We start from the raw sequence: 56,985 nt of genomic DNA on the forward strand, positions 1-56,985 counted from the left end.
GTCGCGATTCATCAGCGCTCCGACGTGTGCGCGGTGCCGGCCGCCGGTGTGGTGGCTGAAGCCATGGTGGCATTGGTGCTGGCCCGCGCCGCGCTGGACAAGTTCGGTGGCGACTCGCTGACCGAAACCCGGCGCAACATCGAGGCCTACCGACGTTCGGTCGCCGACCGCGTGCCCGCGGGCGACCAGGAACGGGCCTCGGGGTAGCCCATGGCGCCCAGAGCGGTTCTGGTGGGGTTGCCCGGGGCGGGCAAGTCCACGATAGGACGGCGCCTGGCCAAGGCCCTCGACGTTGAGATGCTCGACACCGATGCCGCCATCGAGGCTCGCACCGGCCGCACCATCGCCGACATCTTCGCCACCGACGGCGAACCCGAATTCCGCCGCATCGAGGAAGACGTGATTCGGGAGGCGCTGGACGAGCATGCCGGTGTGCTGTCGCTTGGCGGGGGAGCCGTCACCACCCCCGGGGTGCGCGATGCGCTGGCCGGACACACGGTGGTGTTCCTGGAGATCAGCGCCGCCGAAGGCGTGCGGCGCACCAGCGGCAGCACGGTCCGGCCCCTGCTCGCCGGTCCCGGCCGGGCCGAGAAGTTTCGCGAGCTGATGTCGCAGCGGGTGCCGCTGTACCGCAGGCTAGCGACGATCCGCGTCAACACCAACCGGCGTAACCCGGGTGCGGTGGTGCGCTATATCGTGTCTCGGCTGGAGGCCGGAGCACCCGCCGGCCGGACACAACCACAACCGGCGGCACCAGGCCCTGCCGCCCCGCCGGTTACCCCGCCCACACCCGCCACCCTGGCCGCCCGACAGACCGGAGGACGCAAGTGACCGACATTCCCGAGCCGATCACCGTGACGGTGGCCACCGACCCGCCGTACCCGGTGGTGATCGGTAAAGGCCTACTCGGTGATCTCGCCGGGTTGCTTGCCGGGCGCAACAAGGTCGCGATCCTGCACCAGCCGACCATGGAAGCGACCGCGGAGGGTATCCGAACGTACTTGGCCGACAAGGGGATCGAGGCGCACCGCATCGAGATCCCGGACGCCGAGGACGGAAAATCGCTGCAGGTGCTGGGCTTCATCTGGGACGTGCTGGGCCGCATCGGCCTGGACCGACGCGACGCCCTGGTCAGCCTCGGCGGCGGCGCCGCGACCGACGTCGCGGGATTCGCGGCGGCGACCTGGCTGCGCGGTATTTCGATCGTGCATGTGCCCACCACATTGCTGGCCATGGTGGACGCCGCGGTCGGCGGCAAGACAGGAATCAACACCGAAGCCGGCAAGAACCTGGTCGGTGCGTTCCATCAGCCCGCCGCCGTCGTCGTCGACCTGGCCACCCTGGAGACGTTGCCGCAGCGCGAGATCGTCGCGGGCATGCCGGAGATCGTCAAAGCCGGCTTCATCGCCGATCCGGTGATCCTGGACCTGATCGAGGCCGATCCGGTGGCGGCGATGGATCCGGCGGGAGAGGTGCTGGGCGAGCTGATCAGGCGTGCCATCACCGTCAAGGCCGAGGTGGTCGCCGCCGACGAGAAAGAGTCGGACCTTCGCGAGATCCTCAACTACGGCCACACTCTGGCGCACGCGATCGAAGCGCTGGAGCACTACCAATGGCGCCACGGCGACGCGGTGTCCGTGGGATTGGTGTTCGCCGCCGAGCTGGCCCGCATCACCGGACGCCTCGACGACGCGACCGCGGACCGGCATCGCTCGATCCTGCTGTCGCTCGGGCTGCCGGTCAGCTACTACGAGGACGCGCTGCCCGCGCTGCTGGAATACATGATGGGGGACAAGAAGACTCGGGCCGGGGTACTGCGGTTCGTGGTGCTCGACGGTCTGGCGAAGCCGGGCCGGCTGGAAGGACCCGACCCGATGCTGCTGGCGGCCGCCTACGACGAGGTGGGACGGCGATTCCGATTGGAGCGGCGATGAACCGGATCAACGTCATCAACGGCCCTAACCTGCAGCGGTTGGGCCGGCGTGAGCCGGATGTCTACGGCAGCACCAGCTATGCGGACCTAGAGGCGTTGATCGAGCGTGAAGCGGCCGAACTCGGGGTCGACGTCGTGGTGCGCCAAAGCGACAGCGAAGCCGAGCTGCTGGAGTGGATTCATTCCGCGGCCGACGCCGCCGAACCGGTGATCCTCAACGCCGGCGGCCTGACCCACACCTCGGTGGCGCTGCGTGACGCCTGCGCTGAACTGCCCGCCCCGCTCATCGAGCTGCACATCTCCAATGTGCATGCCCGCGAAGACTTTCGGCGGCACTCCTACCTGAGCCCGATTGCCAACGGGGTGATCGTCGGCTTCGGGGTGCGCGGTTACCTGCTGGCGCTGCGCTACTTGGTCGAGTCGTCGGAGGGCGAGTCGTCCGACTGAGCTTCGGTGACGCCAGTGTCCTCGATCACCGGGATCTCGGTGGTGGCGTCGGCGTCGGCCGGGATCTCCTCGGTGGTGAAGCCCCCAGATAGACCGGCGGGGCTGCCCAGCGTCGCGTCGACGGCAGGCGCGGCGGCCTCGGTCTGCGCGGCGCCGGCCTCTTCGGCGGCCAGCGCGGGAGCGCCGACGGTGGCGAACACGTCGGTCGCCGGCTGGCTCTCGGCCTCGGCGGCCGGGACCGGGCGGCGCTCGGGATGCTTCTCGTACTCCTTGTCGATGGCGCGGCGACCCAGCGCCACGGCGGCCACTGCCACCACGAAGACCAGTAGCGCGGTGAAGGCCGCGAAGCTGGTCAGCTCGTTGAAGAACGTGCTGATGTAGAGCGCCTTGTCGACCTGGCCGATGAGCCATGAGACGAACCCGCTGAGCAGCCCGGCGACCAGGCCGGCACCCAGCCAGGTCATGGCGAGGTCAGCGCGTCGGTCCGGATCGGCGGTGGCCTTGGCGTCCGCGCGGCCGTCGGAACGGCCCCAGACGAATACCGCGATCGCGAACAAGATCATCAACGCCAGGCTGATCAGACCGGCCTGCGCCTCGAAGGCGTTGATCAGCACCCCCTGGATGAGGCGGACCACGACCATCAGTGCAGCGAACACCAGCCCGCGCAGAAACCACTTGCTCATGGGGCCACAGCGTAGCGAGTACCGTCACACCGCGTGACACATTCCTCCCGTCGGGCGCGTCTGAGTGCCGAGATCTGCGCCGCAGACCTGGACGCGATGCTGGTCACCGACCTGATCAACGTGCGCTATCTGTCCGGATTCACCGGGTCGGCCGGGGCCCTGCTGGTCTATGCCGACGATCGGCCGCCGGTGCTGGCGACCGACGGCCGCTATCGCACTCAGGCTGCCCGGCAGGCCCCCGACCTGCAGGTCGCGATCGAACGGGCCGGAGCCCGGTACCTGGTCACGCAGGCTGCGGCGGCTGGCGCGCGCCGGGTGGGATTTGAGGGTCACGTGGTCACCGTGGACGGATACGAGGCGTTGTCGGCGGCCCTGTGCGGGATCGAGGACGCCGTCGAGCTGGTGCGGGCCTCGAACACCGTGGAGGCGCTGCGCGAGGTCAAAGACGCCGGCGAGGTGGCCCTGTTGCGGCTGGCCTGCGAGGCTGCCGACGCGGCCCTGGGTGAACTGGTGGAGCGCGGCGGCCTGCGGCCGGGGCGCACCGAACGTGAGGTCCGACGGGAACTGGAGGCCCTGATGCTCGACCACGGCGCGGACGCCGCGTCGTTCGAGACCATCGTGGCCACCGGCCCCAACTCGGCGATTCCGCATCACCGGCCCACCGACGCGGTGCTGGCCGCCGGCGACTTCGTCAAGATCGACTTCGGCGCGCTGGTGGCCGGTTATCACTCCGACATGACCCGCACCTTCGTGCTGGGGCCGCCCGCCGACTGGCAACGCGAGATCTACCAGGTGGTCGAAGCGGCGCAGCGGGCCGGTCGCGAGGCGTTGCAACCGGGTGCGGAACTGCGCGACGTCGACGCGGCCGCGCGCACGGTGATCGCCGAGGCCGGCTACGCCGAGACCTTCGGCCACGGCCTCGGTCACGGGGTCGGGCTGCGGATTCACGAAGCGCCGGGAATCAATGCGGCGGCCGACGGTACACTGCTTGCCGGTGCTGTGGTGACCGTAGAGCCCGGCGTCTATCTGGCTGATCGTGGCGGGGTCCGTATCGAGGACACGCTCGTGGTCGCTGATACTGCCGGGCAGGCCCCGGACCTGCTGACTCGGTTCCCCAAGGAACTGACCATTCTCTAGGAGACGTGAACGACCGTGGCTTCAACTGCTGACTTCAAGAACGGGCTGGTGCTGGTGATCGACGGCCAGCTGTGGCAGATCACCGAGTTTCAGCACGTCAAGCCGGGCAAGGGTCCGGCCTTCGTGCGCACCAAGCTCAAGAATGTGGTGTCGGGCAAGGTCGTGGACAAGACCTACAACGCCGGTGTGAAGGTGGAGACCGCCACCGTCGACCGCCGCGACGCCACCTACCTGTACCGCGACGGCAACGACTTCGTGTTTATGGACAGCGAGGACTACGAGCAGCACCCGCTGCCCGAATCGCTGGTCGGCGACTCGGCGAACTACCTGCTGGAGAGCATGCTGGTGCAGATCGCCTTCCACAACGGGGTCCCGCTGTACCTGGAGCTGCCGGTCAGCGTCGAGCTGGAGGTCACCCACACCGAGCCCGGCCTGCAGGGCGACCGGTCCAGCGCGGGCACCAAGCCGGCCACCATGGAGACCGGCGCCCAGATCAACGTGCCGCTGTTCATCAACACCGGAGACAAGCTGAAGGTCGACACCCGCGACGGCAGCTACCTGGGACGGGTTAACTCCTGACCATGCCTGCTGGCAAGCCGGTTAAAGGCCGGCACCAAGCCCGTAAGCGTGCCGTTGACGTGCTCTTCGAGTCCGAAGCCCGGGGCCTGACCCCGGCGCAGGGCGCGGAGCTGCGAACGGCACTGGCCAGTGAGCAGCCCGACGTGTCACCGCTGCACCCGTACACCGTCACGGTGGCCCGAGGGGTGACCGAGCACGCCGCCCATATCGACGACCTGATCACCTCGCACCTGCAGGGCTGGAAACTGGAGCGGCTGCCGGCGGTGGACCGGGCGATTCTGCGGGTGGCGATCTGGGAGTTGCTGCACGCCGACGACGTGCCGGAGCCGGTCGCCGTGGACGAAGCGGTCAAGCTGGCCAAGGAGTTGTCCACCGACGAGTCGCCCGGATTCGTCAACGGCGTGCTCGGCCAGGTGATGCTGGTGACCCCGCAGCTGCGGGCCGCGTCGCTGGCCGTTCGCGGGGCGACTGAACCTGCGGCCGCATCCGGTGAGCCCGACTCCGAAGCCACCCCGCAGGACTGATCGCCGCGCTCTCGCGAGCCTGCCGGCTGAGGGGGCCGGGGGTCGCTAAACCGGCCGGGCCGCGTCAAGATCATGCAGACTGGCCCCATGGGCCAAGATTGGGACGCACGGAACCGGAGACTGAGAGTATCGGCGTTGGCGGCGGTGGCGAACCCGTCGTATTCACGGGTGGACACCTGGAACCTGCTGGACGACGCGTGTCGGGAGTTGGCTGCGGTCGACCGCGCCGGCATGGATACCACCCGTCAATATGCGCAGGTCAAGCGCCTGATGCAACGACTGGCGGCCTACGAGCGATATTGGTTGTTCCCCGGTGCGGGAAGGCTGACGGCGTTTCGCAATTACCTCGAAGGCATGGCGACGGTGTCGCTGACCGAGCAGGTATCGCTGGTGGTGCGGCTGCTGTCGGACTATGGGGACCGGGCGGCGTTGTTCGACATCGGTTCACCGTTGGCCGATCAGGAATTGGTGGCGCAGGCCCGGCGGCAGCAGTTCTACACCGTGCTGCTTGCCGACGACTCGCCACCTGAAGCACCGGAAAGCCTGGCGGAAAGCCTTCGCGCACTGCGTAACGTCGACGATGACGTGCAGATCGAGCTGTTGGTGGCTTCCAGCGTCGAGGACGCCATCACTGCCGTAGCGCTCAACGGTGAGATTCAGGCGGCGATCGTCCGGCATGACCTTCCGTTGCGATCGCGCGACCGGGTCCCGTTGATGAACACACTTTTGGGCGCCAACGACGACGCGGGAGTCGTCGATGGCAGCCACGATGCAATCGAGTGCGGCGAATGGATGCGGCTGCTGCGCCCCCACATCGACCTGTACATGCTGACTGACGAATCAATCGCCGCGGACACCGAGGCAGAACCCGACGTCTACGACCGCACCTTCTACCGGCTCAACGACGTCACCGATCTGCACAGCACGGTGCTGGCCGGAATCCGGAAACGCTACGCCACACCGTATTTCGATGCGTTGCGGGCTTACGCTGCCGAGCCGGTCGGTCAGTTCCACGCGCTGCCAGTGGCGCGCGGCGCCAGCATCTTCAATTCCCGCTCGCTGCAGGACATGGGGGAGTTCTACGGCCGCAACATCTTCATGGCCGAAACCTCGTCGACTTCCGGCGGGTTGGACTCGCTGCTGGACCCCCATGGCACTATCCGGGTGGCGATGAACAAGGCCGCCAAGACCTGGAACGCCGACCATACCTACTTCGTCACCAACGGGACCTCGACGGCTAACAAGATCGTGGGGCAGGCGTTGACCCGGCCCGGTGACATCGTGCTGATCGACCGGAATTGTCACAAGTCGCATCACTACAGCCTGGTGCTCGCCGGTGCTTATCCGATGTACCTGGACGCCTACCCGTTGGCGTCTACGGCGATATACGGCGCGGTGTCGCTCCACACCATCAAGCGGGCACTGCTGGACCTGGAAGCCGCCGGACAGCTGCACCGGGTCCGGATGTTGTCTTTGACCAACTGCACATTCGACGGCGTTGTCTATAACCCTCAGCGAGTGATGGAGGAAGTCCTGGCGATCAAGCCGGACATCTGCTTCCTGTGGGATGAGGCCTGGTACGCCTTCGCGACTGCGGTGCCGTGGGCCCGGCAACGCACTGCCATGGTTGCCGCCGAACGGCTGGAGAGCATGCTCGGTTCACCGCGTTACGCCCAAGAGTACGAAGCGTGGCGCGAATCGATGCAGGGAATTGATCGCGACCAGTGGAGCGAGCACCGGCTGCTGCCCGCCCCATCGTCACGGGTGCGGGTCTATGCGACCCACTCCACGCATAAGTCGTTGTCGGCCCTGCGGCAGGCGTCGATGATCCACGTCCGGGATAAGGACTTCAACGCGCTGGCGCGTGATGCGTTCGCCGAGGCGTTTTTGACCCATACCTCCACCTCACCGAACCAGCAGTTGCTCGCTTCACTGGACCTGGCCCGCCGCCAGGTGGACATCGAAGGCTTTGACATAGTCCGGCGGGTTTACGACATGGCGCTGGTGTTTCGTCACCGGGTTCGTAAAGATCGGCTGATCAACAAATGGTTCCGGATTCTCGATGAGGACGATCTGGTGCCCGACGAGTTCCGGACTTCCACGGTCAATTCCTACCGTCAGGTCCGTCAGGGCGGGCTGGCGGAGTGGAACGAGGCCTGGCGTTCCGACGAATTCGTGTTGGATCCGACCCGGGTAACGCTGTTCGTGGGTCAGACCGGGATGAACGGCTATGAATTCCGAGAGAAGGTCCTGATGGACCGCTTCGGCATCCAGATCAACAAGACCTCTATCAACTCTGTGCTGTTGATCTTCACCATTGGCGTCACCTGGTCGAGCGTGCACTATCTGCTCGACGCGTTGCGCCGGGTCGCGGGCGAACTGGACCGTGCCTGGGCGGCGGCCAGCAGCGACGATCGGGCGTTGCAGCAGCGCAAAACCGTTGAGATCACCGAAGACCTGCCGCCATTGCCGGACTTCAGCGAGTTCGCGCCGGCGTTTCGTCCCGGCGGTGCCAGCACATTCGGCGACATGCGTGCGGCGTTTTACGCTGGCTATGACGAGTCCGATCGCGAATATGTGCTGCTCGGGGACGCCGGCCGCCGGGTCGCCGACGGCAAGACCCTGGTCTCGACCACGTTCGTCGTGCCGTACCCGCCCGGCTTCCCGGTGCTGGTTCCCGGTCAGGTGATCTCCAAGGAGATCCTGTACTTCCTGGCCGAACTCGACGTGAAAGAGATTCACGGCTACAACCCCGAGCTGGGGTTGGCGGTGTTCACTCCCGAAGCCCTGGCGCGTTATGGGCGGGCATCGGATGTCGCCGGTTAGCCTCACCGCGATTGTTACCCAGGCCGCGGGCGCAGCGGCGGCGCAATGCGCCCTCATCAGGAGGTTTCCGCTGGCAGCCCACGGCGGGCGGGTGGCGCAATGAGTTTTGGCCCCCGATCAGCGGAATTCGCAGCTCTGGGGTCGCCGAGGCGGCGGCCCTTAGCGTGTCTGCATGGCCGGAGCCCACGTCGCATCGCAGCCGATTCGCCGCGCGGATCGGGCCCGGCAGGTCGCCGACGTGCTGCGCCATCAGATCCATGCCGGCGCCTACGACGACGGGCTGCCCGGCGAGCCGGAGTTGGCCACTGAATTCGTCGTCTCCCGCAACATCGTTCGTGAGGCACTGGCGGCGCTGAAGGCCGAAGGACTGATCCACCGCGGGCCGAGAACCGGCACCCACGTGGCCCAGCACAAATACGACCACGGACTGGACTCACTGCGGGGCCTGCAGGAGACCTTTGATGCGCAAGAAGTGCGTAACGAGGTGCGGGTGGCGACGACGGTGGACGCTCCGCCGTCGGTCGCCCGGCGGCTGGGGCTGGGCGCCGGCGCCCAGGTGGTCTTCATCGAACGACTGCGCTACCTCGGTGACGTGCCGCTGAGCCTGGATCAGACCTATCTTGCACCCGATATCGGCGCTGCTGTGTTGGCCCACCCCTTGGAGTCCAACGACGTGTTTCCGCTGATCGAACAGATCAGCGGCCAGCGCCTGGGCGATGCGACCCTGGCACTGGAGGCGATTCCCGCCGACCCGCACACCGCGGCGATCCTGCAGCTTCCCGGCGGCTCGGCCCTGCTGATGCTGGAAAGGCTCACCAGCCTGGAGAACGGCCGGCCCGTGGATCTCGAGTACATCCGGATGCGCGGTGACCGCGTCACCATGCGCGGCACTCTGACAAGGAGCTATCCATGACACTGGTCAACGGCCGTGCCGACGTCCCCGTGACGATCGATGAATCACTGTGCATCTCCGGCTGCACGCTGTGCGTCGACATCTGCCCGCTCGATTCCCTGGCGATCAACCCGGAGAACGGCAAGGCCTTCATGCACGTCGACGAGTGCTGGTACTGCGGGCCGTGTGCGGCGCGCTGTCCGACCGGCGCCGTCACCGTCAACATGCCTTATCTCATTCGCTGAATGCATTGACCATCAAGGTGTTTCATGAAGAGATCCCTCATTCTGCTGACCAGCGTCGTCCTCGCCCTGGCCGGATGCTCGCTGGATTCCACGACGGCGGGTGATTCCGTCGACGTGGTGGTGGGTTATCAGTCCAAGACCATCAACACCGCGACTGCGGGCACGTTGCTGCGTGCCCGCGGCTACCTGGAGCGCCGGCTCGCCGACATCACCGACCGGACGGGAACTCGCTACCGGGTCGACTGGCAGGACTACGACACCGGGGCGCCGATCACCGCGCAGATGCTCGCCGAGAAGATCGACATCGGCTCGATGGGGGATTACCCCATGCTGGTCAACGGCATCCGAACGCGGGCCAACGAGCAGGCCCGCACCGCGATCGTTTCGGTGACCGGTTACCACCCCGCCGGCGCGCTGAACATGGTGGTGGTGGCCCCCGACTCCCGTGCGGACACCCTGGCCGACCTGGCCGGGGCCAAGGTGTCGGCCAGTGTGGGCTCGGCCGGCCACGGCACGCTGCTGCGCGCACTGGCCGGCACCGGAACCGGCGTCGACGTGCTCAACCAGCAGCCGCAAGTAGGCGCCTCAGCGCTGGAATCCGGTCAGGTTCAAGGCCTGTCGCAATTCGTGGCCTGGCCCGGCCTGCTGGTGTATCAGGACAGGGCACGCCTGCTCTACGACGGCGCCGAACTCAACTACCCGACCCTGCACGGGGTGGTGGTACGCCGAAGCTATGCGCGGGCGCACCCAGAAGTGCTCGACGCATTCCTGCAAGCCCAGCTGGATGCCACCGACTTCCTGAAACGTAAACCGCTGGAGGCGGCCCGCATCGTCGCCGAGGGTAGCGGGCTGCCGCAGGAAGTCGTCTACCTCTACAACGGGCCGGGCGGCACCTCGTTCGACGCGACCCTCAAGCCGCAGCTGGTCGCCGCGTTGAAGAACGACGTGCCCTACCTCAAGTCGATCGGCGACTTCGCCGAGCTGGACGACTTCGACGTGGACGGGTTTGTCGACGACAGGCCGCTGCGCGCGGCGTTCGATGCGCGAAAGCTGGATTACGCCAAGACGGTCGCCGAGGTCGACAAACCCAGGACGGTCGGCGGCGAGCTCTGGCTGGATGGATCCGAAACCACCGTGGCGGTGCCGGATTCCGACGCGCTGCTGGACGCCGTGCGGGCCGCGACCGCGCGCGGCGATCACCTGCGGGCTGCCTACGTCCACGATGCCGAACTGGGCACGCGATGGTTCGCCGACAAATCGGCGTGGGTTCGTGACGGTACGCACTACCTGCCCTTCGACACGACCGCCGGTGCGAGGCGCTATGTCGCCGCCCATCCGGGTGGCGTTGTGGTGGACTACCGGCAGGCCCTGGCGGGTGCGGCATGACCGCGGTCCTCACCGGCGCCCCGGCCGCGGCTGCGCCGGTCGGCGCAGTACCGCGCCGGGCCCGGACACTTCGGCGATCGTGGCTGCTGCGGCTGGTCTCGGTGGCCACCGCACTGGGGCTGTGGCAGTTGCTGACCGTCGCCGACGTGCGGTGGTGGCTGCGGTTCGACACACTGCCCACCGTCGATGAGGTCTTCACCACGCTGGTGCGCCGGTTGGGCACCGAGGCGTACTGGCTGGATCTGGCCCAGTCGTTGACCCGGATCCTCACCGGATTCGGCCTGGCGGCGACCGTCGGCGTCGCCACCGGCATCCTGCTGGGCAGATCGCGGGTGGCCGCCGACGTGGTGGGCCCCCTCACCGAACTGATCCGGCCGATCCCGGCCATCGCGCTGGTTCCGGTCGCGATCCTGCTCTTCCCGGCCAGCGAACAGGGCATCGTGTTCATCACGTTCCTGGCCGCCTTCTTCCCGATCTTGGTCAGCACCCGCCACGCGGTGCGCGCGCTGCCCACACTGTGGGAGGACTCGGTCCGGACCCTGGGCGGCGGACGCTGGGATGTGTTGAGCCAGGTGGTGATTCCGGGCATTCTGCCGGGCGTGTTCGGCGGGCTCTCGGTGGGCATGGGGGTGTCGTGGATCTGCGTGATCTCCGCGGAGATGATCTCCGGGCGCCTGGGCATCGGATATCGCACCTGGCAGGCCTACACCGTGCTGGCCTACCCGGACGTGTTCGTCGGCATCATCACCATCGGCGTGCTGGGGTTCGCCACCTCGGCTGCGGTGGAGACGGTCGGGCGTCGGCTTACCCGCTGGCTGCCGCGCAGCGAGGAGAACGGGCGATGACGGTCGGCATGAGCCTGACGCTGGACCGGGTCCGGTTGTCTTACACCGATTCTCCGGTGATCGACGAGCTGAGCCTGGCCGTGCGCCCCGGTGAGATCCTGGTGCTGACCGGTCCGTCCGGTTGTGGCAAGTCGACGGTGCTGCGCGCACTGGCCGGGTTGCTGCTTCCCGATCAGGGGAGGGTGCTGGCCGACGACACCGAGGTCACCACCACCTCGCGGGACCGTGGCGTGGTGTTTCAGGACAACGCGCTGCTGCCGTGGCGTTCGGTGCGCTCCAACATCGAGCTGGCGCTGCGGCTGCGCGGGGTGCCGCGCACCGGGCGGCGGGCCCAAGCCGACCGGTGGATCGCCGAGCTGGGACTGACCGGTTTCGGCGACTATCTGCCGAAAAGCCTCTCCGGCGGGATGCGGCAACGGGTTCAGCTGGCCCGCGGCCTGGCCGGTGCGCCCCGCGCGGTGATGATGGACGAACCGTTCGGGGCGCTGGACAGCGCCACCCGCGCTGCCATGCAGGCGCTGCTGATCGCCACCTGGCGATCCCACCCGACCACGATCGTGTTCGTCACCCATGACGTCGACGAGGCACTGGCACTGGGAGACCGGGTGGCGGTGCTGGGGCGCGCCGGACAGCCGCTGCGGGCGCTTGTGGAGGTTCCCGAACCCCGCAGTGGCCGAGCAGAACCCGGACTGCGTGCCGCCATCCTCACCGCATTGGAGCACTCATGACGCAGACGCCCTTGCCGATTCCCGATGTTGCGACGCCGCAGCGGCTGGACTGCGACGTGCTGGTGATCGGCGGCGGCACCGCCGGCACTATGGCCGCGCTCACCGCCGCCGAGCACGGCGCCCAGGTGCTGCTGCTGGAGAAGGCTCACGTGCGCCACTCCGGGGCGCTGGCCATGGGTATGGACGGCGTCAACAACGCCGTGATTCCCGGCAAGGCCGAACCCGAGGACTACGTCGCCGAGATCACCCGCGCCAACGACGGAATCGTCAACCAGCGCACCATCTATCAGACCGCCACCCGCGGCTTCGCGATGGTGCAGCGGCTGGAACGCTACGGGGTGAAGTTCGAAAAAGACGAGCACGGCGAGTACGCGGTACGCCGCGTACACCGGTCAGGCTCCTACGTGCTGCCGATGCCCGAGGGCAAGGACGTCAAGAAGGCTCTCTATCGGGTGCTGCGGCAACGCTCGATGCGTGAGAAGATCCGCATCGAGAACCGGCTGATGCCGGTGCGGGTGCTCACCCGGGACGGCCGGGCGGCCGGCGCCGCCGCATTGCACACCCGCACCGGCGAATTCGTGGCCGTCGCCGCCAAGGCGGTGATCCTGGCCACCGGGCCGTGTGGGCGCCTCGGGCTGCCCGCGTCGGGCTACCTGTATGGCACGTACGAGAACCCGACCAATGCCGGCGACGGTTACTCGATGGCCTATCACGCCGGCGCCGAGCTGTCCGGTATCGAATGCTTCCAGGTCAACCCATTGATCAAGGACTACAACGGGCCCGCCTGCGCCTACGTGGCCAACCCGTTCGGCGGCTATCAGGTGAACTCGCTGGGGGAGCGATTCGTCGACTCCGACTACTGGTCGGGGCAGATGATGGCCGAGGTCAAATCCGAGATCGACTCGGCGCGCGGGCCGATCTACCTCAAGGTGTCGCACCTGCCCGACGAGACGCTCGCGGCGCTGGAGAACATCCTGCACACCACCGAGCGGCCCACCCGGGGGACTTTTCACTCCAACCGCGGTCACGACTACCGCACCCACGACATCGAGATGCACATCTCCGAGATCGGTTTGTGCTCGGGGCATTCCGCATCGGGGGTGTGGGTCGACGAGAATGCCCGCACCACGGTTCCGGGGCTGTACGCCGCAGGCGACCTGGCCTGCGTGCCACACAACTACATGATCGGCGCGTTCGTGTTCGGCGACCTGGCCGGTGCGGATGCGGCGGCCACGCTGGGCGAGGTCGCGGCGCCGCAGGACCTGCCGGCCGACCAGCTTGCCGAGGCCCATGAGCTGATCTATCGCCCGTTTCGCCACCCCGACGGGCCGCCGCAGCCGCAGGTGGAATACAAGCTGCGCCGGTTCGTCAACGACTACGTGGCGCCGCCGAAGTCGGCTGCCAAACTGTCGTTGGCGGTGCAGACCTTCGAGCGGATGCGCGGCGAGATCGCCCAGATGGGCGCCCGCAGCCCGCATGAGCTGATGCGCGCCGTCGAGGTGTCCTTCATCCGGGACTGCGCGGAGCTGGCCGCCCGCTCCTCGCTGACCCGTACCGAGTCCCGCTGGGGCCTCTACCACGAGCGGGCCGACCTGCCCGGCCGTGACGACGCCCAGTGGGGCTACCACCTCAACGTGCGCAAACGTGCCGACGGCGCGATGGAATTCCTCAAGCGGCCGGTTGCTCCCTACTTCGTGGCCGTCCCCGAACTCGATGGGCTGCCCCCGACGGATCAGTCGGTGCATGCGGTCTCCCAGCCGCCGCTGCTGGGAGGCCAGGCACCGGCGACCGCGGGGTCACGCGTTACGGCACCGGCCGGCGTGCATCCGCCGTCGCCGCGTATCGCGGCGGTCGTCGCACTCGAGGAGCCGACGCTGGCCGACCTGGCCGGCTTCCTCGGGGATCCCGATCCGGCGGTACGCCGTACCGCGGTCGCCGCGCTGAGCGAGCACACTCCCGACGGCTATGCCGCTGCGCTCTTCGGCGCGCTCGCCGATGCTGACGCCGCGGTGCGCCGGACGGCTGCCGACGGAGCGCGTGAGCTCGTCGAAGTGGTTGCCGACCCGGAGTTGGCCGGGGCGCAGCTGAACTCGCCGGATCCGGTGGTGCGGGCCTGCGTGGTGTACGTGTTGTCCAGCCGGCGGATCGGAGACCCGGCGGACTACCGGGCGGCACTGGCCGACCCCGACCACCGAGTGCGGATCGAAGCGGTGCGCGCACTGGTCTCGGTCGACGACGCGGTGACGGTGGCGATCGGCGCCGGCGACGGTAACCGCGAAGTGCGCATCGCCGCGGCCAACGCCTTGGCGACTTTGCGCGCCGGGGCCGATACCGTGCGGGTCCTGATCGGCGACCCGGACCCGCTGGTCCGTGCGGCCGCGCTGGCCGCGCTCGGTGAGATCGGCTGCGCGCCGCAGGACCTCGCCGTCGTCACGCCGGCACTGCGCGAGTCGGCATGGCAGGTGCGGGTTGGCGCGGCCCGCGCGCTGGTCGGTGCGGACGCCGAGGCGGCGGTGCCGCTGCTGACCGTGGCACTGGAGGACCCGCATCTCGACGTGCGCAAGGCCGCCGTGCTGGGGCTGACCCGCTGGGCCGAATCCGACCTCGCCGCCCACGATGCGCTGGGGATCGCGGTCAAGGACAACGACGCCGACGTTCGCGCGTATGCGCGTCGGGCCTTGCAGGAGGCGGCCGGGTCAGTACGCTGACTGGCCATGGCCACGTCGGGCGCAGTTGGCGGGTCGGGTGGCAATCCCCGGCTGTCCGTGCAGGACTGGGTGCAGGCCGGTTTCCGGATTCTGTCCGAAGACGGGCTCAAGGCTCTGACCATCGACCGGCTCTGCAAGCGGCTCGGGGTCACGAAGGGCAGCTTTTACTGGCATTTCGCCGATATGAAGGCCTACCGGCAGGCGCTGGTCGACACCTGGGCCGCCGTGCGCGACTCCGACCGTGGCGACTTCGATGCGCTGTCGGAACTGCCGCCGCGTGAGCGGTTGTCGCGCATGATGACCGCGTTGGTCGGGCCCGCCCATTGGATGCTCGAACGCGCAATGCGCGAATGGGCGCGCTCGGAGGACAGCGTCGCCGTGGCGGTACGCAGCTCGGATCGGCGGGTGCTCAAAGCGGTTCGGCAGGTGTTTCTCGACGACGGCTTCGACGCAGACGAGGCCGACATGCGTGCCAACGCAACATTCGCCGCCGGGATCGGGTTTCTGCATCTGTCCGGTGCCGCGCCGAGCTCACGGGCGGCGGGACGGCGGGAACAGTTCCTGGATGTCATGCTGCGACACTGACCTCCATACCAAAAGGTATGGTACGGTCCGGGCATGGCGACCATGACGGCACCCTTGGTGACCGAGGAATTCATCTCCCAACTGGCGCAACGCGCCGCGGCAGCCGAAGAGCTGCGCCGCCTGCCGGCGGACACCGTCGAGGACTTCCACAAGTCCGGACTGGCCGGCCTGCTCTTGCCGGCGCGCTACGGCGGGCGGCAGGCCGAGTTTCCCGAGATCCTCGACCCGATCCGGCGCATGGCGCATGGCTGCGCATCGAGCGCCTGGACGCTCGGGTTCTACATGCTGCACAACTGGATGCTGGCGCTCTTCGGTGAGCAGGCCCAGGACGAGGTGTTCGCTGCCGGGCCGGTGCTGTGCCCGGCGCCGTTGGCGCCGACCGGACGCGGCGTGCCCGACGGTGACGGAATCCGGCTGTCCGGGCGATGGTCGTGGGCGACTGGGGTCATGGACGCCGACTGGATCATGGTCGGGGCGATCTGCGGACCCGACGACGCTCCCTACCCGGCGCTGGTGCTGCTCCCGGCCGCCGACATTCGCGTCGAGGACGTCTGGCACACCGCGGGCATGCGGGCCACCGGTTCCAATGACGTCGTCATCGAGGATGTGGCCGTCCCGTCCCACCGGCTGGTCAAGGTCGTCGACATCTACTCCGGTACCGCCCCCGGCGCCGAGCTGCACGACGCGTCGGCGTACCGGTGGCCGATGGTCCCGGCGCTGGCCTTGGTCGCCGCGATGCCCGCCCTCGGGTCGGCCGAATGGGTCGCGGACCTGTTCGCCGAGCGGTTGGCCGAACGGGTCCTGGCGTATTCCGGTGCCGCGCAGAAGAACCAGCCGGCAGCCCAGATCCGCCTCGGCGATGCGCGGGTTCGGCTGCGTGCACTGCGCGGCCTGCTCGCCGACACCGTCGGCCGGATTCAAGACGCGGTGGACGCGGGAGAGCGGATCGGCCGCCCGGTTCGGGCCGACGCCCGGGCAGCGGCCGCGCATATCGTGCACGAATCCCGCTCCGTGATCGCCGATCTGCTCGAAGCCTCCGGTGCCAGTGCGCAGTTCGTGAGCAACCCGCTGCAGCGTGCTAAACGCGATGTCGACGTGATCTGCGGGCACGTAGTCTTCGACTACGACGTGGCACGCGAGTTGTCTGGCGCACTCGAGGCCGGCGTGAAGATCTCACCGATCTCGATGATCTGACCGACGTAAAGGACACCATGAAAACTCTGTGGGTGGAGGCGAGTCCGAAGCAAGAGCACTCGCTGTCCTCGGCGCTGACCCAGGCCTTCCTGGATGCCGCGCCCGCGGCCGCGGTCGGCGAGGTCGAACGGTTCTCGGTGTGGACCGACGAGATGTTGGTGTTCGGCCGCGACGCCGCGTTCGCCAAGTTCGCTCCGCTCTACGGCGAACGCCGAACCCCCGAGCAGAAGCAGATCTGGTCGGACGTGCTGGCCGAAATCGAGCGGGTCCGCTCGTTCGATCGGCTGGTGGTGTCGTCGCCGATGTGGAATTGGCATGTGCCGCATGCGCTGAAGGCCTGGATCGACGTCATCGTGCAACCGATGGCCAGCTTCACGCTCAACGAGCGCGGCGAACACGTGGGCACGCTGGGGGAGGGCAAGCCGCTGCAGCTCATCTTGACCCGCTCCAGTGCCTACGACGGCGACCGCGCCGACCTGCAGGACTTCCAGCGGCCCTACCTGGAGTATGTGTTCACCATGCTGGGCTACTGCGTCCAGACCCTGGTCTTCGAGCCGACCACGCGGTGGACCCCCGAGGAGCGGGCGCAGATGCGCGATGCCGCGCTGGAGAAGGCCCGCCGCGCGGGACAGCGGCTCGCGGGGGAGAGTCGCTAGCCCAGAGCTGCCCCGGCGTGGGTCGGCTTAGGGGAATAGGAGAGCTGCCCGCCTCTGAGCGACAAGGGCGGGAGCGTGGACGAGCCCATTGCGATTTGTCGCTCGGAGCCAGACAACTATCCCTATGGGTTCCTGTCGAGAACGTGGCTAACCGCTCGCCCGGCTCACAAACCCAGGGCTGCGTAGGTCCGCCGGACGAACTTCGGCTGCGCCACCCGCAGTTTGGCGATCGAGGTATTGCCGGCGACCGCGACGGCCATGTCCGTGGACAGCGTCGGGGAATTCTGCACCAGATAGATCAGGATCAGGTCCGCGGCCGGATCCGCCTGCCACCAGGTGCCGTAGGCGCCCGGCCAGCCGAACGCGCCCGCACCGCCCGGCCCGAACAGCGGCTGGGACTTCGCCGGGTCGGTCACCACCGACAGATTGAGCCCGAACCCGCGCCCGACCCAGAACGGGGCGCCCAGGAACGGGTGGCGCTTCTGGTCGTCGGTGAGCTGGTCGGTGCGCATCGCCCGCGCCGAGGAGGCCGAGAGCACCCGGGTGCCGTCGAACATGCCGTCGGCCAGCAACATGCGGGTGAACGCCAGGTAGTCGTCGGCGGTCGACATCAAGCCGCCCCCGGCGTTGGGAAACGCCGGCATCGCGATCGGCACCGGCCCCATCGCGTCGTCGCGCAGCGTGTCCCCGTCGACGCGGTACATGGTGGCGCTGCGCCCGCGTGCCTGCGGAGTGACGCAGAAACCGGTGTCGACCATCCCCAGCGGGCCCAGGATCCGCTCCTCGATCACCTGCGGCAGTGGCTTGCCCTCGATCCGCGACAGCAGCACGCCCAGCACGTCAGTGCCGTGGCCGTAGGTGACTCGCTCACCGGGCTGGTCCACCAGGGGAAGCGCAGCCAGTGCCGTCAGCCACGCTTCGGGTCCGCGTCCGAAGGGCAGCCGCTGGTACTCCCGCGCGATGGGGCCGGGGACGGAGAATCCGTAGCCGATGCCGCAGCGGTGCGTCATCAGATCGTCGACCGTGAGCGCTCGCCGTGCCGCGGTGGTGGCCTCCAGCGAACCGGCGGGCTCCACCAGCACCCGCGGTGCGGCGAACTCCGGCAACCAGTGCGCGATGGGGTCGGTGAGTCGCAGTCGGCCCTCGTCGACCAGAGTCATCGCGGCGGCGATGGTGACCGGCTTGGTCATGGAGGCGATCCGGAACACCGTGTCGCGGGTCATCGGCAGGCCGGCACCGACATCGCGATGGCCGATCTCGTTGACCTGCAGCACCGTGCCGCGCTGCCAGACGAGTGTCACCACGCCGGCGAGCAGGCCGGTGTCGCAGGCCTCACGCAGCGGCGCCTGATTGGGGTCGAGATTCACCCGGTCAGGTTAGCGGCGCCATCTCGCCAGCGGCGTCGCTACCTCCCTCCGCGAGGGTGCGTGTCTGTGCACCGACACGCCGCATTTGCGCGTACAGCCGCGCACGCTCGCGCAAGGCAACCAGTGGGCGGATGTTAGGCTACGCGGCAGTTCGACATCCTTTAACGATCCGTCCTGCGAGGCGGAGAAGGAGGTCCTGCGGTTTCGCATGGCTGCTGCCGGTAATTCCAGCACCGACCGGGAATTGATGTCCTCGGCGGATGTGGGTCGCACTGTTTCTCGGATCGCACATCAGATCATCGAGAAGACGGCTTTAGACGACCCCGATAGAGCTAACGCCCCGCGCGTCGTGCTGTTGGGTATTCCCACCCGCGGCGTCACCCTGGCCCAGCGGCTGGCCGGCAAGATCAGCGAATTCTGCGGTGTCGACGTCGCGCACGGCGCGCTGGACATCACCTTGTACCGCGACGACCTGATGCGTCAGCCCCCGCGGCCCCTGGAACCCACCTCGATCCCGGCCGGCGGCATCGATGACGCGTGCGTGATCCTGGTCGACGACGTGCTCTTCGCCGGTCGATCGGTGCGGGCCGCACTGGACGCGCTGCGCGACGTGGGCCGGCCCCGGATCGTGCAGCTGGCGGTGCTGGTGGATCGCGGCCATCGGGAGCTGCCGGTGCGCGCCGACTACGTCGGCAAGAACGTGCCGACCGCCCGCGGCGAAAGCGTGCACGTCTTACTGGCTGAACACGACGGTCGCGACCAGGTGGTGATTACTCGATGAGCACCAGGCATCTGTTGGCAGCCGGCGACTTGAGCCGCGATGAGGCCACCGCGATCCTCGACGACGCCGACCGCTTCGCCCAGGCGCTGGTGGGGCGCGAGGTCAAGAAGCTGCCCACCCTGCGCGGGCGCACCGTGATCACCATGTTCTACGAGAACTCCACCCGGACCAGGGTCTCCTTCGAGGTGGCCGGTAAGTGGATGAGCGCCGACGTGATCAACGTGTCCGCGTCGGGTTCCTCGGTGAACAAGGGGGAGTCGCTGCGCGACACCGCGTTCACCCTGCGGGCCGCCGGCGCCGACGCGCTGATCATCCGTCACCCGGCTTCGGGTGCGGCACACCTGCTCTCGGAATGGACCGGAGCCGCCGAAGACGGCGGTCCCGCGGTGATCAACGCCGGTGACGGCACCCATGAACACCCCACCCAGGCCTTGCTCGACGCGCTCACCGTGCGTCAGCGCCTGGGCGGTATCGAAGGCCGCCGCGTCGTCATTGTCGGCGACATCGTGCACAGCCGGGTGGCCCGCTCCAACGTGAGTCTGTTGTCGACCCTGGGCGCCGAGGTGGTGCTGGTGGCTCCGCCGACGCTGTTGCCGGTCGGGGTGGCCGACTGGCCGGTGACGGTCTCGCATGACTTAGACGCCGAGTTGCCGGCCGCCGACGCGGTGTTGATGCTGCGGGTGCAGGCTGAACGGATGACCGGCGGATTCTTCCCGTCGACGCGGGAGTACTCGGTGCGCTACGGGCTGAGCGAGAAGCGCCGGGCGATGCTCGCCGACCACGCCGTGGTGCTGCACCCCGGCCCGATGCTGCGCGGCATGGAGATCTCCTCGTCGGTGGCGGACTCGTCGCAATCCGCGGTGCTGCAACAGGTTTCCAACGGTGTCCATGTGCGCATGGCGGTGCTGTTCCATCTGCTGGTGGGCAGTGAATCCACGGGGTCGGCGGGAGAGGAAGCGGCGCTGTGAGCGTGCTGATCCGCGGAGTGCGGTGTTACGGCGAAGGTGACCAGGTCGATGTGCTGGTGACCGACGGCCAGATCGCGCAGATCGGTACCGGTCTGTCCGTACCGGATGACTGCGAGGTCATTGACGCGCCCGGACAGGTGTTGCTGCCGGGCTTCGTCGACCTGCACACCCACCTGCGTGAACCGGGACGCGAATACGCCGAGGACATCGAAACCGGCTCGGCGGCGGCGGCCCTGGGTGGCTACACCGCGGTGTTCGCGATGGCCAACACCGATCCGGTGGCCGACTCTCCGGTGGTCACCGACCATGTCTGGCAGCGCGGACAGCAGGTCGGCCTGGTCGACGTGCACCCGGTCGGCGCCGTCACGGTTGGACTGGGCGGCACCCAGCTGACCGAGATGGGCATGATGGCCGCCGGTACCGCGGGCGTTCGGATGTTCTCCGACGACGGCGTCTGTGTTGATCACCCCCTGGTGATGCGACGCGCGCTGGAGTACGCGACCGGACTGGGGGTGTTGATCGCCCAGCACGCCGAGGAACCTCGGCTGACTGTCGGCTCGGTCGCCCATGAGGGGCCCAACGCCGCCCGGCTGGGCTTGGCCGGCTGGCCGCGGGTCGCCGAAGAATCGATCGTGGCTCGGGACATCCTGCTGGCCCGCGACGCGGGCGCCCGCCTGCACATCTGCCATGCGTCCACCGCCGGAACGGTGGAGCTTCTGAAATGGGCTAAGGCGCAAGGCATCTCGGTGACCGCAGAAGTCACCCCGCATCATCTGATGCTCGATGACAGTCGACTGGCCGACTACGACGGACGCAACCGGGTCAACCCGCCGCTGCGCGAGGCCAGTGACACAGTCGCCCTGCGCCGCGCCCTGGCCGACGGCGTCATCGACTGTGTGGCTACCGATCACGCCCCGCACGCTGATCATGAGAAGTGCTGCGAGTTTTCCATCGCTCGGCCCGGGATGCTGGGCCTGCAGACCGCGCTGTCGGTAGTGGTGGCCACCATGGTGCAGACCGGCCTGTTGACCTGGCGCGACGTGGCCCGGGTGATGAGCGAGCGGCCGGCCCAAATCGTCGGTCTGCCCGACCAGGGCCGCCCGCTGGAGGTGGGCGAGCCGGCCAACCTGACCGTGGTCGATCCCGACACGACCTGGGTGGTCACCGGTGCGCAGCTGGCCAGCCGCTCGGACAACACCCCCTATGAAGAGATGACCTTGCCCGCGACCGTCACCGCGACCCTGCTGCGTGGCCGGATCACCGCCCGGGACGGAAAGAGCCCGGCATGAATACCCCCACGTTGATCGGCTCGCTGGTCTTCGCTTTTCTGCTGGTGGTGCTGATCGGCGTGGTGATCCGGCTGATGATGCGCGGTTGGCGCCGTCGCGGCCAACTGCAGGACGCGCTGATCGGGACACTGCCGACGGTGCCCGACACGGTGGGGGCGCCGACCGTGGCTGCCACCCGCGGGCAGTACCTGGGGTGCACGCTGGCCCCGAAGTGGAACGACCGGGTGGTGGTCGGAGACCTGGGCTATCGCACCAAGGCGGTGCTGACCCGCTACCCCGAGGGGATCATGGTGCAGCGCAGCGGCGCCCGGCCGATCTGGATCCCCGCAGACACGGTGATCGCGGTCCGCACCGAACGCGGTATCGCCGGGCGCACTATTCCTTCTTTCCCCACCCGACCCTACGACGGAGTGCTGGCGATCCGCTGGCGACTGCCGTCGGGCACCGAGATAGACACCGGCTTCCGCGCGGACGACCGCGCCGAGCACAGCCGCTGGTTAGAAGAAGAGGAAGACGACAGATGAACTCGCGAGCGGTGCTGGTTCTCGAGGACGGCCGGACGTTCACCGGAACGCCGTTCGGGGCCGTGGGACAGACCCTGGGTGAGGCGGTGTTCTCCACCGGGATGTCCGGCTACCAGGAGACCCTGACCGACCCCAGCTATCACCGGCAGATCGTGGTGGCCACCGCCCCGCAGATCGGCAACACCGGCTGGAACCGCGAGGACGGGGAGAGCCGCGACGAAAAGATCTGGGTGGCCGGCTATGTCGTGCGCGACCCGTCGCCGCGGGCGTCGAATTGGCGGGCCACCGGCACGCTGGACGACGAGCTGATCCGCCAGGGCATCGTCGGAATCGCCGGGGTCGACACCCGGACCATCGTGCGTCACCTGCGCAATCACGGATCGATGAAGGCCGGGGTGTTCTCCGGTGACGCGCTGGCATCGCCGGATGAGCTGGTGACCCGGGTCCGCGAGCAGCCGTCGATGCTCGGCGCCGATCTTGCCGGCCAGGTCAGCACCGACGCGGGATACGTGGTGGAACCCGAGGGCGCGCACCGGTTCACCATCGCCGCGCTGGACCTGGGCATCAAGACCAATACCCCACGCAACTTCTCGCGGCGCGGAATCCGCAGCCACGTACTGCCGTCGTCGGTGGACTTCGCGGCGATCGCCGACCTGAAGCCGGACGGGGTGTTCCTGTCCAACGGGCCCGGGGACCCGGCCACCGCGGAGGCGATGGTGGCGTTGACCCGCGAGGTGCTCGGTGCCGGAATCCCGCTGTTCGGAATCTGTTTCGGAAACCAGATCCTGGGCCGGGCGCTGGGGCTGAGCACCTACAAGATGACGTTCGGCCACCGCGGCATCAACATCCCGGTGATCGACCACGCCACCGGCCGGGTGGCGGTGACCGCGCAGAACCACGGCTTCGCACTGGAAGGCGAAGCGGGCCAGCGCTTTGACACCGACTTCGGTCCGGCGGTGGTGAGTCACACCTGCGCCAACGACGGAGTCGTTGAGGGCGTCAAGCTCGCCGACGGCCGGGCGTTCTCGGTGCAGTACCACCCGGAGGCCGCGGCCGGACCGCATGACGCGGAATACCTGTTCGACCAGTTCGTCGACCTGATGGCAGGGGAGAAGTAATGCCGCGCCGTAGTGACCTGCGCCATGTTCTGGTGATCGGCTCCGGGCCGATCGTGATTGGCCAAGCGTGTGAATTCGACTATTCGGGAACCCAGGCCTGCCGGGTGCTCAAGGCCGAAGGCCTGCAGGTGAGCCTGGTCAACTCCAATCCGGCCACCATCATGACCGACCCCGAGTACGCCGACAACACCTACGTCGAGCCCATCACCTGGGAGTTCGTCGAAAAGGTGCTCGCTCAGCAAGCCGAGCGCGGCAACAAGGTCGACGCCCTGCTGGCCACCCTGGGCGGGCAGACCGCACTGAACACCGCGGTGGCCCTGCACGAGCACGGGGTGCTGGAGCGGTACGGAGTGGAGCTGATCGGCGCCGACTTCGAGGCGATCCAGCGTGGCGAAGACCGCCAGCAGTTCAAGGACATCGTTGCCAAGGTCGGCGGCGAGTCGGCGCGTTCCCGGGTCTGCTACACCATGGCGGAGGTCGAAGAGACCGTCGCCGAACTCGGGCTGCCCGTCGTCGTTCGCCCCTCCTTCACCATGGGTGGCCTGGGATCGGGACTGGCGGCCAGCCTCGACGAGGTAGCGCGGATGGCCGGTGACGGCCTGGCCGCCTCCCCGACGGCCAACGTCCTGATCGAAGAATCCATCTACGGGTGGAAGGAATTCGAGCTCGAGTTGATGCGCGACGGCAACGACAACGTCGTCGTGGTCTGCTCGATCGAGAACGTCGACCCGATGGGCGTGCATACCGGCGACTCGGTGACCGTCGCACCGGCGATGACGCTGACCGACCGCGAATACCAGAAGATGCGTGACCTGGGGATCGCGATCCTGCGCGAGGTCGGGGTGGATACCGGCGGTTGCAACATCCAGTTCGCGGTCAACCCCCAAGACGGCCGACTCATCGTGATCGAGATGAACCCGCGGGTCTCGCGATCCAGCGCGCTGGCGTCGAAGGCGACCGGTTTCCCGATCGCCAAGATCGCCGCCAAGCTCGCGATCGGCTACACCCTCGACGAGATCATCAACGACATCACCAAAGAGACCCCGGCCTGCTTCGAGCCGGCACTGGACTACGTCGTGGTCAAGGCACCGCGCTTCGCGTTCGAGAAGTTCCCCGGCGCCGACCCGCGGCTGACCACCACCATGAAGTCGGTGGGCGAAGCGATGTCGTTGGGCCGCAACTTCATCGAGTCGCTCGGCAAGGTGATGCGCTCGCTGGAAACCGATCGTGCCGGGTTCTGGACCAAACCGGATCCCGAAGGCAGCGCCGACGACGCGCTGGCGCGGTTGCGGGTGCCCACCGAGGGCCGGCTCTATGACATCGAGCTGGCGCTGCGCCTCGGCGCCACCGTGGAAGCGGTCGCCGAGGCCTCCGGGGTGGACCCGTGGTTCGTCGAGCAGATCAACGGCCTGGTGGCGCTGCGCACCGAGGTCGTCGACACCCCGGTGCTCGACGCGGATCTGCTGCGCCGCTGCAAGTACAGCGGCCTGTCGGATCATCAGATCGCCGTGCTGCGCCCGGAACTGGCCGGCGAGGACGGGGTGCGGCTGCTGCGCGACCGGCTGGGCATCCACCCGGTTTTCAAGACCGTCGACACCTGCGCGGCGGAATTCGAGTCCAAGACGCCGTATCACTACAGCACCTTCGAGCTTGACCCCGCCGCCGAGACCGAGGTGGCAGCCCAGGACGTCAAGCCCAAGGTGCTCATCCTGGGGTCCGGACCCAACCGGATCGGCCAGGGTATCGAGTTCGACTACAGCTGCGTGCACGCCGCGATCACCTTGAGCCAGGCCGGGTTCGAGACGGTGATGATCAACTGCAACCCCGAGACGGTGTCCACCGACTACGACACCGCCGACCGGCTCTACTTCGAACCGTTGACGTTCGAAGACGTGCTCGAGGTGTACTACGCCGAACAGCAGTCGGGCCAGGGCGGACCCGGCGTGGTCGGCGTGATCGTCCAGCTCGGCGGGCAGACCCCGCTGCGGCTGGCCCAGCGGCTGGCCGACGCCGGAGTGCCGATCGTCGGGACCAGCCCGGAAGCCATCGACCTGGCCGAGGACCGCGGCGCGTTCGGCGATGTGCTGACCACCGCCGGGCTGCCGGCGCCGCGGTACGGCACCGCCACGACCTTCGAGCAGGCCAAACGGATCGCCGCCGACATCGGCTACCCGGTCCTGGTGCGTCCGTCGTACGTGCTGGGCGGGCGGGGCATGGAGATCGTCTACGACGAAGAGACTCTGCACGGCTACATCACCCGGGCCACCCAGCTGTCGCCGGAGCATCCGGTGCTGGTGGACCGGTTCCTGGAAGACGCCATCGAGATCGACGTCGACGCGCTGTGCGACGGCAGCGAGGTCTACATCGGCGGCATCATGGAGCACATCGAGGAAGCCGGCATCCACTCCGGTGACTCGGCCTGCGCATTGCCGCCGGTGACGCTGGGGCGCAGCGACATCGAGAAGGTGCGGCGTGCCACTGAGGCCATCGCCCACGGCGTCGGGGTGGTGGGGCTGCTCAACGTGCAGTTCGCCCTCAAAGACGACGTGCTCTACGTGCTGGAGGCCAACCCGCGGGCCAGCCGGACGGTGCCGTTCGTGTCCAAGGCCACCGCGGTGCCGCTGGCCAAGGCCTGCGCGCGCGTCATGCTGGGCACCACGATCGCCGAACTGCGGGCCGAGGGGCTGTTGGCCGCCTCGGGGGACGGGGCCACGGTCGGTCCGAACGCGCCCATCGCGGTCAAGGAGGCGGTGCTGCCGTTCCACCGCTTCCGCCGCGCGGACGGCTCCGGCATCGACTCACTGCTCGGCCCGGAGATGAAGTCCACCGGTGAGGTGATGGGCATCGACCGTGACTTCGGCACCGCGTTCGCCAAGAGCCAGACCGCCGCCTACGGCTCGCTACCGGCCCAGGGCACGGTCTTCGTGTCGGTGGCCAACCACGACAAGCGGTCGCTGGTGTTTCCGGTCAAACGGCTCGCTGACTTGGGATTCCGGGTCCTGGCCACCGAGGGAACCGCGGAAATGCTGCGCCGCAACGGGATTCCATGCGATGTGGTGCGCAAGAATTTCGAGGAGCCCAGTCCACAGCGCCCGGAGCTGACCGCGGTGGACGCGATCCGCGCCGGTGAGGTGGACCTGGTGATCAACACGCCGTATGGCAACTCCGGTCCGCGGGTGGACGGCTACGAGATCCGTTCGGCAGCGGTCAGCGTGAACATCCCGTGCATCACCACCGTCCAGGGCGCGGCCGCGGCGGTGCAGGGCATCGAGGCCGGCATCCGGGGCGATATCGGGGTGCGTTCCCTGCAGGAACTGCACAGCACCCTCGGCGGGCAGTAGTGATACCGGGGTTCGGTGCGCGCCTGGCCGACGCGATGGCGGCCCGCGGGCCACTGTGCCTGGGCATCGACCCGCACCCCGAACTACTGACCGCCTGGGGCCTGCCCACGACACCGGACGGGCTGGCGGTGTTCAGCGAGACGTGCGTGACGGCGTTCGCCGGGTTCGCCGTCGTCAAGCCGCAGGTGGCGTTCTTCGAGGCGTACGGGTCGGCGGGCTTCGCCGTGCTGGAGCGCACCATCGCGGCGCTGCGCGAGGCCGGTGTGCTGGTGCTGGCCGACGCCAAACGCGGTGACATCGGCTCGACCATGGCCGCTTACGCGGCTGCCTGGGCCGGACAGTCGCCGTTGGCCGCCGACGCGGTGACGGCCTCGCCCTACCTGGGCTTCGGGTCATTGCAGCCGCTGCTGGAGACCGCCGCGCAGCATCGGCGGGGCGTGTTCGTGTTGGCGGCCACCTCGAACCCGGAGGGGGCGAGCGTGCAGCGGGCCGAGGATGCGGACGGCCGCACCGTGGCGCAGGCGATCGTCGATGCGGCCGCGGAAGAGAACAAAGCCGAGGGTGCGGCGGTACTGGGCTCGATCGGCGTCGTGGTGGGCGCCACGCTGCGCGAGGTGCCCGATCTGAGTGCCCTGGGCGGGCCAGTGCTGGTGCCGGGCGTTGGGGCCCAGGGCGGGCGCCCAGAGGCCCTTGCCGGGCTCGGAGGGGCCGCTGCGGGCACTTTGCTGCCGGCGGTTTCGCGTGAGGTGCTGCGGGCCGGCCCGGATGCCGGTGCACTGCGTGCCGCCGCTGAGCGAATGCGGGACGCCGTGGCCTACTTGGCCGCCGCGGGATAACTCGCGACAGGGCCTGCGTAGGCGCCCGACGGGGCGCCTACGCAGGCCCTGGAATGCCAGTTACCGGCCGCCGAAGTTGACGCCCCCACCGGTGCTGGCGCTGTAACCGCCGCCGAAGGGCCCCATGTTGACGTTGGCGCTGTTGTTCTGGCCGCCGCCGGCGCCGATTCCGTTAGGGCCGAAGTTGAAGCCGCCGTTTCGGCCGACATTCATACCGCCGCCGAACGGACCCATGTTGACGTCGGCGCTGTTGTTTTGACCGCCGCCGGCGCCGATTCCGTTAGGGCCGAAGTTGAAGCCGCCGTTTCGGCCGGCATTCATACCGCCGCCGAAGGGCCCCATGTTGACGTTCACCCCGCCGTTGTTGCCGGCGCCACCGGTGATTCCGTCATGGGGCTCGGCGCTGGCCGCGCCGATCCCGAAAGCACCGAGGGCCAACACCGTGGCCGCCGTAAGAGCCCACCGGCCAGCACGGCCGACTGTCGTCATCGTCATGAATTCCCACTTTCTCTACCGAAACGGTATTCAGCGGAAATGTTCATAGTCATACCCCCCATAAACACCCCCGGGTGGACCACCCACCTGGCCGGCACATTAAGCGGCTAACCCGCGACTTCGAACGTTCAAATGTAGAAACTCCCTGAATAGTTGCTGTCAGTCCATCGGGTTCTTGGATTCCTGTTTCGTGCCGTGCCACCAGGGCCTGCGCGTAGAAATACCAGGCTCGGTGTTGCGGGGTTTTCAGCGCCCGCAGCCGCGTTCGCCCGCTGGATGGACACGACCACTTCGGTGCCGTGTGGGTGGCGGAACACGGTGGTCACCCACCTCCTCGGGGTGCCGGCGTTGGTCGATGGACCCCCGGTGGGAGATGGCGCCGGCTGACCAAACCCGGCCTCGACACGCCCGACACGCCGCGAGGTGCGAAGTCACTGGCATGAATGTCCGGTCACATCGCAAACGCCCCTGCCGCGCCCGCGGCGCGGCATCCCATCCGGCCGACCAGAACGAGCAAAAGGCTAGCTCAGAGCGGTTTTTCGGGCCGGGCCGTCGGGGATCGCGACTCATCCGAGGCGGGCTGACCGATGGTGGCCGACTCGGCTTGGACGGCGCCGCGCCCAAACCCCATACGCTGGGCATTTGTAGCCGGAAACGGGGGGGTGGGGTTAGATTTCGTCAGACGGCGTGGGTACGGTCGTCGTCTCTGGCCGAAGTACCTGGCCGGGACAAGGAAAACATCGACGTTGTCGATGATGACGAGACGGAGGAATCGTGGCCCTTCCCCAGTTGACCGACGAGCAGCGCGCCGCCGCGTTGGAGAAGGCGGCGGCCGCACGTCGGGCCCGAGCGGAGCTCAAGGACCGGCTGAAGCGTGGCGGCACCAATCTCAAGCAGGTGCTCAAGGACGCCGAGACCGACGAGGTCCTTGGCAAGATGAAGGTGTCTGCGCTGCTGGAGGCGTTGCCGAAGGTCGGCAAGGTCAAGGCGCAGGAGATCATGACCGAGCTGGAGATCGCCCCCACCCGCCGCCTGCGCGGCCTGGGCGACCGGCAGCGCAAGGCGCTGCTGGAGAAGTTCGACTTCTCCTGACCCGGCAGTGACTACCGGTGGAGGGCCGGGCAGCGGAAACGCGGGACGCGTTGTAGTGCTGTCCGGCCCATCCGCGGTCGGCAAGTCGAGCGTGGTCCGGTGCCTGCGAGAGCGGGTACCGGACCTGTACTTCAGTGTGTCGGCCACCACCCGGGCGCCCAGACCCGGGGAGGTGGACGGCGTCGACTACCGATTTGTTTCGCCGGCCGAGTTCGACCGGCTAGTTGAGAAAAATGAGCTGCTGGAGTGGGCCGATATTCACGGCGGCCTGCAGCGCTCAGGTACTCCGGCGGCCCCCGTCGCAGACGCCACGCGCTCCGGCCGGCCCGTTCTGATCGAGGTCGACCTGGCCGGGGCCCGGGCCATCAAGAAGGCCCTACCGGAGGCCGTCACGGTGTTTCTGGCCCCGCCGGACTGGGAGACGTTGCAGGCCAGACTGGCCGGCCGCGGCACCGAAACCGCGGAGGTCATGCAACGCCGATTGGCCACCGCACGCACCGAGTTGGCGGCGCAGGGAGACTTCGACGCCGTCGTGGTCAACGGTCGATTGGAAACAGCCTGCTCAGAATTGGTATCCTTGCTGGTGGATACCGCACCGGGCGCGGTCTGATTTACCCGGACGACAACCAGCAGGCGCGACCCGCCCCCAGCCAAAGAGCTTCAGGAGATTGTCTTAAGTGAGTACCTCGCAGACCGACTCGGCCGTGGTGACCGATGCCGACGAGTTCGACCCGGCGTCGATCGGCGGTTACGACACGCCCCTCGGCATCACCAACCCGCCCATCGACGAGCTGCTGCAGCGGGCGTCGAGCAAGTACGCACTGGTGATCTACGCGGCCAAGCGTGCGCGCCAGATCAACGACTACTACAACCAGCTCGGTGAGGGCATCCTCGAATACGTCGGGCCGCTGGTCGAGCCCGGCCTGCAGGAGAAGCCGCTGTCGATCGCGCTGCGCGAGATCCACGGCGACCTGCTCGAATACACCGAAGGCGAGTAGCCGGAGCCGGGCAGGACGGGTCATACCGGTGGGCCAGAAACGGGTCGTCGTCGGTGTCTCCGGAGGCATCGCCGCATACAAGGCGTGCACCGTGGTCCGACAGCTGGCCGAGGCGGGCCATTCGGTTCGCGTCGTCCCGACCGAGTCCGCCCTGCGCTTCGTGGGGGCAGCGACCTTCGAGGCGCTCTCGGGCCAGCCGGTCGACACCGGGGTGTTCGATGACGTGCCCCGCGTCCCGCATGTGGCGATCGGCCAGCAGGCCGACTTGGTGGTGGTGGCGCCGGCCACCGCTGATCTGTTGGCACGCGCCGTCGCCGGCCGCGCCGACGATCTGCTGACCGCCACCCTGCTCACCGCCCGCTGTCCGGTGCTGTTCGCCCCGGCCATGCACACCGAGATGTGGCAGCATCCGGCCACCGTCGCCAATGTGGCGACGCTGCGGGAACGCGGCGCAGTGGTCCTCGAGCCCGCGTCGGGCCGGTTGACCGGCGCCGACACCGGCCCCGGCCGGCTGCCCGAGGCCGAAGAGATCAACACCTTCGCCTCGCTGCTGCTGGAGCGGGCCGACGCGTTGCCACACGACCTGGCGGGACAGAAGGTACTGGTGACCGCGGGCGGCACCCGCGAGCCCATCGACCCGGTCCGGTTCATCGGTAACCGCAGTTCGGGCAAGCAGGGTTACGCGGTGGCCCGGGTGGCGGCCCAACGGGGCGCGGAGGTCACCCTGATCGCCGCGCACACCGCGGGGCTGATCGATCCGGCCGGCGTCCACGTGGTGCACGTCAGCTCGGCCCAACAGCTGCATGACGCGGTGTCCAAGCACGCCCCCGAGGCGCACGTGCTGGTGATGGCCGCTGCCGTCGCCGATTTCCGCCCGGTGCGGGTGGCGCAGTCCAAGATCAAAAAGGGCCCCGACAGCGCGGGGGAGCCCACCATCGAACTGGTCCGCAACGACGACGTGCTGGCCGGGGCGGTCCGCGCCCGCACCGACGGGCAGCTGCCCAATATGCGGGCCATCGTCGGCTTCGCCGCGGAGACCGGCGATGAGAACGGCGACGTGCTGTTCCATGCCCGGGCGAAGTTGCGTCGCAAGGGATGTGACCTGTTGGTGGTCAACGCGGTCGGGGACGGCCGGGCGTTCGAGGTCGACCACAACGACGGGTGGCTGCTGGCCGCGGACGGAACCGAGTCCGCCCTGGAGTCGGGCTCCAAGACCTTGATGGCCAGCCGCATTGTGGACGCGATCGCGGCGTTCCTCGGCAGCAACCGCGGCTAAGGCGGCCCTTTTCATCGGATCGTTGACCGCTCATTGCACCTGGACTAACTTTCAAATCGTAAGTTAGCCGAGAGGGGTCGGGCGTGGACGATCGTCGCTACGTGGTGATCGGGGGCGGCCTGGCCGGGCTCGCCGCAGCGGTCTGGTTGGCCGAGGCCGGCAAGAAGGTGACGCTGCTGGAGCGGCGTGGGCGCCTCGGCGGGCGCACCCAGGCGATGCAGGTGCAGGGGATAGCGGACCTCGCGGACAACGGCCAGCATGTGATCGCCAGCGGCTACGACCACCTGTTTCGCTACCTGACCAGCGTCGGAACCCGATCGATGGTTGAGTTTCCGACCGGCGGAACGCTGCGTTGGCCCGGCGGGGCGGCCACCACCATGGTGACCCGCGGACTGGGAGCGGTGCGGACGCTGTTCGGGCCACACCCCGACGCGAGCCTGCTCGACCGGCTGCGGACCGCCGCGGCGACCGTGCGCCTGACCGCGGAGGCGCTGTTTCAACCCGCCGATCTGCCCGATCTGACCACCGACCAGTGGCTCCGCCGCGTCGGGATGCCCGCCAAGGCCCGGGAGGCGGTGTGGGACTGGCTGGCCCTCGGCATCGCCGCCGAGCCGGTGGACCGGGGTTCGGCGAAAGTCTTCGCCGATGTCCTTGCCACCGGAATCCGCCTCGGCCTGCGCCACCGCAGTGCGGTGACGATCGGTTATCCCACCACCGATCTCGACACGCTCTATATCTCCGGCGCACTGGCCGTTTTCGAGCGGCTCGGCGTGGACGTGCGCTATCGCGCAGTGGCCCGGCGAATCGTGGTGGAGGACAATGCCGTTCGTGCCGTCCAGTTGGCAGACGGCACTGAGGTGCCAGCGGACGCGGTGGTGTGTGCGGTGCCCAACTCGAACATCGCCGGCTTGCTCGACGACCTGCCCGAGCACGCCGAAATTTACGCCGCGGCAGAAAAATTGCATTACACACCGATTGTGAGCACCAACCTCTACCTGGACCGGCCGCTGGGCACCGAGGCGGCGATGGAATCGGTGATCGGCGGCACGGGCGTCATCGATGAGGTGTTCGACCGTCAGCGGATGCAGCGCCGCGATCCAGGCGGCGCCTGGCTGTATTGCCTGACCACCAGCGGTGCCTACGAACAGATTCACCGGTCCAACGAACAGATCGTGGCCGAACAGATGGACATGCTGCGCCGCTACTATCCGGCCGCGGCCGAGGCGAACGTGGTGGCCGCGCAGGTGGTCAAGATGCCCAAAGCCACCTTTTCGCAGGTTGTGGGCACTGAAGGGCTGCGCCCCGATCAGCGCACCTCGGTGCCGAGCCTGGTGCTCGCCGGAGACTGGACCCGTACCGACTGGTCGGCGACCATGGAGAGCGCCGCGCAGAGCGCGGCCCGCGCGGTGGAGTTGCTGCTCGAGCTGCCGGCATCCACGTGAGCGCGCGGCCGGAGCCGAAGCGGCGGATGTCGGCGCAGGCTCGGCGGATGCAGTTGCTCGACCACGCCCGTGACATCGTCGCGGCCGAGGGCTTCGCCGCGGTGACCTTCGAACGGGTGGCCCGCTCCGCGCAGGTGACCCGGACCGTGATGTACCAGAACTTCGGCGATCTGGCCGGACTGATGACGGCCCTGCTCGACCGTGAAGCGGCGATCGCGTTTGCCGGAATGCGCAGCGTGGACGGTCCGCTCGACGACGACCCGGACGCGCTGGGCCGCGGCATCCTGGCCTATCTGCATGCGGCGCCAATGAGTTGGCACATCATCCTCAGCCCGCCCGCCGGCGCCCCGCCGCAATTGGCGGCCCGCACCGAAGCGGGCCGCCGCTATGCACGGACCATCGCCGCACGGCGGCTGTCCCGGCTAGCCGGCCACCCGATCGATGCCGACGGTGTGACCATGCGGCTGCTGTTGTCCGCATTGGAAGAACTGGCCCTGCTCCATCTCACCGACCCGCGCACCCACCCGGATGAATTGGTACTGACTTATCTGCGGTCACTGGTCGCCTGGGCAGTCCGGGTCGAGACGGCGACGCCGGCGACTGGTCGGTAGAGTAGGCGGTCGCAGGGCCGAGTCGTTCGGGATTCTCGTCGTGGGGGATGTTGTCGAGAACCTTCTGGGCGCGGGGCAGCGCAGCCATTTCCCGGCCCATGGCGCGGGGGGTGGGCACCGGGCTGCCAAGCTCTCCCAAGGACCGCACGGCTATATTAGCCCGAGCTAACTTTTGGATCGATTACCCGGAAGGCGACATTGTGAGCGAAAAGGGACGGCTGTTCACCAGCGAGTCGGTGACTGAAGGCCACCCCGACAAGATCTGTGACGCCATCAGCGACTCGGTGCTCGACGCGCTGCTCGCCGATGACCCTCGCTCACGTGTCGCGGTGGAGACTCTGGTCACCACCGGCCAGGTGCACGTGGTCGGTGAGGTGACGACCAACGCCCGCGAGGCGTTCGCCAACATCACCAACACCGTGCGCGAGCGCATCCTGGAGATCGGCTACGACTCGTCGGACAAGGGCTTTGACGGCGCGAGCTGCGGGGTCAACATCGGCATCGGCGCACAGTCGCCCGACATCGCCCAGGGTGTCGACACCGCGCATGAAGCCCGCGTCGAGGGCGCGGCCGACCCGCTGGACTCTCAGGGCGCCGGCGACCAGGGCCTGATGTTCGGCTACGCGATCGCCGACACCCCGGAGCTGATGCCGCTGCCCATCGCGCTGGCCCACCGGCTCTCGCGGCGGCTGACCGAGGTCCGCAAGAACGGCACGCTGGACTACCTGCGCCCGGACGGCAAGACCCAGGTCACCATCGAGTACGAGGACGACGTCCCGACCCGGCTGGACACCGTGGTGATCTCCACGCAGCACGCCGAGGGCATCGACCTGGTCAAGACCCTGGACCCGGACCTGCGGGAGCACGTGATCTCCACGGTGCTTGCCGAGCTCGCCCACGAGACGCTGGATTCCTCGTCGACCCGTGTGCTGATCAACCCGACCGGCAACTTCGTCGTCGGCGGCCCGATGGGCGACGCCGGCCTGACCGGCCGCAAGATCATCGTCGACACCTACGGCGGCTGGGCTCGCCACGGCGGCGGCGCCTTCTCCGGTAAGGACCCGTCGAAGGTGGACCGCTCGGCCGCGTACGCGATGCGCTGGGTGGCCAAGAACATCGTCGCCGCGGGCTTGGCGCAGCGCGTCGAGGTCCAGGTCGCCTACGCCATCGGCAAGGCCGCGCCGGTCGGTCTGTTCATCGAGACCTTCGGCACGGCCACCGTCGACCCGGTCAAGATCGAGAAGATCGTGCCGGAGGTCTTCGACCTGCGCCCCGGCGCGATCGTGCGTGACCTGGACCTGCTGCGTCCGATCTACGCACCGACCGCGGCGTACGGTCACTTCGGGCGCACCGACATCGAACTGCCGTGGGAGCAGCTGGACAAGGTCGACGACCTCAAGCGCGCCATCTAGTTGACTGGCCGCCGCCGAGCGTGAAGGCAGCTTCACGCTCGGCGCCGGACGTGAAGCCAGCTTCACGCTCGGGCGGGGGACTAGGCGCTGAACCGGTAATCGTCGAGGTCGAAGCGCCGGCTGCGCCAGTAGGCCTCCACCGTGGTGGTGGGCCGCAACGGGACATCGCCGTGCTTGTCGAAGTAGTAGCTGTTGGCCGACTTGCAGCTGTCCTGCCAGAACACCTGCCGGTGGCGTTTGCGCATCATCTCGTCGAAGTAGCGGGCGTTGGCCGCCTCGGAGATCTCGATCCGGGTCGCCCCACGGCCGCGAGCGCTTGTCAGGCACCGCACGATGTGGTGGGTCTGAGCTTCGACCAGCGCGAAATACGACGACCCGACGTAGCCGTAAGGGCCGAAGACGCTGAACAAGTTGGGGAACCCGGGGATGCTGACCCCCTCGTAGGCCTGCAGTCGATGCTCGTCCCAGAACCGGGCCAGTGTCTGGCCCCCGGCCCCGGTGACGGCGAAGGTGGGGATGTTGTCGCTGTCCATCACTTTGAACCCGGTCGCCAAGATCAGCACGTCCACCTCGTGGGACGTCCCGTCGGCGGTGACGACGCCGGTGGGGCTGATCTGGTCGATGGGGTCGACCACCAGGTGGACGTTCTCGCGGTTGAACGTCGACAGGTAGGTGTTGTGGAAGCCGGGGCGCTTGCAGCCGACGGCGTAGCGCGGGGTGAGCTGCTTACGCAGTTCCGGATCGTGCACCTGCCGGCGCAGGTATGCCCGTCCGACCGATTCCATCCGCTTGGCCAGTGGAAACACCGTGAAATACTGCGCCGCGATGGGGAAGGTCGCCTCGACGTAGGCCTGACTGGCCAGCCGTTGCAGGGCCTTGCCGCCGGGAAGCCGCATCGCCCAGCGGATCGGAGCGGCCAGCGGCACATCGAATTTCGGGAAACACCAGATCGGTGTCCGCTGACAGACGGTGAGCGAGGAGACCTTCGGCGCGATCTCCGGGATCACCTGCACCGCCGAGGCTCCGGTGCCGATCACCGCCACCCGCTTGCCGGTCAGGTCTTGCGAGTGGTCCCAGCGGGCGGTGTGGATCGTCACCCCGGCGAAGGTGTCGACATCGGCGATGTCAGGCAGGTTCGGGGTGGTCAGCACGCCGCTGGCATTGATCAGAAACCGCGCCGTGATGGGTCCCGGTTGATGCGGCGGTCCCAGCTTCGCCTCTCCTTCGTCGAGCCTCGCTGAACCGCTCGGTTGATGCGGCGGTCCCAGCTTCGCCTCTCCTTCGTCGAGCCTCGCTGAACCGCCGGGTTGATGCGAGTCGGTGTGCACCCGCCACCAGCCGTGTTCCTCGTCGAATTCCGCGGCAAGCACCTTGGTGGCGAACCGGATTCGCGAGCGCAGACCGTACTTGTCGACGCAGTGCTCGGCGTAGGCCTTGAGCTCCCCGCCGGGGGCATACGTGCGCGACCAGTCCGGGCTCTGCTCGAATGAGAACTGGTAGGAGAACGACGGGATGTCCACGGCGATACCCGGATAGGTGTTCCAGTGCCAGGTGCCGCCGACCCCGTCGCCGGCTTCGATGATCACATAGTCCGTCATCCCGGCACGGTCGAGGTTGATCGCCGCTCCGATGCCGGAGAATCCGGCGCCGACGATCAGAATCTCGTGGTCGGGTTCCTCGCTCACGGTCTGCTCCTCGTCGCTGGTGTCGATTGAGGTCGACGCTAGCGCGCACGCGGGGGGACCGCGCTCGGGTTACGGCAAATCTTGTGGCGTCAGGCGCCACGGCGGATTGCGGCGGGCTTCGCCGGCATGAAACAGGCACAGCCGGTGGCCGTCGGGGTCGTTGAGTCGGGCCTCGCGCCACAGCCACGGCATGTCGGTCGGTGCTTGGGTGAACTCAACCGAATCGCGCAACCGCTGGTATTGCTCGTCCAGATCGTCGGTCTCGAAATAGATGGTCACCTGCTCGCCGGCGGTGACGTCGCTGACGCGCTCCAGCGAAAAGGTGCTGCCCCCGTCCGGGCACTCGAACCGCAGGTAGTCGTCCGTCTTGACGATCAGCCGTAGGCCCAGCAGCAGGTAGAACCGCTCGGCGCGGTCCAAGTCGGTGCTGCCGGCGGTGACCTGGTTCAGCCGCATCGCGTCACGCCAGGGCAGCGCGCAAAGCGGCCAGCCCGCGGTCGGCGGCCTCGGTGGCCACCGGGATCACTCCGGCGTAGCCCAGGTAACCGTGAACCAGGGTCTCGGCGTTGTGCACCTGCACCGGAACCCCGGCAGCGGCCAGCAACTCGCCGTAACGGATGCCGTCGTCGCGCAGCGGGTCGTGGCCGGCGACCGCGATGTAGGCCGGAGGCAGGTCGGCCAGATTCTCGGCCCGCGCGGGGGCCAGCATCGCCGGCGGGCTGCTCAGATCGAGGTCCCCGGCGTAGGCGCGCGTCAACGCGGCGATCGCGGCGCTGTCGATGATCGGCGCGTGGGCGTTCTCGGTGAACGACGGCAGGCTGCCGTCGTACGTGGTGGCCGGGTACCACAGCAGCTGGAACGCGATCGCCGGGCCGCCGGCGTCACGGGCCAGCTGGCAGACCACCGCGGCCAGATTCCCGCCCGCCGAATCCCCGGCCACCGCCAGCTTCGACGGGTCCACGCCCAGCTCGGAGGCGTGTGCCGCCACCCATTCGGTGGCCGCCATCGCGTCCTCGACGGCGGCCGGGAACAGGTTCTCCGGGGCCAACCGGTAGTCGACGGACACCACCACCGCGCCCGCGTCGGCGGCATGCATGCGCGCGGTGCCGTCGTGGGTGTCGAGGTCGCCGGCGACGAAGCCGCCGCCGTGGAAGAACACCACCACCGGCGCGGCACCCGATTCGGTGCCCGCCGGCCGGTAGATGCGTATCGGCAGGTCGCCACCCGGTCCGTCGATCACCCGATCCTCGCTGGGCAGCTCCGGGTGTACCGGCCGATGGGGCAGGTCGCGCATCGCGCGACGCGCTGCTTCGGCGCCGTCGTCCAGTGTCAGTCGGAACGGGATGGCTTCCAGTACCTTCAGCACTATGGGGTCGATTGCTGGCATAGAAACACCGTACGCAACCAGACGAGTCTTCACCGGCTGGGCAGCGGCGGGATGGCTCGGAGTGGCTTACGGGATCTTCCTGACGGTGGTGGCATTGCGCTCTGGGCCAGGAGAGGCGCTGACCGGGCAATGGGTCGGGCAGCCGGCCTTCAAGGCGGCGATGGCGGTGCTGTTGGCATTCGCCGCGGCGGCGCACCCCATCCTGCGGGAGGCACGCTGGCTGATCCCCGCCCTGATCTTCTCGGCCACCGGCGACTGGCTCTTGGCGATCCCGTGGTGGGAACCGTCCTTCGTCGCGGGACTGGCCGCTTTCCTGGTGGCGCACCTGTGTTTTCTCGGCGCATTGCTGCCGCTGGCGGTGGTGTCGCGCGGCCGGCTGGTCGGGGCGGGGCTGGTGGGGGTGAGCTGCCTGGTGCTGTTGGCGTGGTTCTGGCCCGGCATGGCCCGCGAGGGCATGACGCTGCCGGTGACGGTGTACGTCGGGGTGCTCGGTGCGATGGTGTGCGTCGCGCTGCTGGCGAAGCTGCCCACGCCCTGGACCGCGGTCGGCGCGGTCTGTTTCGCGGTCTCGGATGCCATGATCGGAGCCAGCCAGTTCGTGTTGGGCAATGAACTGCTGGCGGTGCCGATCTGGTGGGCCTATGCGGCGGCACAGCTGCTGATCACGGCCGGGTTCTTCTTCGGCCGGTCCGCCGACGCCGAGCAGGCGGCGTCGGACTGACATTCGCCGCCGCTCAGTGCCGGTGGCCGCCGGTCCCGGGGCGCAGTCGTTCCGGATCGAAGGCGGGCAGTCGACGGCGGTGTGGCGCGGTCATGTGGTGGTTCGCCAGCGCATCGCCGTGGCCCGAGGCGATGTCGCCGATGCTGTACAGCGACTCGCCTTGGGGAGCGAAGTAGGAGCTGTGGCCGCTCAAGGGCCACGCGACCCCGCGGCTCTCGGCTTTGAACCGGGTGGACCCGTAGCCGTCTGCGGCCGGATCGGCGCCGAGCCCGACCGTTGCCGACGTTGCCGGCAGGGGTAGTTGCGGCTGGCCACCGAAACCGGTGATCGGATCCGACGATGCCGCCCCCACATAGACATGCCCTCCCGCGGGCAGGTGAAAGTCGTTGGCGCTGCGGGCCAGGTCGGTTCCCGGTGAGCCCACGAGCACTACGTCGTCGGCGCACAACCCCGCCGAGGCCGCGGCGTCGGCCACCGTTGTCGACCCATAGGAGTGCCCGATCACGGTGACGTGCGAGGCGCCGACGTGCGACGCAGTCAGGGCGCGGATGTCGGCGGCCAGCAGTCGCCCCCCGGCCCGAGCAGCGGCCGGTTGGGTCACCGCCGGATCGAACAGGCTGTCCGGCGCGCGATACCCCATCCACACCACGACCGAATTGCTGCGGCCGGGATCGGACCCGACCACCTCGCTATAGACATTGCGCCCGTCCGGGTGCGACAGGTAGCCGTCGCGGACGCTGCTGTGCGCGCCGGGCACCAAGATGGTGATGTTGTCAGCGACGTCTGGGTCACCGATCGCGATCGCGGCCCGTCCGCGCCCGCCGAACGCGGCCGGTTCGTAGGTGAGTAGCAGCGCGGGGGCCGTGCCTGCGCAGTTGGCTACCAGCCCGTCGCGGACCCGCAGCGCGTTTTCGTAACGCACGATCTCGGCAGCACTGACCGCCGAAGTCGCGTTGACCACCCGGCGAATATCCTCGGCCAGTGCTTGCCGGTTGAGCTGGTCGCGGACTCGAGCCGGAACACCGTAGCCGGCACCGGCCGAGCGCAACAGCGCCACCTGGAGCCGGTTGTCAGCGGCGGCGTCGGCGAGCACCCGGCGGATCTCTCGGGTCTTGGCGGCCAAAAAGAGCTGGAACTGGCGGACGCCGGTGGGGGTGTCCCACACCGGTGTCCACCGATCGGCCAGCGCGTCACGGATCTCGCCGTGGATGGCATCGAGGTGGCGGCGGCCCGCGCGGGCATGATCGGCGGCGTCGCGCACCGTGGCAGCCAGCACGTGATCGGTCAGCTGGGCAGTCTGCATCCGCGAGGCAAGGTCTGTTTCACGGTCTCGTGCCGTGACCGCGTGGGCCCCGCGCTGTTCGGGCATACCGCAGCAACGTAATTCAGCGCAGCTGGGATCGTCCCCGCCAATCCACAGCCCGCATCGCCTGTGATCCGGCGTCGGCCGCGGTCGGCGGTGTCTGCTAGACCTGCGTGGTGAGTGTCGACGGTGAACCCAACGAGCCCATCGCTCGGGTGCTGCCGATGCTCTCGGTGCCGCACCTGGACCGTGAGTTCGACTACCTGGTCACCCCAGAGCAGTCCGAGGGCGCTCGACCCGGGGCGCGGGTGCGAGTGCGCTTCCACGGCCGGCTGGTTGACGCCTTCGTCTGGGAGCGTCGCGCCGACACCGACCATGTCGGTCGGCTGGGCCGGCTGGAGCGGGTGGTCTCGGCCGAACCGGTGCTCACCAGCGAGGTCCGCCGACTGGTGGAAGCGGTGGCCGCACGCTACGCCGGCAGCCGGGCCGACGTGCTGAGGCTGGCGGTGCCGCCGCGACACGCCCGGGTGGAACGCGCGGTGGTGACGCCGCCCGAACCGCCAGTCATCGCCCCGGTCGACCCCGCGGGCTGGCAGCGGTACGGGGCGGGCGGATCGTTCCTGGCCGCGCTGGGCGAAGGCCGGGCCGCGCGGGCGGTGTGGCAGGTGCTGCCCGGCGATTCGTGGACCGACCGGTTCGTCGACGCGGCCGCCCAGACGATCCGCGCCGGCCGCACCGCCCTGGCGATCGTGCCCGACCAGCGCGACGTCGACGCGCTGTGCCGGACCGCGACGGCCCGAATCGACGAATCGGCGGTCGTGGCACTGTCCGCGGGACTGGGCCCGGCCACTCGTTACCGGCGCTGGCTGTCGGTGCTGCGTGGCGGGGCGCGGCTGGTGATCGGCACGCGCAGTGCGGTGTTCGCCCCGCTGGCCGACCTCGGCCTGGTGATGGTCTGGGATGACGGCGACGACTCCCTGGCGGAGCCGCGGGCGCCCTATCCGCACGCCCGTGAGGTGGCGATGCTGCGGGCCCACCTGGCGGGTTGCGCTGCCCTGATCGGCGGGTACGCCCGCACCACCGAGGCGCACGCTTTGGTGGGCAGCGGCTGGGCGCACGACGTGGTGGCATCGCGGGCGGCGCTGCGGACGGCCGCGCCGCGGGTGGTGGCCCTCGACGACACCGGATATGCCGAAGAGCGCGACGCCGCGGCGCGCAGCGCCCGACTGCCGACGGTCGCCCTGCAGAGCGCGCGCAGCGCCCTCGCCGCCGGGGCGCCGGTCCTGGTGCAGGTGCCCCGGCGGGGCTACGTGCCGTCGCTGTCCTGTGGGCGCTGCCGCACGATCGCCCGCTGTCGGCACTGCACCGGACCGTTGTCGCTGCCGGAGCGCGGTGGTACGGCCCTGTGCCGCTGGTGCGGACGGGCCGACCCGGCCCTGCGGTGTGCGCGCTGCGGGTCGGATGCCGTGCGTGCGGTGGTCATCGGCGCCCGGCGCACCGCCGAAGAACTTGGCCGCGCCTTTCCGGGCACCCCGGTCGTCACCTCCGCCGGTGACACCATCGTCGACTGCATCGAGGACGGCGCGGCCCTGGTGATCGCCACGCCCGGCGCCGAACCCCGCGCCCCGCACGGCTACGGCGCAGCGTTGCTGCTGGACAGCTGGGCGCTGCTGGGCCGCCAGGATCTGCGCGCGGCCGAGGACACGCTGCGGCGCTGGATGGCAGCGGCGGCGCTGGTGCGCGACCGCGGATCCGGCGGGCTGGTGACCGCGGTCGCCGAATCGTCGATTCCGACGGTGCAGGCCCTGATCCGGTGGGATCCGATCGGCCACGCCGACGCCGAGCTGGCCACCCGAGCCGAGGTGGGGCTACCGCCCGCGGTACACATCGCGGCCCTCGACGGTGATCCGGAGTCGGTGACGGCGCTGCTGGAGCAGGCGCGGCTGCCCGACGGCGCCGACCTGCTCGGGCCGGTGCCACTGCCGCCGGGGGTGCGGCGTCCGGCCGGTGTCCCCGACGAACTGAATGTCATCCGGATGCTGGTCCGGGTGGGACGCGATCACGGTCTGGCACTGGCCTCGGCGCTGCGGCACAGCATCGGGGTGCTCAGCGCGCGCGGATCGCATCACCCGGTGCGGGTGCAGATCGATCCACTGCACATCGGTTAGCGAGCGGGCCGGGCCGGTCTCACCACGGCACGAGTTGGATCATGCCGGGCGCCCTGGGCTGCGCCGGCGGGGGTTCTGCGGGACTGCCATTGTCGGCGTTCCCACCGCCGCCCTCGCCGCCTGGACCGCCGTTCCCCCCGCCGCTGCCGCCGGTGGCACCGCCCGGCTGTGGACCTGCGGGAGCCGGTAGGTCTTGCGGTGGCGGTGGTGGCTGCTGCGGTGGCGGCGGCTGCGGCGGCGCCTCTGGGGGAGGCGGTGGTAATTGCTGTGGTGGCGGTGGCGGCTGTTGTCGGGGCGCTGGTTTCGGGACGGCGCCGGGCGAGCGGGGGATCTTCGCCTTGGGCGCCTTGGGCGGCGGAATCTTCGGCGGTTTCGGCTGCGACGCGTCACCTGTGGCTATGTCACCGACCGGTGAGCCGAGCGCTGCACCAATAGCGTCGGGGGTGTTGCCGCCCGAGACGGCCGTTCGGTAGTTCGCCACCACCACCAGAGGGGCGGGTTCGTGGGATTGCCGAGTGCGGCTGGCCGCCAGCGAGGCGATCTTGCCTTGATCGCCCGGACAGTAGACCTGCACCGCCGCCGCGATGAATCGGCTCATGGTGGCCGACAGTCGATCCGACTGTTCGCGTAGGTCCGGGTTCATTCCGTAGGCATCGTTGTTCAATCCGTCCAGCACGGTCTGCGCCGGTATGCCGTCCTCGAGTTTGAGGCAGACCTTATGGCCGGCGGCGACGACGGTCGCAATGTTGTCCATGGCGGGAATTTGTTTCTCTTGGAGCACCGCCAGAAACTGATCGTCCTGACTCGGATCCGCTGCCGCAACGCCGTACGACAGCATTGCGACGCCGATCGCCGTCGCCGCGACAATCGTGACGGCGTGGCACGTGGTGCTCGGGGTGAACATGGCGCGGTCCTCCGTTCGTGTCCGGACCGTGCCCGTCACCGGCCGCTGGGTGGGGAGGCCGCCACCGTTGCCTGAATTGACAATTGACCCAGGCAGAGGAAAACGGGCGGGGCGGTGGACGTTGTCTCCGCCGGAACTGTTTGTCGCTGCTGCGTGTGGTTGCTGGTCCGCGTCGGAGCGCAGCATGGGCATCTCGCAGAACTAGGCGAGAGCCTGCGCGTCGCTACGTGGGCTTGCCGCGATGGAACATCTGTTGCGCCTCCGTTTGATGGGCGGTGGCTGTCGACTCGGCAGCTGCCGTATTAAATCGTATACCGATATTTCATCACCGGAATTGGTATTGCCGCAAGAGTTTGTCGGTCGTCTTCTCGCGAGAAGAGGCCGACGAAGCGGAGATTGAGGCCCAACGGCCCTGCCGAATCGCCCCGTTTCGCAGTAATTTTGAGGGTGAGTCGGCTAGCCGGCTGGCCGGCCGATCAACATGGTTGGAGGGCTGTGATGTCACAAGTCAGAACGACACCCGGAATCGTGGTGGGTGTTGACGGATCGCCTGAATCCGACGCGGCGGTGGCTTGGGCGACGCACGAGGCGATCATGCGCCAATTGCCGATCACATTGCTGCATGTGGTGACTCCCCTGGAGACCGGTTGGCCCCCTGGGCCGGTAGTCGAGGGGATGCCCAGCTGGCAGGCCGACGAGGCGAACAAAATCCTGACGCGGGCCCGCAACGTGGTCGACGCCAGCCGGGGCGACGCCGCGCCGCCCGTGGTGCACGCCGAGATGGTCTACGCCCAGGTGGTCTCGACGCTGATCGGTGTCACTCGAAGTTGCTGGCTGACTGTCGTCGGCTCAACGGGATTGGGCGCGATCGGCCGCCTGCTGCTGGGCTCGGTGAGTACCAGCCTGATTCACCATGCACAGGGCCCGGTTGCGGTCATTCGCACCGATCGGGCTTGCGCGACAGATGCGCCAGTGGTGGTGGGTATCGATGGTTCGCCGGCCTCGGAGCGGGCAACGGCGCTGGCCTTTGACGAAGCTTCGTGCCGCGGAGTGCCGCTGGTGGCATTGCACGCGTGGAGTGACGTCGGAGTCATGCCGATCCTCAACGTGGACCGGCGCGATTATGAAGTCCAGGGACACGAGGTTCTCGCCGAACGCCTTGCGGGTTACCAAGAGCAATATCCCGATGTCTCGGTCGAGCGACGGGTGGTCTGCGACCACCCCGCCCGCTGGTTGATCAAGGCGGCCGAGGAGTCTCAGCTGGTGGTGGTCGGCAGCCGCGGTCGTGGCGGATTCGCCAGTCAGCTCTTGGGGTCGGTCAGTTCCGCGGTGGTTCAAGCCGCCGGGATTCCGGTGATCGTGGTCCGTCCCGCCGCGACATGACCTGCGGCCACGCCGGGGGCGGTCCGTTGACCGCCCCCAGACCCGGCCGCGATAGTTAACACTGGATGCCATGGAGTTCGACACCCACGGCGACGCGGATGCGCCGAAAGCGGCGCCCTACGTCGCGGCCCACGAGACGCACTCCGGCGTGGTCGTTTTGGCCGGCGATCGCGCCTACAAGGCCAAGAAGCCGGTGCAGACCGACTTTCTGGACTTCCGGACGGTCGAGCAGCGCGAAGAGGCGTGCACGCGGGAAGTTCAACTCAACAGCCGAATTGCCGCTGACAGCTACTTTGGGGTTGCCCATCTCAGTGGCGCTTCTGGAGCGGCCCCCGAACCGATCATCGTGATGCGGCGTTATCACGACGACGACCGGTTGGCGTCGTTGGTCAAGCGCGGCGCGCCCGTGGAGGCGGTGCTCGACAGCATCGCCGGCGTGCTGGCCGACTTCCACGATCGTGCCGATCGCGGCCGACGAATCAGCCTGCAGGGTAAGCCCGAGGCGATCTACCAACGGTGGTTCGACAACTTCCCGACACTGCACCGCCATGCCGACACGGCCGTGCCCGCCGAGTCGGTGCGGCGCGTTGAGGACCTCGCCGCCGCGTACCTTGCCGGCCGGGCGGATCTGTTCGCTCAGCGCATCGACGAGGGCTGCATAGTCGATGGCCATGCCGACCTGCTCGCCGACGACATCTTCTGGACCGACAACCGGCCGGTGCTGCTCGACTGCCTGGAGTTCAGTGACGACCTGCGCTTCGTCGACCGCATCGACGACGCTGCGTTCCTTGCCATGGATCTGGAGTTCCTCGGACGCAAGGATCTTGGCGACTACTTCCTGGACCGCTACGCCGGCTATTCGGGCGACACCGCGCCGTCGTCGCTGCGAGATTTCTATATCGCCTACCGTGCGGCCGTGCGGGCCAAGGTCGACTGCGTGCAGCTGACCCAGGGCAAGTCCGGGGCCGAGGCGGCAGCGGCGCGCCACCTGGCCATCGCGCTGAACCATCTCGAGAGCGGCGCCATTCGACTGGCGCTCGTCGGTGGCGGTCCCGGAACCGGGAAATCCACGCTGGCCCGAAAACTCGCAGAAAAGGTCGGGGCTGTGACGCTGTCCACCGATGACGTGCGTAAGGAACTGCACGAATCCGGGCAGCTCAGCGGGGAACCCGGCTCCCTCGGCGCCGGTTTGTACGACCCGACCAATGTCGCCGCCGTCTACCGGGCGATCCTGCATCGGGCGGGTCGGTACCTGGCCGGCGGTCAGTCGGTGATCCTCGACGGGACCTGGCGCGATCCGCAGGTCCGCGCCGAGGCGCTCCGCCTAGCGATCGACAAACACGCCGCGACCACCGAGATTCAGTGTGTGGTGCCCGATGATGTCGCCGCCGACAGAATCAGAAGCAGGACACCGGGGAACTCCGATGCGACACCGCAGATCGCGGCGGCACTGACCGCTCAAGACTTCGAGTGGGACACCGCGCACCGTGTCGACACGGCGCGACCGCTCGATGATTGCGTGCGGGAGGCTCAGGAGCTGTGGCGCGCCGCCATCCCGACGGCGGGGCTAACGCACTGAGATATCGACGTCGTCCAGCTGCGCGGCGGGTTCCCCGCCAGCCGCGGTGAACGCGGTCAGGGCATTTACCAGCCCGCGGCGCTCCTTGGTCGGCAACGTCTCCACGATGCGGGCGATTGCTCCACGTCGCTGGGCGGTGACCTGACGCACGACGTCGCGCCCGCGTGGCGTCAGGTCGGCGACCAGTTCGCGTCGTGACGTGGGGTGCGGCAGTCGATCGATCAGCCCCGCGCCGACGAGTCGATCGACCATCCGCCCGGTCGTTGAGGGCTGGACGCCAAGCAAGCTTGCAAGTGTCGCCAGGTTCATTGCGCCGCGGTTAGAGAGGATCACCAGTGTCCGGAACTGGGGGATCGTGATGGCCTCGTTCACTTGGGCGATCGACTGTGCCGAGATGGCCACCAACAGTCGTGAGGCGGTGAGCAGTGCATCGGTGATCGCATCGACGGAGTCGTCGCGTGCCGCCACGTCTGCCATGGCCATCAGCACTTCCTCGGGTCAGGTCCCGCCGGACAAGATCAGTTAGTAAGAGCCATTGTTACATGGCAATACTGTTGCAATAAGCATGATTTGTGGGTCCACGAGGGTGATAGCCCTGGCCGCCGGCTGTGTCTGATTGCTGGCCGGCCAGGGCGCCGGGGAGGCCTACTTCGCAGCTCATTGCTTTCGCGCGGTGAGAAGCAGGTACTGCCAGCCCATGACTCCGTGGTGCAGATGATGTTGAGCGAGTTCGGTGAGTTGGGCGTCGAGAGCGGCGACCAGCGTGGGATTGTTGCCGATGGTGCGGTAGGCGTCGATGGTCGGACCGTAGTGGGTCTTGAAGTAGTCGTGAACTGCCTGGGCGGTGGCAAAACGGTCCACCACAAGCATGCATCGCCGGGCTTGGATGATGCTGGCTCCGGCGCCGAAGAGATTGCCGACGTAGTCGTCCCGCCCCCACAACGCCGCTGGTGGGATGCCTGGAGTCTGGGTGGGGCGATAGGGCCTGATCGCCGCCAGCATCCGCCCGAAGAACCCTTCCGGAGTCCAGTTCGCCAGCGCAATCGTGCCGCCGGGGCGGCAGACCCGGATCAGCTCATCGGCAGCGCGTTGGTGATCAGGAGCGAACATCACCCCGATCCCCGACAGGACCGCGTCGAACTCGTTGTCGGCGAACGGCAATGCCTGTGCATCGGCCTCTCGCCACTGGATCGCCACGTTGTGCTCGATGGTCCGCAACTGCGATCGTTGCAGCAATTCCGGGGTGAGGTCGCTGGAAACCACGGTCGCGCCGGTCAGCGCGGCCGGGATCGAGATGTTGCCAGATCCGGCCGCCACGTCTAGTACACGATCACCTGCCCTGATACCGCTGGCATCAACCAGAACCGGGCCGATCGGAGCCATGACCTGTTCGGCCATCAGCGCGTAATCGCCCATCGCCCACATATTCCGGTGGTTCGTGAGGCTTTCCGCCGCGGTGGGGTAGTCAACGGTCATCTGGGCCTCCTGTTGAGGGGATGTGGTGTGCCGACGCCGTTGTCGCGCGGCTCGTCGCGCTACCGCGAGATCAATGCCGCTCCTTTCAGTGATAGTTGTAAATAGTTGCTATACGCAATAGTAGTTATCTGCTAATGATCTGTGGGGTGTCTGTGCCCACGTAGGAACGGCACGTATCGATGGGAATGCCCGGATTTGGCTGGGCCTTTCCCGTGCTGGCGAAACGCCCTAAGCGACTTCCCTAAACTGTCCCGGTGCGCATTGTCTTCGCCGGCACCCCGGAAACCGCGTTGCCGTCGTTGCAACGGTTGATCGACTCGCCGCGCCACGACGTGGTAGCGGTCCTGACCCGGCCCGACGCGGCGTCCGGCCGGCGGGGGACCCCGCAGCCGTCTCCGGTTGCCCGTCTGGCCCTCGACCACGGCATTCCGGTGCTGCGGCCGGCCCAGCCCAACGCACCTGAGTCGGTGGCGGAGCTGACCGAACTGGCGCCGGAGTGCTGCCCGGTGGTGGCCTATGGGGCGTTACTGCGCGACGCGTTGCTGGCGGTGCCGACGCACGGCTGGGTCAACCTGCACTTCTCCCTGCTGCCGGCCTGGCGTGGTGCGGCCCCGGTGCAGGCCGCGATCGCCGCCGGTGACGAGGTGACGGGCGCGACGACGTTTCAGATCGAGCCGGAACTGGACTCCGGGCCGGTCTACGGGGTCGTGACCGAGACGATCCGGGCCGATGACACCGCGGGTGAACTGCTGGGCCGGCTGGCGGTTTCGGGTGCCGAACTGCTGGCGGCGACCCTCGACGGCATCGCAGACGGAGCGCTGCACGCGGTGCCGCAACCGAGCGATGGGGTCAGCTACGCATCGAAGATCAGCGTCGATGACGCACGGGTGCGCTGGGAGCTTCCGGCCGCGGTGATCGAGCGCCGAATCCGCGCCGTCACCCCGAATCCGGGTTCTTGGACCATGATCGGCGACCTGCGCGTCAGAGTCGGTCCCGTCGGACTTGCCGATGATGGGCCAGCAGGACTGCCCCCCGGGGATATTCATGTCGACCGGCGACACGTGTGGGTCGGTACCGGCTCGGTTCCGGTGCGGTTGGGTCAGATCCAGCCACCCGGAAAGAAGCTCATGGACGCCGCGGACTGGGCGCGCGGCGCCCGGCTCGACGCCGAGGTGCGGGCGTCATGACCGGACCGCAACGCGGGCAGCGTCGGCCACAGCGTCCCCAGGACGGCCCACGCAAATCCCGCCGCAAGCCCCTGGACCCGGCTCGCCGCGCCGCATTCGATGTGCTGCAGGCGGTTTCTCAACGCGATGCCTACGCCAACCTGGCGCTTCCGGCGCTGCTGGCCGAACGCGGAATCACCGGCCGCGACGCCGCTTTCGCCACGGAACTGACCTATGGCACCTGCCGGGTGCGTGGACTGCTCGACGCCATCATCGGCGCGGCGGCGCAGCGCGAGCCCGAGACGATCGACCCCGTGCTGCTGGATCTGCTGCGGCTGGGCAGCTATCAGCTATTGCGGACCCGAGTCGAACCGCACGCCGCGGTATCGACCACAGTCGATCAGGCTGCCCTCGAATTCGACTCCGCGCGAGGGGGTTTCGTCAACGGCGTGCTGCGTACCATCAGTACGCGCGACGAGCAATCCTGGACCGCAGAACTGGCACCGCACGCCGACAGTGACCCGATCGGCCACGCCGCCTTCATCCGTGCCCATCCCCGCTGGATCGCGCAGGCGTTCGCCGACGCGCTGGGGGCCGCTGCCGGTGAACTCGACGCGGTGCTGGCCAGTGACGACGAGCGCCCCCGGGTGCACCTCGCGGCGCGGCCGGGCGCCCTGACCGCGGCCGAGTTGGCCGCCGAGGCGGACGGCGAGATCGGCCGGTATTCGCCCTACGCCGTCTATCTGCCTGGCGGTGACCCCGGAAAGCTCGAGGCGGTGCGTGCCGGTCAGGCCCTGGTCCAAGACGAGGGCAGCCAGCTGGTGGCACGCGCGCTCGCGCTGGCCCCGGTCGACGGTGACACCGGCCGGTGGCTGGACCTGTGTGCCGGACCGGGCGGCAAGACGGCGCTGCTGGCCGCGCTCGGTGCACAGACCGGGGCGCGGGTGACCGCGGTGGAGCAGGCCCCGCATCGGGCCGCAATGGTCGCCGAGAACACCCGCGGCCTGGACGTGGAGGTGCTGACCGCCGACGGCCGCGATTCAGGCCTGCACCCCGGCTTCGACCGGGTGCTGGTCGACGCGCCCTGCACCGGCCTGGGCGCCCTGCGCCGGCGGCCCGAAGCCCGTTGGCGCCGTCTGCCTGCCGACATCCCGGTACTGGCGAAACTGCAGCGTGAATTGCTGGCAGCGGCGATCGGACTGACCCGGCCGGGGGGAGTGGTGCTGTACGCGACATGCTCGCCGCACCTGGCCGAAACGGTCGGTGTGGTGGCTGACGCACTGCGGCGGTATTCGGTGCGGGCGTTGGACACTCGGGAGCTGTTCGCGCCGGTCGAGGAGCTCGGAGACGGACCGCACGTGCAGCTGTGGCCGCACCGGCACGGGACCGACGCCATGTTCGCTGCGGCGCTACAAGTAATCTGAGCGCATGTCACGAGCCATGATCGCGCCGTCGATCCTGTCGGCCGATTTCGCCCGCCTCGCCGATGAGGTCGCCGCTGTCAAGGGTGCGGACTGGCTGCACGTTGATGTGATGGACGCCCATTTCGTTCCGAACCTGACCCTGGGCCTGCCGGTGGTACAGAGTCTGCTGGCGGCCACCGACATCCCGATGGACTGCCATCTGATGATCGAGGATCCGGGCCGCTGGGCGCCGCCTTACGCCGAGGCCGGCGCCTACAACGTCACGTTCCACGCCGAGGCCACCGACAACCCGGTCGCCGTTGCCCGCGACATCCGCGCCGCCGGCGCCAAAGCCGGACTCAGCATCAAGCCCGGCACGCCACTGGAGCCCTACCTGGAGATCCTGCGGGACTTCGACACCCTGCTGGTGATGTCGGTGGAGCCCGGGTTCGGCGGGCAGTCCTTCATTCCCGAGGTGCTCAGCAAGGTGCGCGCCGTGCGCAAGCTGGTCGATTCCGGGGAGCTGAGCATCCTGGTGGAGATCGACGGCGGCATCAACGCCGACACCGTCGAACAGGCCGCGGAAGCCGGCGTCGACTGCTTCGTCGCCGGCTCGGCCGTCTACAGCGCCGCTGACCCGGGCGCCGCCGTTGAATCACTGCGCCGTCAGGCTCTGGCGGCGTCACCCCACCTGCGCGCATGAGCGCCAAAGGCGACGGCGAGCATGCCGTCGACCATGACGCCGCGATGCTGTTGGCGATCGAACAGGCGCAGCGGGTCAAGGGGAACACGTACCCCAATCCACCGGTGGGCGCGGTCATTCTGGACCGCGACGGCCGGGTGGTCGGCGTCGGGGGGACCCGCCCGACCGGTGAGGCGCACGCCGAGGTGGTGGCGCTGCGCCGGGCCGGTGAGCTGAGCGTCGGCGGTACGGCGGTCGTCACGCTCGAGCCGTGCGATCACCACGGCAGAACCCCGCCGTGCGTTGATGCGCTGCTGGCCGCTGGGGTGGCGCAGGTGGTCTACGCCGTTGCGGACCCCAACCCGGACGCGGGGTGCGGGGCGGTACGACTGGCCGATGCGGGCGTTCAGGTGATCTCCGGGGTGCAGGCCACAGCCGTGAGCACCGGGCCGTTGCGGGAGTGGCTGCACAAGCAGCGCACCGGCCGGCCGCACGTCACGTGGAAATACGCCACCAGCATCGACGGTCGCAGCGCGGCCGCCGACGGTTCCAGCCAGTGGATCACCAGCGAGGCGGCCCGGGCTGACCTGCACCGCCGTCGGGCGGCAGCCGACGCCATCGTGGTCGGCACCGGCACCGTGCTCGTCGACGACCCCACACTGACGGCACGGCTGCCCGACGGCACCCTGGCCGACCGTCAGCCGTTGCGGGTGGTGGTGGGCCAGCGGGAGATCTCCGCGGACGCGCACGTGCTCAACGACGACTCGCGCACCATGGTGATCCGTACCCACGACCCGGCCGAGGTACTGCGAGCGCTTTCAGACCGCACCGATGTGCTGCTCGAGGGCGGCCCCACGTTGGCCGGGGCATTCCTGCGGGCGGGAGCGATCGACCGCATCCTGGCCTACGTGGCGCCGATCCTGCTGGGCGGACCGGTCACCGCCGTCGACGACGTGGGCGTGCCCAACATCGCCCGGGCACTGCGCTGGCGATTCGACACCATGGAGCAGATCGGCCCCGATCTGCTGCTCAGCTTGGTGCCGCACTAGCGGCCACACCGCTCACCGCGAGATGGCGGCCTCCGGCTCGGGCACTTCGGGATCTTCGGCGTGAACGTCGTTGCTGCCGATGAACAATCCGAGCACCGCGCCCACCACACAGATGATGGCGGTGATCCCGAAGATCTCGCCGTACATCATCGCGAAGGCCAGCTTGGAGTTGGCCGCGGTGCCGGCCATCTTCTCGGCCAGGCTGCCGCCGGGCATCTTGGGCAGGCCGGCCAGGATCTGGTTGAACCGGTACAGGCCCCACGCCGACAGGGCGGCCATGCCGATCAGCATTCCGGTCATCCGGGCCACCACCACGCCCGCCGCGGCGATGCCGTGCTCCCGCGGCGGCACCACGCGCATGACCGCTGAGGTCAGCGGGCCGATCACCACGCCCAGACCGAAGCCGGCCAGGATCTGGTCGGTGTGTGCCGCCGGAAGGCTCAGGCCGAGTAGCTCGTGGTGGTAGGCCATCAGGTCCACCGGCCACTTCGAGATCAGCCAGTAGCCCCCGGCGGCGATCAGCAGTCCGACGAACGTCACCAGCCGGTCACCGACCGTGGTGGCTATCGCGCCGCCCACCACGGCGCCGATGGGCAGGGCTGCCAGGAACCACAGCAGCAGCATCGCCGCCTCGTTCTGGGTCTTTCCGAGCACGCCCTGGCCGAACAGCTCGACGTCAACCAGGGTCACCATCAACGCGGCTCCGGCACACAGCGAGGAGCCCAGTGCGGCCAGAAACGGGCCCATCCGGGCGCCGGCCGGGTCGAGCAGCTTCGTCGGCGATTTGATCTCCCAGACCACGAACGCCACCAGCGCGATCGCCGCAACCAACAGGTACGCGGCACCGTGGTTGGGCAGCGCCTGCTTGGCGCTGGGGTCGGGGTTGTACAGACCGATCGTCAGCAGACCCAGGATCACCGCCAGCAGCAGTCCGCCGACCACATCGACACGCTCTCGGGGGCCGTCCGTGGACTGCGGCGGCAGACTGAAGTGGATCAGCACCATGGCCAGCACGGTCAGCGGCACGTTGATCCAGAACACGTCACGCCAGCTGGTCAGCGCCCAGACGATGAAGATGCCGTACAGCGGACCCAGCACGCTGCCCAGTTCCTGGGCGCCGGCGATCCAGCCCAACACCGCCGACCGGCGGCGTTGCGCCCACAGGTCGGCACCGAGGGCGAACGTCACCGGCAACAGCGCCCCGGCCGCGACACCCTGGATGGTGCGGCCGACTACCAGCATCGTCAAGTCGGTCGACATTGCCGTCACCACCGAGCCGATGGCGAACGTGGCCAGGCTGACCTGCAGCAGCAGCTTGCGGCCGAACCGGTCGGAGGCCCGGCCCAGCAGCGGCATCGCGGCGATGTAGCCGAGCAGGTAACAGGTGATGATCGGGGTCAGCTGCTGGATCTTGTTGATCGGGATGCCCACACCCGCCGGCTGCGGAGCCATGATGTCGCGCATGATCGTGACCACGACATAGGTGTCGAGGGCTCCGAGCAGGACGGCGAGGCTACCCGCGCTGATCGCCAGCGTGCGGTTGACCCGCATTACGCTCCCGCCGGCTTCTCAATCGTGACCGGCGCGTTCCAGTTCGACAGGGTCATCTGGATGGAGTTGCCCGCGCTGGGGTTGAGCTGGGCCTGGACCAGCTGGTGGTCGCCATCCTCTTGGATCCAGACCGTGGCCGGCGTCGGCGCGGTGGCCTTCAGCTGCGGCGCGAGGGCGTTCACGGCGTCGACGGACGCGTTGCCGGTGACCCGGACGGCCTTCTGGCCGTTGATGGTGTCGCGGCCGGCGGCCTTCGCGTCAGCCAGGTTGGACAGCATGTTGGCCAAGCCCTTCTCCGGGCTCAGAATCGCGGCAACGTCGTAGATCTTGTCGGCGGAGCCGTAGTTGTCGTAGTCGTCGCCGGTGATCGCCGCGTAGAGGTCGCCGTCGATCACGATGAACTTGGCGTCCACATCCGAGCCCAGCATCATGATGGTCGCGCTGCCCTTGGCCGCGGTGGTCGGCTGGGTGGTCAGGTCACCCTCGAGGGTCTTGACCGGGAGGTTTTTGATCTGGCCGGTCACCGAGAGCGCCAGGTGCGCGCTCTTGAGGTTGGCGGTGGTGGTGGCCGATTCCTTGACCAGCGTCGTCGCGTCCGGCAACGGTCCGCCGGCATCCTTGGAAGAACAGCCGGCGAACAGCGCGGCGGCAGTGGTCGCGGTGGCCAGGGCGATGAGAAGTCTGCGCATGGGGGACATCGTATAGAGGCCGCCGGATCGAGGTAGGGCAGCGTAGACATAGCCTGTTGTGATGTTCACCGGAATCGTCGAGGAGCTGGGCGAGCTGGTCGGCCGGGAGGATCTCGCCGACGCTGCGCGCCTGGTCATCCAGGGTCCCACCGTCACCTCCGACGCACGCCACGGCGACTCGATCGCCGTCAACGGCGTGTGCCTGACCGTGGTCGAGGTACAACCCGGCGGCCGGTTCAGCGCCGACGTGATGCGCGAGACGCTGGAACGGTCCAGTCTGGGATCGTTGCAGGTCGGCAGCCCGGTGAACCTGGAACGTGCGGCCGCGCTGAACAGCAGACTGGGCGGCCACATCGTGCAGGGCCACGTCGACGGGACCGGGCAGGTCCTGGCCCGCACCCGCGGGCAGCACTGGGAAGTGGTGCGGATCGGGTTGCCGGCGTCGCTGGCGCGCTACGTGGTGGAGAAGGGCTCTATCACCGTGGACGGAACCTCGCTGACGGTGTCCGGGCTGGGTGCTGACCCCGACGATTTCTTTGAAGTCTCGCTGATTCCGACCACGCTGGAGCTGACCACCCTGGGACGGGCGCCGGTCGGCACGGTGGTCAATCTCGAGGTGGACGTGATCGCCAAGTACGTCGAGCGACTGGTGACAAAGCCCACGGAATGAGTCCACGGCGCGAACCGTGGGTCCGGGGTGGTTCATACTGGATGGGCGGGTTGCGCCGACGGGGCGCTTTCCGACGGCGAAACCAAGGTGGCACAGATGACGAAGTTGGACACCGTCGAGCGGGCGGTTGCCGACATCGCGGCCGGCAAGGCCGTCGTCGTCATCGACGACGAAGACCGCGAGAACGAAGGCGATCTGATCTTCGCCGCCGAGAAGGCCACCCCCGAGCTGGTGGCGTTCATGGTCCGCTACACCTCCGGCTATCTGTGCGTGCCCCTGGACGGCGCCATCTGCGACCGGCTGGGCCTGCTGCCGATGTATGCGGTGAACCAGGACAAGCACGGCACCGCCTACACCGTCACCGTCGACGCGAAAAACAACGTGGGGACCGGGATTTCGGCTTCCGACCGGGCCACCACGATGCGGCTGTTGGCCGACCCGGGTAGTGTCGCCGACGACTTCACCCGTCCGGGTCACGTGGTGCCGCTGCGGGCCAAGGACGGTGGGGTACTGCGCCGGCCCGGCCACACCGAGGCCGCCGTCGACCTGGCCCGGATGGCCGGCCTGCAGCCCGCCGGCGCGATCTGCGAGATCGTCAGCCAGAAGGACGAGGGCGCCATGGCCCAGACCGAAGAGCTGCGGGTCTTCGCCGACGAGCACGGCCTGGCCCTGATCTCCATCGCCGACATGATCGAGTGGCGGCGCAAGCACGAAAAGCACATCGAGCGGGTCGCTGAGGCTCGCATCCCGACCCGCCACGGCGAGTTCCGGGCGGTCGGCTACACCAGCATCTACGAGGACGTCGAGCATGTCGCGCTGGTTCGCGGCGAGATCGCCGGGCCGAACAACGACGGCGACGACGTGCTGGTTCGCGTGCACTCGGAGTGCCTGACCGGCGACGTTTTCGGCTCCCGGCGCTGCGACTGTGGACCGCAGCTGGACGCGGCACTGGCGATGGTCGCGCAGGAGGGCCGCGGGGTGGTGCTCTACATGCGCGGGCACGAGGGGCGCGGCATCGGGCTGCTGCACAAGCTGCAGGCCTACCAGCTGCAGGACGCCGGCGACGACACCGTCGACGCCAACCTCAAACTGGGGCTGCCGGCCGACGCCCGCGACTACGGAATCGGGGCGCAGATCCTTTCGGATCTCGGTGTTCGTTCGATGCGGCTGCTCACCAACAACCCGGCCAAGCGCGTCGGGCTGGACGGCTACGGCCTGCACATCATCGAGCGGGTGCCGCTGCCGGTGCGAGCCAACTCCGAGAACATCCGCTACCTGCTGACCAAGCGTGACCGGATGGGTCATGAACTGACCGGCTTGGAGGATTTCGACGAATCCTCCCACCTGCCGGACGAGTTCGGCGGGGCGCTGTAGATGAGTCCAGCCGCAGGAGTGCCGGATATGCCGGCGCTCGACGCCTCTGGTGTGCGTCTGGCGATCGTGGCCAGCACCTGGCACACCCGTATCTGTGACGCACTGCTGGCCGGGGCCCGCAAGGTGGCCGCCGACGCAGGTATCGCCGAACCGACGGTGGTCCGGGTGCTCGGGGCGATCGAGATCCCGGTGGTGGCGCAGGAAGTGGCCCGAAACCATGACGCCGTCGTCGCTTTGGGAGTCGTGATCCGTGGCGCCACACCGCATTTCGACTATGTGTGTGACGCAGTGACCCAGGGCCTGACCCGGGTGTCGCTGGACGCGTCGACCCCGGTGGCCAACGGCGTGCTCACCGTCAACGATGAGGCGCAGGCGCTGGACCGCGCCGGATTGCCCGACTCGACCGAGGACAAGGGTGCTCAGGCAGCTGCCGCAGCGCTCAGTACGGCGCTGACCCTGCGCGAGCTTCGCGCCGCGCTGTGACGCCCGGGGCCGGATCCCCGCGCTGGGATCTTCAGGTACGTCCGCGCATGATGCGCTTTGGCGTATGGATCGTCGCGATCCTGATCGTGACCATCCACGTCGTGGTGAGCGTGTTGCTGACAATCCGCGCCAGCGGCGTGATCTTTCGTACCTATGACCGGGTGGCGGTCGTGGTGTTGGGCCTGATCGTGGCCGGCGCGCTGCTGCTGTTGACGCGGGCCCGCGTGCGGGCGGGCGAATCCGGGGTGTCGGTCCGCAACGCGCTCGGGGACCGGCTGGTTCCCTGGTCCGAGGTCGTCGGCGTGTCCTTCCCGGCGGGCAAGCGCTGGGCCCGGCTGGAGTTGCCCGACGACGAATACATTCCGCTGGTGGCCATCCAGTCCGCCGACAAAGA

54 protein-coding genes and 1 pseudogene (2 of these 55 running past the window's edge) are annotated in these 56,985 nt (G+C 68.5%); 43 read left to right on the plus strand and 12 right to left on the minus strand.

What is annotated here, in order from left to right; translation table 11 throughout:
- The 4 genes and pseudogenes from aroC to aroQ form a co-directional block, all read left to right on the plus strand.
- On the plus strand, positions 1–207 hold the final stretch of the coding sequence (gene aroC / locus ACJH71_RS17590; RefSeq protein WP_406759278.1) for a chorismate synthase. The gene continues 1,011 nt to the left of window position 1, outside the view; the window shows 207 of its 1,218 coding nt (coding positions 1,012–1,218); the start codon falls outside the window, past its left edge; it ends in the stop codon at positions 205–207.
- A gap of 3 nt (positions 208–210) precedes the next feature.
- Positions 211–726: pseudogene (locus ACJH71_RS17595) on the plus strand (shikimate kinase); the annotation flags it as partial.
- A 101-nt stretch (positions 727–827) separates the two neighbouring features.
- The gene (gene aroB / locus ACJH71_RS17600) at positions 828–1,934 is read left to right on the plus strand and encodes a 3-dehydroquinate synthase (protein WP_406759279.1); all 1,107 of its coding nucleotides are present in this window, start codon (positions 828–830) and stop codon (positions 1,932–1,934) included.
- A complete protein-coding gene (aroQ, locus tag ACJH71_RS17605; protein WP_406759280.1) occupies positions 1,931–2,380 on the plus strand; it encodes a type II 3-dehydroquinate dehydratase in 450 nt (149 codons plus the stop codon). The genes aroB and aroQ overlap by 4 nt, the downstream gene beginning before the upstream one ends.
- Here the strand turns inward: aroQ and ACJH71_RS17610 are convergent.
- Positions 2,341–3,063 carry a B-4DMT family transporter gene (locus ACJH71_RS17610; RefSeq protein ID WP_406759281.1) on the minus strand — a complete coding sequence of 241 codons (723 nt, stop codon included), beginning with the start codon at positions 3,061–3,063 and terminating at the stop codon, positions 2,341–2,343. The two genes, aroQ and ACJH71_RS17610, sit on opposite strands and share 40 nt — an antisense overlap.
- 33 nt (positions 3,064–3,096) lie before the next feature.
- Between ACJH71_RS17610 and ACJH71_RS17615 the strand changes: the two genes are divergently transcribed.
- The 13 genes from ACJH71_RS17615 to ACJH71_RS17675 all read left to right on the plus strand — a co-directional run bounded on the left by ACJH71_RS17615 (position 3,097) and on the right by ACJH71_RS17675 (position 17,368).
- Positions 3,097–4,200 carry a M24 family metallopeptidase gene (locus tag ACJH71_RS17615; protein WP_406759282.1) on the plus strand — a complete coding sequence of 368 codons (1,104 nt, stop codon included), beginning with the start codon at positions 3,097–3,099 and terminating at the stop codon, positions 4,198–4,200.
- Between the two features lie 15 nt (positions 4,201–4,215).
- A complete protein-coding gene (gene efp / locus ACJH71_RS17620; protein ID WP_024442176.1) occupies positions 4,216–4,779 on the plus strand; it encodes an elongation factor P in 564 nt (187 codons plus the stop codon).
- 2 nt (positions 4,780–4,781) lie between these two features.
- Positions 4,782–5,303 (plus strand): transcription antitermination factor NusB, encoded by a 522-nt coding sequence (nusB, locus tag ACJH71_RS17625; protein ID WP_406759283.1) that lies wholly within the window; start codon positions 4,782–4,784, stop codon positions 5,301–5,303.
- A gap of 87 nt (positions 5,304–5,390) precedes the next feature.
- Positions 5,391–8,129: an aminotransferase class I/II-fold pyridoxal phosphate-dependent enzyme gene (locus tag ACJH71_RS17630; RefSeq protein ID WP_406759284.1), complete on the plus strand. Its 2,739-nt coding sequence runs from the start codon at positions 5,391–5,393 to the stop codon at positions 8,127–8,129.
- A gap of 172 nt (positions 8,130–8,301) precedes the next feature.
- The gene (locus ACJH71_RS17635; protein WP_406759285.1) at positions 8,302–9,042 is read left to right on the plus strand and encodes a GntR family transcriptional regulator; all 741 of its coding nucleotides are present in this window, start codon (positions 8,302–8,304) and stop codon (positions 9,040–9,042) included.
- Positions 9,039–9,266 (plus strand): ferredoxin family protein, encoded by a 228-nt coding sequence (locus ACJH71_RS17640; protein WP_406759286.1) that lies wholly within the window; start codon positions 9,039–9,041, stop codon positions 9,264–9,266. Before ACJH71_RS17635 ends, ACJH71_RS17640 begins: the two co-directional genes overlap by 4 nt.
- 24 nt (positions 9,267–9,290) lie before the next feature.
- Positions 9,291–10,652: an ABC transporter substrate-binding protein gene (locus ACJH71_RS17645; protein ID WP_406759287.1), complete on the plus strand. Its 1,362-nt coding sequence runs from the start codon at positions 9,291–9,293 to the stop codon at positions 10,650–10,652.
- Positions 10,649–11,497: an ABC transporter permease gene (locus ACJH71_RS17650; RefSeq protein ID WP_406759288.1), complete on the plus strand. Its 849-nt coding sequence runs from the start codon at positions 10,649–10,651 to the stop codon at positions 11,495–11,497. Before ACJH71_RS17645 ends, ACJH71_RS17650 begins: the two co-directional genes overlap by 4 nt.
- Entirely contained in the window at positions 11,494–12,225 is a 732-nt protein-coding gene (locus tag ACJH71_RS17655) for an ABC transporter ATP-binding protein (RefSeq protein WP_406759289.1), read from the plus strand. Before ACJH71_RS17650 ends, ACJH71_RS17655 begins: the two co-directional genes overlap by 4 nt.
- The gene (locus tag ACJH71_RS17660; protein WP_406759290.1) at positions 12,222–14,933 is read left to right on the plus strand and encodes a fumarate reductase/succinate dehydrogenase flavoprotein subunit; all 2,712 of its coding nucleotides are present in this window, start codon (positions 12,222–12,224) and stop codon (positions 14,931–14,933) included. The genes ACJH71_RS17655 and ACJH71_RS17660 overlap by 4 nt, the downstream gene beginning before the upstream one ends.
- Before the next feature lie 6 nt (positions 14,934–14,939).
- Entirely contained in the window at positions 14,940–15,518 is a 579-nt protein-coding gene (locus ACJH71_RS17665; protein ID WP_406759291.1) for a TetR/AcrR family transcriptional regulator, read from the plus strand.
- A 42-nt stretch (positions 15,519–15,560) separates the two neighbouring features.
- On the plus strand, positions 15,561–16,712 hold the full coding sequence (locus ACJH71_RS17670) for an acyl-CoA dehydrogenase family protein (protein WP_406759378.1): 1,152 nt from the start codon (positions 15,561–15,563) through the stop codon (positions 16,710–16,712).
- Between the two features lie 17 nt (positions 16,713–16,729).
- Positions 16,730–17,368 (plus strand): FMN-dependent NADH-azoreductase, encoded by a 639-nt coding sequence (locus ACJH71_RS17675; RefSeq protein WP_406759292.1) that lies wholly within the window; start codon positions 16,730–16,732, stop codon positions 17,366–17,368.
- Positions 17,369–17,532: 164 nt separating this feature from the next.
- Here the strand turns inward: ACJH71_RS17675 and ACJH71_RS17680 are convergent, their stop codons facing one another.
- Positions 17,533–18,735: a serine hydrolase domain-containing protein gene (locus ACJH71_RS17680; RefSeq protein WP_406759293.1), complete on the minus strand. Its 1,203-nt coding sequence runs from the start codon at positions 18,733–18,735 to the stop codon at positions 17,533–17,535.
- A gap of 208 nt (positions 18,736–18,943) precedes the next feature.
- Between ACJH71_RS17680 and pyrR the strand changes: the two genes are divergently transcribed.
- The 7 genes from pyrR to pyrF are packed head-to-tail and all read left to right on the plus strand — an operon-like array spanning position 18,944 to position 27,592.
- Positions 18,944–19,516 carry a bifunctional pyr operon transcriptional regulator/uracil phosphoribosyltransferase PyrR gene (pyrR, locus tag ACJH71_RS17685; RefSeq protein WP_406759294.1) on the plus strand — a complete coding sequence of 191 codons (573 nt, stop codon included), beginning with the start codon at positions 18,944–18,946 and terminating at the stop codon, positions 19,514–19,516.
- Positions 19,513–20,484 carry an aspartate carbamoyltransferase catalytic subunit gene (locus ACJH71_RS17690; protein ID WP_406759295.1) on the plus strand — a complete coding sequence of 324 codons (972 nt, stop codon included), beginning with the start codon at positions 19,513–19,515 and terminating at the stop codon, positions 20,482–20,484. The genes pyrR and ACJH71_RS17690 overlap by 4 nt, the downstream gene beginning before the upstream one ends.
- Positions 20,481–21,773 (plus strand): dihydroorotase, encoded by a 1,293-nt coding sequence (locus ACJH71_RS17695; RefSeq protein ID WP_406759296.1) that lies wholly within the window; start codon positions 20,481–20,483, stop codon positions 21,771–21,773. Before ACJH71_RS17690 ends, ACJH71_RS17695 begins: the two co-directional genes overlap by 4 nt.
- Positions 21,770–22,297 (plus strand): transporter, encoded by a 528-nt coding sequence (locus ACJH71_RS17700; protein WP_406759297.1) that lies wholly within the window; start codon positions 21,770–21,772, stop codon positions 22,295–22,297. The genes ACJH71_RS17695 and ACJH71_RS17700 overlap by 4 nt, the downstream gene beginning before the upstream one ends.
- A complete protein-coding gene (gene carA / locus ACJH71_RS17705) occupies positions 22,294–23,415 on the plus strand; it encodes a glutamine-hydrolyzing carbamoyl-phosphate synthase small subunit (protein ID WP_406759298.1) in 1,122 nt (373 codons plus the stop codon). Before ACJH71_RS17700 ends, carA begins: the two co-directional genes overlap by 4 nt.
- Positions 23,415–26,756 (plus strand): carbamoyl-phosphate synthase large subunit, encoded by a 3,342-nt coding sequence (gene carB / locus ACJH71_RS17710; protein ID WP_406759299.1) that lies wholly within the window; start codon positions 23,415–23,417, stop codon positions 26,754–26,756. The genes carA and carB overlap by 1 nt, the downstream gene beginning before the upstream one ends.
- 2 nt (positions 26,757–26,758) lie before the next feature.
- Positions 26,759–27,592, plus strand: coding sequence for an orotidine-5'-phosphate decarboxylase (gene pyrF, locus ACJH71_RS17715; RefSeq protein WP_406759379.1), 834 nt, complete (start codon positions 26,759–26,761; stop codon positions 27,590–27,592).
- Positions 27,593–27,652: 60 nt separating this feature from the next.
- Here pyrF and ACJH71_RS17720 read toward each other — a convergent pair whose 3' ends face one another.
- Positions 27,653–28,087, minus strand: coding sequence for a hypothetical protein (locus ACJH71_RS17720; protein WP_406759300.1), 435 nt, complete (start codon positions 28,085–28,087; stop codon positions 27,653–27,655).
- 774 nt (positions 28,088–28,861) lie between these two features.
- Between ACJH71_RS17720 and mihF the strand changes: the two genes are divergently transcribed.
- From mihF to metK, 7 genes are all read left to right on the plus strand, one after another.
- On the plus strand, positions 28,862–29,179 hold the full coding sequence (gene mihF, locus ACJH71_RS17725; RefSeq protein ID WP_003932123.1) for an integration host factor, actinobacterial type: 318 nt from the start codon (positions 28,862–28,864) through the stop codon (positions 29,177–29,179).
- A gap of 7 nt (positions 29,180–29,186) precedes the next feature.
- Positions 29,187–29,789 carry a guanylate kinase gene (gene gmk, locus ACJH71_RS17730; RefSeq protein WP_406759301.1) on the plus strand — a complete coding sequence of 201 codons (603 nt, stop codon included), beginning with the start codon at positions 29,187–29,189 and terminating at the stop codon, positions 29,787–29,789.
- A gap of 67 nt (positions 29,790–29,856) precedes the next feature.
- The gene (gene rpoZ, locus ACJH71_RS17735; RefSeq protein ID WP_067972944.1) at positions 29,857–30,177 is read left to right on the plus strand and encodes a DNA-directed RNA polymerase subunit omega; all 321 of its coding nucleotides are present in this window, start codon (positions 29,857–29,859) and stop codon (positions 30,175–30,177) included.
- Positions 30,178–30,205: 28 nt separating this feature from the next.
- A complete protein-coding gene (gene coaBC, locus ACJH71_RS17740; protein WP_406759302.1) occupies positions 30,206–31,453 on the plus strand; it encodes a bifunctional phosphopantothenoylcysteine decarboxylase/phosphopantothenate--cysteine ligase CoaBC in 1,248 nt (415 codons plus the stop codon).
- Positions 31,454–31,536: 83 nt separating this feature from the next.
- Positions 31,537–32,895 (plus strand): hydroxysqualene dehydroxylase HpnE, encoded by a 1,359-nt coding sequence (gene hpnE / locus ACJH71_RS17745; RefSeq protein ID WP_406759303.1) that lies wholly within the window; start codon positions 31,537–31,539, stop codon positions 32,893–32,895.
- 26 nt (positions 32,896–32,921) lie between these two features.
- Positions 32,922–33,506 (plus strand): TetR/AcrR family transcriptional regulator, encoded by a 585-nt coding sequence (locus tag ACJH71_RS17750; RefSeq protein WP_406759380.1) that lies wholly within the window; start codon positions 32,922–32,924, stop codon positions 33,504–33,506.
- 200 nt (positions 33,507–33,706) lie between these two features.
- Entirely contained in the window at positions 33,707–34,918 is a 1,212-nt protein-coding gene (gene metK, locus ACJH71_RS17755; protein WP_406759304.1) for a methionine adenosyltransferase, read from the plus strand.
- 80 nt (positions 34,919–34,998) lie between these two features.
- On the opposite strand, the gene ACJH71_RS17760 is transcribed toward metK, so the two are convergent.
- From ACJH71_RS17760 to ACJH71_RS17770, 3 genes are all read right to left on the minus strand, one after another.
- Entirely contained in the window at positions 34,999–36,603 is a 1,605-nt protein-coding gene (locus ACJH71_RS17760) for a flavin-containing monooxygenase (protein WP_406759305.1), read from the minus strand.
- Positions 36,604–36,672: 69 nt separating this feature from the next.
- Complete coding sequence (locus ACJH71_RS17765) at positions 36,673–37,059, minus strand: VOC family protein (protein WP_406759306.1); 387 nt, start codon at positions 37,057–37,059, stop codon at positions 36,673–36,675.
- Positions 37,060–37,063: 4 nt separating this feature from the next.
- A complete protein-coding gene (locus tag ACJH71_RS17770) occupies positions 37,064–37,990 on the minus strand; it encodes an alpha/beta hydrolase (protein WP_406759307.1) in 927 nt (308 codons plus the stop codon).
- On the opposite strand from ACJH71_RS17770, the gene ACJH71_RS17775 reads away from it, so the two are divergent.
- Positions 37,989–38,711 (plus strand): lysoplasmalogenase, encoded by a 723-nt coding sequence (locus tag ACJH71_RS17775; protein ID WP_406759381.1) that lies wholly within the window; start codon positions 37,989–37,991, stop codon positions 38,709–38,711. The two genes, ACJH71_RS17770 and ACJH71_RS17775, sit on opposite strands and share 2 nt — an antisense overlap.
- A 13-nt stretch (positions 38,712–38,724) precedes the next feature.
- Here ACJH71_RS17775 and ACJH71_RS17780 read toward each other — a convergent pair whose 3' ends face one another.
- Positions 38,725–40,080 (minus strand): DUF4226 domain-containing protein, encoded by a 1,356-nt coding sequence (locus ACJH71_RS17780; RefSeq protein WP_406759308.1) that lies wholly within the window; start codon positions 40,078–40,080, stop codon positions 38,725–38,727.
- A gap of 158 nt (positions 40,081–40,238) precedes the next feature.
- Between ACJH71_RS17780 and ACJH71_RS17785 the strand changes: the two genes are divergently transcribed.
- Positions 40,239–42,182: a primosomal protein N' gene (locus ACJH71_RS17785; RefSeq protein WP_406759382.1), complete on the plus strand. Its 1,944-nt coding sequence runs from the start codon at positions 40,239–40,241 to the stop codon at positions 42,180–42,182.
- Positions 42,183–42,201: 19 nt separating this feature from the next.
- Here the strand turns inward: ACJH71_RS17785 and ACJH71_RS17790 are convergent, their stop codons facing one another.
- Complete coding sequence (locus tag ACJH71_RS17790) at positions 42,202–43,086, minus strand: DUF732 domain-containing protein (RefSeq protein WP_406759309.1); 885 nt, start codon at positions 43,084–43,086, stop codon at positions 42,202–42,204.
- A gap of 498 nt (positions 43,087–43,584) precedes the next feature.
- On the opposite strand from ACJH71_RS17790, the gene ACJH71_RS17795 reads away from it, so the two are divergent.
- Both ACJH71_RS17795 and ACJH71_RS17800 read left to right on the plus strand, forming a co-directional pair.
- Positions 43,585–44,469, plus strand: coding sequence for a universal stress protein (locus ACJH71_RS17795; protein ID WP_406759310.1), 885 nt, complete (start codon positions 43,585–43,587; stop codon positions 44,467–44,469).
- A gap of 61 nt (positions 44,470–44,530) precedes the next feature.
- Positions 44,531–46,048, plus strand: a complete 1,518-nt coding sequence (locus tag ACJH71_RS17800; RefSeq protein ID WP_406759383.1) for an AAA family ATPase — start codon at positions 44,531–44,533, stop codon at positions 46,046–46,048.
- Here ACJH71_RS17800 and ACJH71_RS17805 read toward each other — a convergent pair.
- A complete protein-coding gene (locus tag ACJH71_RS17805) occupies positions 46,037–46,531 on the minus strand; it encodes a MarR family transcriptional regulator (protein ID WP_406759311.1) in 495 nt (164 codons plus the stop codon). The genes ACJH71_RS17800 and ACJH71_RS17805 overlap by 12 nt on opposite strands.
- Positions 46,532–46,705: 174 nt before the next feature.
- Positions 46,706–47,524: a class I SAM-dependent methyltransferase gene (locus ACJH71_RS17810; RefSeq protein WP_406759312.1), complete on the minus strand. Its 819-nt coding sequence runs from the start codon at positions 47,522–47,524 to the stop codon at positions 46,706–46,708.
- Positions 47,525–47,778: 254 nt separating this feature from the next.
- Between ACJH71_RS17810 and fmt the strand changes: the two genes are divergently transcribed.
- The 4 genes from fmt to ribD are packed head-to-tail and all read left to right on the plus strand — an operon-like array spanning position 47,779 to position 51,824.
- Positions 47,779–48,711, plus strand: a complete 933-nt coding sequence (gene fmt / locus ACJH71_RS17815; protein ID WP_406759313.1) for a methionyl-tRNA formyltransferase — start codon at positions 47,779–47,781, stop codon at positions 48,709–48,711.
- A complete protein-coding gene (locus tag ACJH71_RS17820; protein WP_406759314.1) occupies positions 48,708–50,114 on the plus strand; it encodes an RsmB/NOP family class I SAM-dependent RNA methyltransferase in 1,407 nt (468 codons plus the stop codon). Before fmt ends, ACJH71_RS17820 begins: the two co-directional genes overlap by 4 nt.
- Positions 50,115–50,118: 4 nt before the next feature.
- Complete coding sequence (gene rpe / locus ACJH71_RS17825; protein ID WP_308483312.1) at positions 50,119–50,796, plus strand: ribulose-phosphate 3-epimerase; 678 nt, start codon at positions 50,119–50,121, stop codon at positions 50,794–50,796.
- Complete coding sequence (gene ribD / locus ACJH71_RS17830; protein ID WP_406759315.1) at positions 50,793–51,824, plus strand: bifunctional diaminohydroxyphosphoribosylaminopyrimidine deaminase/5-amino-6-(5-phosphoribosylamino)uracil reductase RibD; 1,032 nt, start codon at positions 50,793–50,795, stop codon at positions 51,822–51,824. The genes rpe and ribD overlap by 4 nt, the downstream gene beginning before the upstream one ends.
- A 12-nt stretch (positions 51,825–51,836) precedes the next feature.
- Here ribD and ACJH71_RS17835 read toward each other — a convergent pair whose 3' ends face one another.
- Entirely contained in the window at positions 51,837–53,375 is a 1,539-nt protein-coding gene (locus tag ACJH71_RS17835; protein ID WP_406759316.1) for an MFS transporter, read from the minus strand.
- Positions 53,375–54,073 carry an LppX_LprAFG lipoprotein gene (locus ACJH71_RS17840; protein ID WP_406759317.1) on the minus strand — a complete coding sequence of 233 codons (699 nt, stop codon included), beginning with the start codon at positions 54,071–54,073 and terminating at the stop codon, positions 53,375–53,377. Before ACJH71_RS17840 ends, ACJH71_RS17835 begins: the two co-directional genes overlap by 1 nt.
- A gap of 52 nt (positions 54,074–54,125) precedes the next feature.
- Here ACJH71_RS17840 and ACJH71_RS17845 point away from each other — a divergent pair, with 52 nt between their 5' ends.
- The 4 genes from ACJH71_RS17845 to ACJH71_RS17860 form a co-directional block, all read left to right on the plus strand.
- The gene (locus ACJH71_RS17845; RefSeq protein ID WP_406759318.1) at positions 54,126–54,734 is read left to right on the plus strand and encodes a riboflavin synthase; all 609 of its coding nucleotides are present in this window, start codon (positions 54,126–54,128) and stop codon (positions 54,732–54,734) included.
- A gap of 96 nt (positions 54,735–54,830) precedes the next feature.
- Positions 54,831–56,108 carry a bifunctional 3,4-dihydroxy-2-butanone-4-phosphate synthase/GTP cyclohydrolase II gene (locus tag ACJH71_RS17850; RefSeq protein WP_406759319.1) on the plus strand — a complete coding sequence of 426 codons (1,278 nt, stop codon included), beginning with the start codon at positions 54,831–54,833 and terminating at the stop codon, positions 56,106–56,108.
- Entirely contained in the window at positions 56,109–56,591 is a 483-nt protein-coding gene (gene ribH, locus ACJH71_RS17855) for a 6,7-dimethyl-8-ribityllumazine synthase (protein WP_406759320.1), read from the plus strand. It abuts the gene before it with no gap.
- Positions 56,592–56,638: 47 nt separating this feature from the next.
- A protein-coding gene (locus ACJH71_RS17860) for a PH domain-containing protein (protein ID WP_406759321.1) crosses the window boundary here: on the plus strand, positions 56,639–56,985 show its 5' portion. 76 nt of this gene lie beyond the right edge of the window; only the first 347 of its 423 coding nucleotides appear in the window; its start codon is at positions 56,639–56,641; the stop codon falls past the right edge of the window.

The sequence above is a fragment of the Mycobacterium sp. SMC-15 genome, assembly GCF_045310925.1.
Classification (GTDB): Bacteria; Actinomycetota; Actinomycetes; order Mycobacteriales; family Mycobacteriaceae; genus Mycobacterium.

Bases quoted from the DNA above. Each gene is read 5' to 3' on its own strand.
- aroQ (WP_406759280.1), top strand. From the start codon at position 1,931: ATGAACCGGATCAACGTCATCAACGGCCCTAACCTGCAGCGGTTGGGC.
- ACJH71_RS17610 (WP_406759281.1), bottom strand. From the start codon at position 3,063: ATGAGCAAGTGGTTTCTGCGCGGGCTGGTGTTCGCTGCACTGATGGTC.
- nusB (WP_406759283.1), top strand. From the start codon at position 4,782: ATGCCTGCTGGCAAGCCGGTTAAAGGCCGGCACCAAGCCCGTAAGCGT.
- ACJH71_RS17630 (WP_406759284.1), top strand. From the start codon at position 5,391: ATGGGCCAAGATTGGGACGCACGGAACCGGAGACTGAGAGTATCGGCG.
- ACJH71_RS17635 (WP_406759285.1), top strand. From the start codon at position 8,302: ATGGCCGGAGCCCACGTCGCATCGCAGCCGATTCGCCGCGCGGATCGG.
- ACJH71_RS17640 (WP_406759286.1), top strand. From the start codon at position 9,039: ATGACACTGGTCAACGGCCGTGCCGACGTCCCCGTGACGATCGATGAA.
- ACJH71_RS17645 (WP_406759287.1), top strand. From the start codon at position 9,291: ATGAAGAGATCCCTCATTCTGCTGACCAGCGTCGTCCTCGCCCTGGCC.
- ACJH71_RS17650 (WP_406759288.1), top strand. From the start codon at position 10,649: ATGACCGCGGTCCTCACCGGCGCCCCGGCCGCGGCTGCGCCGGTCGGC.
- ACJH71_RS17655 (WP_406759289.1), top strand. From the start codon at position 11,494: ATGACGGTCGGCATGAGCCTGACGCTGGACCGGGTCCGGTTGTCTTAC.
- ACJH71_RS17660 (WP_406759290.1), top strand. From the start codon at position 12,222: ATGACGCAGACGCCCTTGCCGATTCCCGATGTTGCGACGCCGCAGCGG.
- ACJH71_RS17665 (WP_406759291.1), top strand. From the start codon at position 14,940: ATGGCCACGTCGGGCGCAGTTGGCGGGTCGGGTGGCAATCCCCGGCTG.
- ACJH71_RS17670 (WP_406759378.1), top strand. From the start codon at position 15,561: ATGACGGCACCCTTGGTGACCGAGGAATTCATCTCCCAACTGGCGCAA.
- ACJH71_RS17675 (WP_406759292.1), top strand. From the start codon at position 16,730: ATGAAAACTCTGTGGGTGGAGGCGAGTCCGAAGCAAGAGCACTCGCTG.
- pyrR (WP_406759294.1), top strand. From the start codon at position 18,944: ATGGCTGCTGCCGGTAATTCCAGCACCGACCGGGAATTGATGTCCTCG.
- ACJH71_RS17690 (WP_406759295.1), top strand. From the start codon at position 19,513: ATGAGCACCAGGCATCTGTTGGCAGCCGGCGACTTGAGCCGCGATGAG.
- ACJH71_RS17700 (WP_406759297.1), top strand. From the start codon at position 21,770: ATGAATACCCCCACGTTGATCGGCTCGCTGGTCTTCGCTTTTCTGCTG.
- carA (WP_406759298.1), top strand. From the start codon at position 22,294: ATGAACTCGCGAGCGGTGCTGGTTCTCGAGGACGGCCGGACGTTCACC.
- carB (WP_406759299.1), top strand. From the start codon at position 23,415: ATGCCGCGCCGTAGTGACCTGCGCCATGTTCTGGTGATCGGCTCCGGG.
- ACJH71_RS17720 (WP_406759300.1), bottom strand. From the start codon at position 28,087: ATGACGATGACGACAGTCGGCCGTGCTGGCCGGTGGGCTCTTACGGCG.
- ACJH71_RS17750 (WP_406759380.1), top strand. From the start codon at position 32,922: ATGTCGGCGCAGGCTCGGCGGATGCAGTTGCTCGACCACGCCCGTGAC.
- ACJH71_RS17765 (WP_406759306.1), bottom strand. From the start codon at position 37,059: ATGCGGCTGAACCAGGTCACCGCCGGCAGCACCGACTTGGACCGCGCC.
- ACJH71_RS17770 (WP_406759307.1), bottom strand. From the start codon at position 37,990: ATGCCAGCAATCGACCCCATAGTGCTGAAGGTACTGGAAGCCATCCCG.
- ACJH71_RS17780 (WP_406759308.1), bottom strand. From the start codon at position 40,080: ATGCCCGAACAGCGCGGGGCCCACGCGGTCACGGCACGAGACCGTGAA.
- ACJH71_RS17785 (WP_406759382.1), top strand. From the start codon at position 40,239: ATGCTCTCGGTGCCGCACCTGGACCGTGAGTTCGACTACCTGGTCACC.
- ACJH71_RS17790 (WP_406759309.1), bottom strand. From the start codon at position 43,086: ATGTTCACCCCGAGCACCACGTGCCACGCCGTCACGATTGTCGCGGCG.
- ACJH71_RS17795 (WP_406759310.1), top strand. From the start codon at position 43,585: ATGTCACAAGTCAGAACGACACCCGGAATCGTGGTGGGTGTTGACGGA.
- ACJH71_RS17805 (WP_406759311.1), bottom strand. From the start codon at position 46,531: ATGGCCATGGCAGACGTGGCGGCACGCGACGACTCCGTCGATGCGATC.
- ACJH71_RS17810 (WP_406759312.1), bottom strand. From the start codon at position 47,524: ATGACCGTTGACTACCCCACCGCGGCGGAAAGCCTCACGAACCACCGG.
- ACJH71_RS17820 (WP_406759314.1), top strand. From the start codon at position 48,708: ATGACCGGACCGCAACGCGGGCAGCGTCGGCCACAGCGTCCCCAGGAC.
- rpe (WP_308483312.1), top strand. From the start codon at position 50,119: ATGTCACGAGCCATGATCGCGCCGTCGATCCTGTCGGCCGATTTCGCC.
- ribD (WP_406759315.1), top strand. From the start codon at position 50,793: ATGAGCGCCAAAGGCGACGGCGAGCATGCCGTCGACCATGACGCCGCG.
- ACJH71_RS17835 (WP_406759316.1), bottom strand. From the start codon at position 53,375: ATGCGGGTCAACCGCACGCTGGCGATCAGCGCGGGTAGCCTCGCCGTC.
- ACJH71_RS17840 (WP_406759317.1), bottom strand. From the start codon at position 54,073: ATGTCCCCCATGCGCAGACTTCTCATCGCCCTGGCCACCGCGACCACT.
- ACJH71_RS17845 (WP_406759318.1), top strand. From the start codon at position 54,126: ATGTTCACCGGAATCGTCGAGGAGCTGGGCGAGCTGGTCGGCCGGGAG.
- ACJH71_RS17850 (WP_406759319.1), top strand. From the start codon at position 54,831: ATGACGAAGTTGGACACCGTCGAGCGGGCGGTTGCCGACATCGCGGCC.
- ribH (WP_406759320.1), top strand. From the start codon at position 56,109: ATGAGTCCAGCCGCAGGAGTGCCGGATATGCCGGCGCTCGACGCCTCT.